The organism is Streptomyces sp. NPDC050617, from assembly GCF_040654795.1.
In the GTDB taxonomy this organism is placed as follows: Bacteria; Actinomycetota; Actinomycetes; order Streptomycetales; family Streptomycetaceae; genus Streptomyces.
This window is the reverse complement of sequence record NZ_JBFAIS010000036.1, coordinates 1-56,051: the sequence shown is the minus strand read 5'-3', so window position 1 is coordinate 56,051 and position 56,051 is coordinate 1. Positions and strand designations below refer to the sequence as shown.

General features: G+C 71.2%; 51 protein-coding genes and 1 pseudogene (1 of these 52 running past the window's edge). 29 read left to right on the top strand and 23 right to left on the bottom strand.

The window, feature by feature from the left end:
• The 7 genes from AB0I49_RS33685 to AB0I49_RS33655 all read left to right on the top strand — a co-directional run.
• Positions 1-1,532, top strand: partial view of an alpha/beta hydrolase gene (locus tag AB0I49_RS33685; protein WP_363230990.1) — the 3' portion only. The gene continues 19 nt to the left of window position 1, outside the view; only the last 1,532 of its 1,551 coding nucleotides appear in the window; its start codon lies beyond the left edge, outside the window; the stop codon is at positions 1,530-1,532.
• A gap of 73 nt (positions 1,533-1,605) precedes the next feature.
• Complete coding sequence (locus AB0I49_RS33680) at positions 1,606-2,196, top strand: hypothetical protein (RefSeq protein ID WP_363230989.1); 591 nt, start codon at positions 1,606-1,608, stop codon at positions 2,194-2,196.
• Complete coding sequence (locus AB0I49_RS33675; protein ID WP_363230988.1) at positions 2,193-2,768, top strand: hypothetical protein; 576 nt, start codon at positions 2,193-2,195, stop codon at positions 2,766-2,768. The genes AB0I49_RS33680 and AB0I49_RS33675 overlap by 4 nt, the downstream gene beginning before the upstream one ends.
• Positions 2,768-7,639, top strand: a complete 4,872-nt coding sequence (locus tag AB0I49_RS33670) for a putative T7SS-secreted protein (protein WP_363230987.1) — start codon at positions 2,768-2,770, stop codon at positions 7,637-7,639. The genes AB0I49_RS33675 and AB0I49_RS33670 overlap by 1 nt, the downstream gene beginning before the upstream one ends.
• Positions 7,640-7,651: 12 nt before the next feature.
• The gene (locus tag AB0I49_RS33665; RefSeq protein ID WP_363230986.1) at positions 7,652-8,083 is read left to right on the top strand and encodes a hypothetical protein; all 432 of its coding nucleotides are present in this window, start codon (positions 7,652-7,654) and stop codon (positions 8,081-8,083) included.
• 198 nt (positions 8,084-8,281) lie between these two features.
• Positions 8,282-8,731, top strand: coding sequence for a hypothetical protein (locus AB0I49_RS33660; protein ID WP_363230985.1), 450 nt, complete (start codon positions 8,282-8,284; stop codon positions 8,729-8,731).
• A 690-nt stretch (positions 8,732-9,421) separates the two neighbouring features.
• Positions 9,422-9,946 (top strand): hypothetical protein, encoded by a 525-nt coding sequence (locus AB0I49_RS33655; RefSeq protein ID WP_363230984.1) that lies wholly within the window; start codon positions 9,422-9,424, stop codon positions 9,944-9,946.
• Positions 9,947-9,994: 48 nt separating this feature from the next.
• Here AB0I49_RS33655 and AB0I49_RS33650 read toward each other — a convergent pair whose 3' ends face one another.
• Positions 9,995-10,570 carry a CGNR zinc finger domain-containing protein gene (locus AB0I49_RS33650; RefSeq protein WP_363230983.1) on the bottom strand — a complete coding sequence of 192 codons (576 nt, stop codon included), beginning with the start codon at positions 10,568-10,570 and terminating at the stop codon, positions 9,995-9,997.
• 82 nt (positions 10,571-10,652) lie between these two features.
• Here AB0I49_RS33650 and AB0I49_RS33645 point away from each other — a divergent pair, with 82 nt between their 5' ends.
• Positions 10,653-11,825, top strand: a complete 1,173-nt coding sequence (locus AB0I49_RS33645; RefSeq protein ID WP_363230982.1) for an epoxide hydrolase family protein — start codon at positions 10,653-10,655, stop codon at positions 11,823-11,825.
• A 234-nt stretch (positions 11,826-12,059) separates the two neighbouring features.
• Here the strand turns inward: AB0I49_RS33645 and AB0I49_RS33640 are convergent, their stop codons facing one another.
• Together AB0I49_RS33640 and AB0I49_RS33635 are read right to left on the bottom strand one after the other, a co-directional pair.
• Complete coding sequence (locus AB0I49_RS33640; protein ID WP_363230981.1) at positions 12,060-13,655, bottom strand: hypothetical protein; 1,596 nt, start codon at positions 13,653-13,655, stop codon at positions 12,060-12,062.
• A 3-nt stretch (positions 13,656-13,658) separates the two neighbouring features.
• Positions 13,659-14,096: an ATP-binding protein gene (locus AB0I49_RS33635; protein WP_363230980.1), complete on the bottom strand. Its 438-nt coding sequence runs from the start codon at positions 14,094-14,096 to the stop codon at positions 13,659-13,661.
• Between the two features lie 229 nt (positions 14,097-14,325).
• On the opposite strand from AB0I49_RS33635, the gene AB0I49_RS33630 reads away from it, so the two are divergent.
• The 7 genes from AB0I49_RS33630 (at position 14,326) to AB0I49_RS33600 (ending at position 20,591) form a co-directional block, all read left to right on the top strand.
• Positions 14,326-15,180, top strand: coding sequence for a helix-turn-helix transcriptional regulator (locus AB0I49_RS33630; protein WP_363230979.1), 855 nt, complete (start codon positions 14,326-14,328; stop codon positions 15,178-15,180).
• An 11-nt stretch (positions 15,181-15,191) separates the two neighbouring features.
• Entirely contained in the window at positions 15,192-15,425 is a 234-nt protein-coding gene (locus AB0I49_RS33625) for a DUF397 domain-containing protein (RefSeq protein ID WP_363230978.1), read from the top strand.
• A 52-nt stretch (positions 15,426-15,477) separates the two neighbouring features.
• The gene (locus AB0I49_RS33620) at positions 15,478-16,374 is read left to right on the top strand and encodes an SGNH/GDSL hydrolase family protein (protein ID WP_363230977.1); all 897 of its coding nucleotides are present in this window, start codon (positions 15,478-15,480) and stop codon (positions 16,372-16,374) included.
• Positions 16,375-16,500: 126 nt separating this feature from the next.
• Positions 16,501-17,634: an acyltransferase gene (locus AB0I49_RS33615; RefSeq protein WP_363230976.1), complete on the top strand. Its 1,134-nt coding sequence runs from the start codon at positions 16,501-16,503 to the stop codon at positions 17,632-17,634.
• An 82-nt stretch (positions 17,635-17,716) separates the two neighbouring features.
• Positions 17,717-18,415 carry a response regulator transcription factor gene (locus AB0I49_RS33610; protein WP_363230975.1) on the top strand — a complete coding sequence of 233 codons (699 nt, stop codon included), beginning with the start codon at positions 17,717-17,719 and terminating at the stop codon, positions 18,413-18,415.
• Positions 18,412-20,046: an ATP-binding protein gene (locus AB0I49_RS33605; protein WP_363230974.1), complete on the top strand. Its 1,635-nt coding sequence runs from the start codon at positions 18,412-18,414 to the stop codon at positions 20,044-20,046. Before AB0I49_RS33610 ends, AB0I49_RS33605 begins: the two co-directional genes overlap by 4 nt.
• On the top strand, positions 20,043-20,591 hold the full coding sequence (locus AB0I49_RS33600) for a hypothetical protein (RefSeq protein WP_363230973.1): 549 nt from the start codon (positions 20,043-20,045) through the stop codon (positions 20,589-20,591). The genes AB0I49_RS33605 and AB0I49_RS33600 overlap by 4 nt, the downstream gene beginning before the upstream one ends.
• A gap of 50 nt (positions 20,592-20,641) precedes the next feature.
• Here the strand turns inward: AB0I49_RS33600 and AB0I49_RS33595 are convergent, their stop codons facing one another.
• Positions 20,642-21,928, bottom strand: coding sequence for an erythromycin esterase family protein (locus AB0I49_RS33595; RefSeq protein ID WP_363230972.1), 1,287 nt, complete (start codon positions 21,926-21,928; stop codon positions 20,642-20,644).
• 84 nt (positions 21,929-22,012) lie between these two features.
• On the opposite strand from AB0I49_RS33595, the gene AB0I49_RS33590 reads away from it, so the two are divergent.
• Positions 22,013-23,578 (top strand): alpha/beta fold hydrolase, encoded by a 1,566-nt coding sequence (locus AB0I49_RS33590; protein ID WP_363230971.1) that lies wholly within the window; start codon positions 22,013-22,015, stop codon positions 23,576-23,578.
• An 8-nt stretch (positions 23,579-23,586) separates the two neighbouring features.
• Here AB0I49_RS33590 and AB0I49_RS33585 read toward each other — a convergent pair whose 3' ends face one another.
• The 3 genes from AB0I49_RS33585 to AB0I49_RS33575 form a co-directional block, all read right to left on the bottom strand.
• The gene (locus AB0I49_RS33585) at positions 23,587-23,799 is read right to left on the bottom strand and encodes a hypothetical protein (protein WP_363133471.1); all 213 of its coding nucleotides are present in this window, start codon (positions 23,797-23,799) and stop codon (positions 23,587-23,589) included.
• 75 nt (positions 23,800-23,874) lie between these two features.
• The gene (locus tag AB0I49_RS33580; RefSeq protein ID WP_363230970.1) at positions 23,875-25,134 is read right to left on the bottom strand and encodes a nucleotidyltransferase domain-containing protein; all 1,260 of its coding nucleotides are present in this window, start codon (positions 25,132-25,134) and stop codon (positions 23,875-23,877) included.
• 1 nt (position 25,135) lies between these two features.
• On the bottom strand, positions 25,136-26,725 hold the full coding sequence (locus tag AB0I49_RS33575) for a methylmalonyl-CoA mutase family protein (RefSeq protein WP_363230969.1): 1,590 nt from the start codon (positions 26,723-26,725) through the stop codon (positions 25,136-25,138).
• Positions 26,726-26,965: 240 nt separating this feature from the next.
• Between AB0I49_RS33575 and AB0I49_RS33570 the strand changes: the two genes are divergently transcribed.
• Positions 26,966-27,733, top strand: a complete 768-nt coding sequence (locus AB0I49_RS33570) for a L,D-transpeptidase (protein ID WP_363230968.1) — start codon at positions 26,966-26,968, stop codon at positions 27,731-27,733.
• A 215-nt stretch (positions 27,734-27,948) separates the two neighbouring features.
• Here AB0I49_RS33570 and AB0I49_RS33565 read toward each other — a convergent pair whose 3' ends face one another.
• From AB0I49_RS33565 to AB0I49_RS33535, 7 genes are all read right to left on the bottom strand, one after another.
• Entirely contained in the window at positions 27,949-29,313 is a 1,365-nt protein-coding gene (locus AB0I49_RS33565) for a hypothetical protein (RefSeq protein ID WP_363230967.1), read from the bottom strand.
• Positions 29,313-29,981 (bottom strand): RNA polymerase sigma factor, encoded by a 669-nt coding sequence (locus AB0I49_RS33560; RefSeq protein WP_363230966.1) that lies wholly within the window; start codon positions 29,979-29,981, stop codon positions 29,313-29,315. The genes AB0I49_RS33565 and AB0I49_RS33560 overlap by 1 nt, the downstream gene beginning before the upstream one ends.
• Before the next feature lie 35 nt (positions 29,982-30,016).
• Entirely contained in the window at positions 30,017-31,111 is a 1,095-nt protein-coding gene (locus AB0I49_RS33555; RefSeq protein WP_363230965.1) for a DUF4328 domain-containing protein, read from the bottom strand.
• 268 nt (positions 31,112-31,379) lie between these two features.
• Complete coding sequence (locus AB0I49_RS33550) at positions 31,380-32,885, bottom strand: ATP-binding protein (RefSeq protein WP_363230964.1); 1,506 nt, start codon at positions 32,883-32,885, stop codon at positions 31,380-31,382.
• Between the two features lie 198 nt (positions 32,886-33,083).
• On the bottom strand, positions 33,084-33,659 hold the full coding sequence (locus tag AB0I49_RS33545) for a hypothetical protein (protein ID WP_363230963.1): 576 nt from the start codon (positions 33,657-33,659) through the stop codon (positions 33,084-33,086).
• 271 nt (positions 33,660-33,930) lie between these two features.
• Complete coding sequence (locus tag AB0I49_RS33540; protein ID WP_363230962.1) at positions 33,931-36,033, bottom strand: glycosyltransferase; 2,103 nt, start codon at positions 36,031-36,033, stop codon at positions 33,931-33,933.
• 146 nt (positions 36,034-36,179) lie between these two features.
• Entirely contained in the window at positions 36,180-37,775 is a 1,596-nt protein-coding gene (locus AB0I49_RS33535; RefSeq protein ID WP_363230961.1) for a glycoside hydrolase family 20 protein, read from the bottom strand.
• A gap of 295 nt (positions 37,776-38,070) precedes the next feature.
• On the opposite strand from AB0I49_RS33535, the gene AB0I49_RS33530 reads away from it, so the two are divergent.
• The 5 genes from AB0I49_RS33530 to AB0I49_RS33510 all read left to right on the top strand — a co-directional run bounded on the left by AB0I49_RS33530 (position 38,071) and on the right by AB0I49_RS33510 (position 42,293).
• Positions 38,071-38,610 (top strand): 2-oxo-4-hydroxy-4-carboxy-5-ureidoimidazoline decarboxylase, encoded by a 540-nt coding sequence (locus AB0I49_RS33530; RefSeq protein WP_363230960.1) that lies wholly within the window; start codon positions 38,071-38,073, stop codon positions 38,608-38,610.
• A gap of 270 nt (positions 38,611-38,880) precedes the next feature.
• Positions 38,881-39,261 carry a succinate dehydrogenase, cytochrome b556 subunit gene (gene sdhC, locus AB0I49_RS33525; RefSeq protein ID WP_363133459.1) on the top strand — a complete coding sequence of 127 codons (381 nt, stop codon included), beginning with the start codon at positions 38,881-38,883 and terminating at the stop codon, positions 39,259-39,261.
• A 1-nt stretch (position 39,262) separates the two neighbouring features.
• Positions 39,263-39,733: a succinate dehydrogenase hydrophobic membrane anchor subunit gene (locus AB0I49_RS33520; RefSeq protein ID WP_030893260.1), complete on the top strand. Its 471-nt coding sequence runs from the start codon at positions 39,263-39,265 to the stop codon at positions 39,731-39,733.
• A 23-nt stretch (positions 39,734-39,756) separates the two neighbouring features.
• Positions 39,757-41,511, top strand: coding sequence for a succinate dehydrogenase flavoprotein subunit (sdhA, locus tag AB0I49_RS33515; RefSeq protein ID WP_363230959.1), 1,755 nt, complete (start codon positions 39,757-39,759; stop codon positions 41,509-41,511).
• The gene (locus AB0I49_RS33510; RefSeq protein WP_363230958.1) at positions 41,511-42,293 is read left to right on the top strand and encodes a succinate dehydrogenase iron-sulfur subunit; all 783 of its coding nucleotides are present in this window, start codon (positions 41,511-41,513) and stop codon (positions 42,291-42,293) included. The genes sdhA and AB0I49_RS33510 overlap by 1 nt, the downstream gene beginning before the upstream one ends.
• Before the next feature lie 161 nt (positions 42,294-42,454).
• Here the strand turns inward: AB0I49_RS33510 and AB0I49_RS33505 are convergent, their stop codons facing one another.
• Entirely contained in the window at positions 42,455-43,192 is a 738-nt protein-coding gene (locus AB0I49_RS33505; protein WP_363230957.1) for a PIG-L family deacetylase, read from the bottom strand.
• Between the two features lie 390 nt (positions 43,193-43,582).
• Between AB0I49_RS33505 and AB0I49_RS33500 the strand changes: the two genes are divergently transcribed.
• The 3 genes from AB0I49_RS33500 to AB0I49_RS33490 all read left to right on the top strand — a co-directional run bounded on the left by AB0I49_RS33500 (position 43,583) and on the right by AB0I49_RS33490 (position 46,532).
• Entirely contained in the window at positions 43,583-43,672 is a 90-nt protein-coding gene (locus AB0I49_RS33500) for a hypothetical protein (RefSeq protein ID WP_037967594.1), read from the top strand.
• Positions 43,672-44,466 carry an ATP-binding protein gene (locus AB0I49_RS33495; protein WP_363230956.1) on the top strand — a complete coding sequence of 265 codons (795 nt, stop codon included), beginning with the start codon at positions 43,672-43,674 and terminating at the stop codon, positions 44,464-44,466. Before AB0I49_RS33500 ends, AB0I49_RS33495 begins: the two co-directional genes overlap by 1 nt.
• Before the next feature lie 140 nt (positions 44,467-44,606).
• Positions 44,607-46,532 (top strand): DUF4132 domain-containing protein, encoded by a 1,926-nt coding sequence (locus AB0I49_RS33490; RefSeq protein ID WP_363230955.1) that lies wholly within the window; start codon positions 44,607-44,609, stop codon positions 46,530-46,532.
• Positions 46,533-46,563: 31 nt separating this feature from the next.
• On the opposite strand, the pseudogene AB0I49_RS33485 reads toward AB0I49_RS33490, so the two are convergent.
• Positions 46,564-47,492: pseudogene (locus AB0I49_RS33485) on the bottom strand (LysR family transcriptional regulator).
• A 114-nt stretch (positions 47,493-47,606) separates the two neighbouring features.
• Here AB0I49_RS33485 and AB0I49_RS33480 point away from each other — a divergent pair.
• Positions 47,607-48,134: a DapH/DapD/GlmU-related protein gene (locus tag AB0I49_RS33480; RefSeq protein ID WP_363231011.1), complete on the top strand. Its 528-nt coding sequence runs from the start codon at positions 47,607-47,609 to the stop codon at positions 48,132-48,134.
• Between the two features lie 142 nt (positions 48,135-48,276).
• On the opposite strand, the gene AB0I49_RS33475 is transcribed toward AB0I49_RS33480, so the two are convergent.
• Positions 48,277-49,830: an ABC transporter substrate-binding protein gene (locus tag AB0I49_RS33475; RefSeq protein ID WP_363230954.1), complete on the bottom strand. Its 1,554-nt coding sequence runs from the start codon at positions 49,828-49,830 to the stop codon at positions 48,277-48,279.
• 201 nt (positions 49,831-50,031) lie between these two features.
• Positions 50,032-50,451: an ATP-binding protein gene (locus AB0I49_RS33470; RefSeq protein WP_363230953.1), complete on the bottom strand. Its 420-nt coding sequence runs from the start codon at positions 50,449-50,451 to the stop codon at positions 50,032-50,034.
• Positions 50,452-50,663: 212 nt separating this feature from the next.
• On the opposite strand from AB0I49_RS33470, the gene AB0I49_RS33465 reads away from it, so the two are divergent.
• Positions 50,664-50,951, top strand: coding sequence for a hypothetical protein (locus AB0I49_RS33465; RefSeq protein ID WP_363230952.1), 288 nt, complete (start codon positions 50,664-50,666; stop codon positions 50,949-50,951).
• A gap of 66 nt (positions 50,952-51,017) precedes the next feature.
• Here AB0I49_RS33465 and AB0I49_RS33460 read toward each other — a convergent pair whose 3' ends face one another.
• On the bottom strand, positions 51,018-51,749 hold the full coding sequence (locus AB0I49_RS33460; RefSeq protein ID WP_363230951.1) for a TetR family transcriptional regulator: 732 nt from the start codon (positions 51,747-51,749) through the stop codon (positions 51,018-51,020).
• 138 nt (positions 51,750-51,887) lie between these two features.
• Between AB0I49_RS33460 and AB0I49_RS33455 the strand changes: the two genes are divergently transcribed.
• On the top strand, positions 51,888-53,063 hold the full coding sequence (locus AB0I49_RS33455; RefSeq protein WP_363230950.1) for an NAD(P)/FAD-dependent oxidoreductase: 1,176 nt from the start codon (positions 51,888-51,890) through the stop codon (positions 53,061-53,063).
• Positions 53,064-53,132: 69 nt separating this feature from the next.
• Here AB0I49_RS33455 and AB0I49_RS33450 read toward each other — a convergent pair whose 3' ends face one another.
• Entirely contained in the window at positions 53,133-53,462 is a 330-nt protein-coding gene (locus AB0I49_RS33450; protein WP_363230949.1) for an AzlD domain-containing protein, read from the bottom strand.
• Positions 53,455-54,474: an AzlC family ABC transporter permease gene (locus AB0I49_RS33445; RefSeq protein ID WP_363230948.1), complete on the bottom strand. Its 1,020-nt coding sequence runs from the start codon at positions 54,472-54,474 to the stop codon at positions 53,455-53,457. The genes AB0I49_RS33450 and AB0I49_RS33445 overlap by 8 nt, the downstream gene beginning before the upstream one ends.
• 63 nt (positions 54,475-54,537) lie before the next feature.
• Here AB0I49_RS33445 and AB0I49_RS33440 point away from each other — a divergent pair, with 63 nt between their 5' ends.
• Entirely contained in the window at positions 54,538-54,996 is a 459-nt protein-coding gene (locus AB0I49_RS33440) for an Lrp/AsnC family transcriptional regulator (RefSeq protein ID WP_363133444.1), read from the top strand.
• Positions 54,997-55,087: 91 nt separating this feature from the next.
• Here the strand turns inward: AB0I49_RS33440 and AB0I49_RS33435 are convergent, their stop codons facing one another.
• Positions 55,088-55,477: a VOC family protein gene (locus tag AB0I49_RS33435; protein ID WP_363230947.1), complete on the bottom strand. Its 390-nt coding sequence runs from the start codon at positions 55,475-55,477 to the stop codon at positions 55,088-55,090.
• A complete protein-coding gene (locus tag AB0I49_RS33430) occupies positions 55,474-55,812 on the bottom strand; it encodes a metalloregulator ArsR/SmtB family transcription factor (RefSeq protein WP_363230946.1) in 339 nt (112 codons plus the stop codon). Before AB0I49_RS33430 ends, AB0I49_RS33435 begins: the two co-directional genes overlap by 4 nt.
• Positions 55,813-56,051: the final 239 nt, after the last annotated feature.

Here is a 56,051-nt window from a genome sequence, read left to right as displayed (position 1 = left end):
GAACCCTCGCCTTCCCACTGGCGGCAGCCGCCGCGGCACTGGCGATGACGGCCCCCGGCGCGGAAGCCGCTGGGACGGTCACTGGAACAGCCACTGGAACGGCCACGGGAACAGCCACGGGAACGGCCGCTCCGACCGTTCCCGTCACGTGGTCGGCCTGCGAGGGCAAGGGCCTCGACCCGCGCCAGGAGTGCGCGACCGTGTCCGTACCCCTGGACTACCGCGCACCGGACGGCCCCCGCCTCGACCTGGCCGTCTCCCGCATCCGCAGCGAGCACCCCGACCGGCGGCGCGGCGCACTGCTGCTGATCCCCGGCGGCCCCGGCGGTTCGAGCTGGAAGGACCCGAGCGCCAAGCTCGCGAAGCTGCCGCGGTCCGTGCGCGACACGTACGACATCGTCGGCTTCGACCCGCGCGGAGTCGGCCGCTCCGCCCCCATCAGCTGCGGCCTGTCCCATGAGGACGTGGCCCTGACCGCCCTCCGGGCCTGGCCGGGCCCCGGCGGCGACATCTCCCGGAACGTCGCGAGCGCCCGCCGCACGGCCGACGCCTGTCTGCGCGACGGCGGCCCGGTGCTGCGGAGCGTCAGCACCGTCAACGAGGCCCGCGACATCGACAGCGTCCGGCGGGCGCTGGGCCAGGAGAAGCTGTCGGCCTGGGGCGTCTCGTACGGCACGTACGTCGGTTCCGTCTACGCGACGATGTTCCCGGACCGGACCGACCGCGTGGTGCTGGACAGCAACGACGACCCGAACCCCGAGCTCGTGGAGCGCGGCTGGCTGGCGAACGCCGGCGTCGGAGCCGAGGACCGGTTCCCCGACTTCGCGCGCTGGGCCGCGGCCCCGGAACGCGGCGCGGACCGTATCGCCCGCACCCCGGCCGAGGTGCGCCCGCTGTTCCTGCGCCTGGCCGCCCGCCTGGACCGCCATCCGCTCCCCTGGCCGGGCGCCAACCCGGCGGAACTGAACGGCAACGTACTGCGCCAGGCCATGTACGACGCGCTCTACGACGACGGCCGGTTCCCCGCCCTGGCCGAGCTGATAAGCGCCGCGTCCGACCCCGCGCACCGGGCGCTGCCCGCCCCGAACACCCCGCCCGACGCGGCGATGCAGAACACCGCCGCCATGACCGTCGCCACCCTCTGCAACGACGTCTCCTGGCCGAAGTCGGTCCCCGCCTACGCCGAGGCCGTCGCCGCGAACCGCGCCCGCTACCCGCTCACCGCGGGCCAGCCGGCGGGCATCACCCCGTGCGCCTTCTGGCCCGCCGCCCCGGTCGACAAGCCCGTACGCGTCACCCCCCGCGGCCCCTCCGACATCCTCCTCGTCCAGAACCTCCGCGACCCCGCGTCCCCCTACAGCGGCGCCCTGAACCTGCGCCGCGCCTTCGGCGACCGCGCCCGCATGATCGCCGTCGACGCGGGCGGCCACGGCTCCTACCTCGCCCACGGCAACGCCTGCGGCGACGCCCTCGTCACCGACTACCTCGTTACGGGGCAGCGGCCGGGGCGGGATGTGACCTGCCGCTCGTAGGCCGGATTACGGGGCCGGGGCCCGGTTGTCAGTGGGGCTTTGTACGCTGCTGTCCACAAGGGGGGTGGTTGCGGTGTCACTGACGGATGAGGTCGCCGCGGTTCACGGGCAGCGGGGGCGGCCGGCCGCGATGGTCGGGGAGCTGCGGCGCACGGCGGTGCTGGTCCCGACGGAGCCGACGGGCGTGCCCGGCGAGGACGGGCTGCTGTCGGTGGAGTTCGGGGGAATCCGCTGGATCTGCGCGTTCACGGACGAGGCGGCCCTGGCGCGATTCGCCGCGGCCCGCGGGGGCGGCGGGCTCGGTGGATCCGGTGGATCCGGTGGGCCTTATGGGCCTGATAGGTCTCAGGGGTCCGATGGGGCTGATGGGCCCGGCGGGTCCGGCGGAGGCGGGTGGTCCGATGGACCCGATGGGTCCGGCGGGGTCGCGGACTGGGAGTACAGGACCGTGCTCGGGGCCCGGTTGCTGGACGTCGTCGTGCCTGCCGTCGGCGTCCCGGCGGGGGTGGCGCTGGACGTCGGCAGCGAGCGTCCGATGATGTTCCCGCCGGTGGTGGGCATCGTGCCGGACGCCGTCGCGGTCGACGCGCCGGAGAACTGGCGGCCGGCGGACCCGGAGGCTCCGAACGGCCCGGCGGGCTGCTCCCCCGAGGGCTCGCGATGAGCGGCGGGGACGGTCTCAAGGCCGGCAAGGAAGCGCTGGACAACATCTCCAAGGGCCTGGACGGGGCGATCGCCGAGCTGAAGAAGGTGGGTTCGCCGGGCGACGCGGCCGTCGGGCGCGGCTTCTCCGAGCTCGCCCTGAGCGGCCTGGAGGCCGGGCACGAGGACCTGACCTCGTCCTTCAAGTCGTTCTGCGACCGGTGGGAGTGGGGCGTACGGGCCCTGGTGCGCGACGGCAACGAGTTCGCCCACCGGGTGGGCCTGGCCGCGGGCTACTACCACGAGACCGACGAGTACATCTCGAACACCCTCAAGGTCACCACGAACGCGGTCATGGGCAACCCGCATCTGACGGAGGAGCAGGTCGAGCAGCAGTCCTGGGGCCAGACGCTGTCCGACAACCCGTACACGCAGGTGCGGGACGCGGACTACAGCGCGAAGTCCTTCCAGGACGCGGCCGGGAACGCGAAGGAGACGTGGTCGAGGACTGCCGACGACGTCCAGTCGGGCTGGGGGCTCGGCCCCGTCGGCCCCGCCGCCCATGTCGTGAGCAAGATCGAGGACTACGGCTGATGGGGGTCATGGACTGGATCGACAAGGGCGGCGACTGGGTCGAGGGGAAGGTCGAGCAGGGCAAGAAGCTCGTCGGCGAGGGCGTCGAGTACGCGACCCACAAGGTCAGCGACGGCCTTGACTACGTCGGCCTGCACGACTGGGCGGAATCGGTCGAGGACTGGGGCGACGAGACCGCCTCCGACCTCGGCGCGGAGGTCGACGAGAAGCAGCTCGGGCAGACCGAGGAGGCCGACGAGCTGATCCACGGCGACGTGAAGCGGATCGAGGCGGCGGCCGAGCACCTCAAGAAGTTCCACACCGCGTTCGACTCCGTGCACGCCGGGCTGCTGAAGGTCGGCTCCGCGGAGTGGGAGGGCGAGGGCAAGGAGGCGTTCGCCAAGAAGTTCGCGGAGCATCCGAAGAAGTGGGCGCGGGCCGCCGACGCCTGCGAGGACGCCGCGGGCGCGCTGACGGCGTACGGGCACACGGTCACCTGGGCGCAGAAGCAGGCCAAGGAGGCGGTGCGCCTCTATAAGAAGGGCAAGGCCGCGTCCAAGGAGGCCGTGGACGCGCACAACAAGAAGGTCGACGCCTACAACGCGAAGGTCGACAAGGGCGAGGACCCGGGGCCGAAGCCGGGCGAGTTCCACGATCCGGGGGTGGCGGACGGCAAGGAGGCGCAGCGCATCCTCGCCGAGGCGCGTAAGCAGCGCAATACGGCGGCCGCCACCGCCAAGTCGAAGATCGACGCCGCGACGAAACTCGCCCCGGAGAAACCGGAGTTCCACGACCGGATGGCCGGGGACGCGCTCGACGGGTTCGAGGGCGGCCAGGTCGAGCTGCTGCACTTCACCGGCGGCGTCGTCCGCTCGGGTACGGACGTGCTGAAGTTCGCCCGCGGCCTCAACCCGACGGACCCGTACAACCTCACGCACCCCGCGGCGTACCTCGACACCGTCTCCAACACCGCCGCCGGGATCCTCTCCCTGGCCTCCCACCCGGAACGGCTGCCGGGCGCCCTGCTGGGCACCGGCTGGGGCTCGGACCCGTCGGAGGCGGGCGGGCGGCTGTTCGGCAACATCATCATGGCCGTCGGCACAGGCGGCGCCGGGACGGCGGCGAAGGCGACCGAGGGCGCGGTCCTCAACGCCACCAAGAAGGCGGTGGAGGAGGGCGCGGAGACCGGCGCGCGGCAGGCCGGCAAGGGCGCGGCGCGGCACGAGGCCGAGCGGGGCCCGCACGAGGGCACCCGCCCGGACAGCACGAAGGCCACGAGGGGCACGGACCCGGTCGACCTGGCCTCGGGCCGGATGTTCCTGCCGCAGGTCGATGTGGCGCTGCCCGGCGCGCTGCCGCTGGCGTTCGTACGCAAGGCGCAGTCCGGGTACCGGGCCGGGCGGTGGCTGGGGCCGTCCTGGTCGAGCACGGCGGATCAGCGGCTGGAGATCGATGCCGAGGGCGTGGTGTTCGTCGGCGAGGACGGCATGGTGCTGTCCTATCCGCATCCGGCGCCGGGTGTCGCGACGCTGCCGGTCGAGGGGCCGCGGTGGCCGCTGGAGATTCCGGAGGACGGCGGCTACGCCGTACGGGACCCGGTTGCGGGGCGGACGTGGCACTTCGGGTCGTACGGGGGCGGGGGCGAAGCGGGCGACTCACGCCCGTACGGCGATGGGACCGCCCCGCTGGAACAGATCTCGGACCGCGACGGTCACTGGATCGCCTTCGAACGGGACCCGGAGGGCGCGCCGATCGCGATCGTCCACGACAGCGGCTACCGCGTCCGCGTGACCACCGACACCAGCGACGCCAGCGACGCCACGGACGGCAGCGACGCCACGGACGGCGGGCCGCGCATCACGGCGCTGCACCTGGTGGGCGGCGGGCCGGGCGGCGCCGACGTGGAACTGGTGCGGTACGGCTACACCGGCGGCGACCTCACGGAGGTGGTCAACTCCTCCGGGCTGCCGCTGCGGTTCGAGTACGACGAGCGCGGGCGCATCACGGCCTGGACGGACCGCAACGACAGCCGCTACGAGTACATGTACGACGACTGGGACCGCTGCGTCTTCGAGTCCGGGTCCGAGGGCCACATGCGGGCCGCTCTGGAGTACGGGCCGCGCGATCCGGAGACCGGTCTGAGCGTCACGACCCTCACCAACTCCCTCGGCCACACGAGCCGTTACGTCGTCAACCAGGCGCTTCAGGTCGTCACAGAGATCGATCCCACGGGGGCGGCGGTCCACTCGCGGTGGGACCGCTACGACCGGCTGTGCGCGCGTACCGACGCGCTGGGCCGCACCACCGAGTTCCGCCGTGACGAGGCGGGCCGGCTGACCGAGGTGGTCCGCCCGGACGGCCGCGCGGCCACGGCCTCGTACAACGAGCTGGGCAAGCCGGAGACGATCACGGATCCGGACGGCACGACGTGGCGCCAGACGTTCGACGACGCGGGCAGACGCACCTCCGTCACCGACCCCGCGGGGGCGACGACCCGCTTCACGTACGACGCGCTGGGCCATCCCGCCTCGGTGACGGACGCGCTCGGCGCCACCACCCGCATCCGGTGCGACGCGGCCGGGCTGCCGGTGGAGATCACCGATCCGCTCGGCGGCACGACCAGTTACCGGCGGGACGCCTTCGGCCGTATCACCGCTGTCGTCGACCCGGTGGGCGCGACGACCCGGCTGTCCTGGTCGGTGGAGGGGAAGCTGGTGCGCCGCGTCGAGGCGGACGGTTCCGAGCAGTCCTGGACGTACGACGGCGAGGGCAACTGCACGTCGCACACCGACGCGCTCGGCGGCGTGACCCGCTCCGAGTACACGCATTTCGACCAGCTCAGCGCGCGGACCGGGCCGGACGGGGTGCGCCACGAGTTCCGGCACAACACGCAGCTCCAGCTCGTCGGGGTGGTCAACCCCCAGGGCTTGGAGTGGAGTTATGAGTACGACCCGACGGGCCGCCTCCTCGCCGAGACGGACTTCGACGGGCGCACGCTGACGTACGCGCACGACGCGGCGGGCCGCCTCACGTCCCGTACCGACGCGCTGGGGCAGACCATCGGCTACGAGCACGACGTGCTCGACCGCGTCGTGGCGAAGGACGCGGCAGGGCAGGTCACGCGGTTCCGGCACGACGCGGCGGGCCGGCTCGTGGAGGCGGCGGGTCCGGACGCGACGCTCGTCTACGGCCGCGACCGGCTGGGCCGGGTCAAGTCGCAGACGTGCGACGGCCGCACGATGACCTTCGCCTACGACGAACTGGGCCGCCGCACGCGCCGGGTGACCCCTTCGGGCGCGGTCAGCACCTGGTCGTACGACGCGGCGGGCCGCCGCACCTCCGTATCCGCCTCCGGGCACGCTTTCGCGCTGGAGCACGACGCGGTGGGGCGGGAGGTCGAGCGCCGCTTCGGCGACGAGCTGTCGCTGACCCAGGTCTGGGACCCGGCGGGCCGCCTGACGGAGCAGTCCGTGACGGCGGGCCCCTCCGGCGCCCCGCTCCAGTCCCGCGCGTACACCTACCGCCGCGACGGCAACCTCACGGCCGTCGACGACCTGCTCTCCGGCCCGCGCGCCTTCGGGCTCGACGCGACGGGCCGCGTCACGTCGGTCGACGCTCCCGGCTGGACGGAGCGCTACGCGTACGACGCAGCGGGCAACCAGTCGAAGGCCGACTGGCCGGCGGACCATCCGGGGGCGGAGGCGAGGGGCGCCCGCACCTATACGGGGACCCGCGTCACGCGGGCGGGCGGCGTCCGCTACGAGTACGACGCGCTGGGCCGCGTCGTACTCCGCCAGAAGACGCGCCTCTCCCGGAAGCCGGACACCTGGCGCTACGAGTGGGACGCGGAGGACCGCCTCACCTCCGTGACCACCCCGGACGGCACCCGCTGGCGCTACCGCTACGACCCGCTGGGCCGCCGCACGGCGAAACAGCGCCTGACGGAGTCCGGCGAGGTGGCGGAACAGACCGACTTCACCTGGGACGGCCCCACCCTCACCGAACAGACCACGACCACCTCCGCCCACCCCAACGCCGTCACCCTCACCTGGGACCACAACGGCCTCCAGCCGATCGCCCAGACCGAACGCATCACGGCGGCCGAGGCGCCGCAGCAGGAAATCGACCAGCGCTTCTTCGCCATCATCACCGACCTGGTCGGCACCCCGAGCGAACTGATCGCCGAGTCCGGCGAAATCGCCTGGCGCAAAAGATCCACCCTATGGGGCACCACCACCTGGCCGGTGGACAGCCCGGCCTACACCCCCCTCCGCTTCCCCGGCCAATACTTCGACCCGGAAACCGGCCTCCACTACAACTACCACCGCCACTACGACCCGGAAACAGCCCGCTACACCACCCCGGACCCCTTGGGGCTGGCACCGGCCCCGAACCCGGTCGCTTACGTTCATAATCCGCACACGTGGGCTGACCCGCTGGGGCTCGCACCGTGCATGCAGGAAACGGATTACATGGAAGACAGCGGAATCCCTTCTGGGGACCCTGTCACCCATGGAAAGAACAGCACTCTGATCGGTTCCGATGGAGCCAGTCAGCGCAACTTTCAAAACGTTCTGAACGCCGGCCATCACGACGTCGTGGCCCATGGCACCCGAGATGGTTTTCTAAAAATGCCGGAGGGGAGCGTAAACGGAGGTCAGATAGTCGATGCAGTAACGAACAATCCGAACTATACTGGCGGGCCGCTACGCCTGATGGTGTGCCACTCTGGAGCTGACACATCAGGAATAGCTCAGCAAGTAGCAAATGAACTCGGCGTAACTGTCACAGCACCCACAAATAAAGTTGGAACCAATCCGATGTTGGGCCCCGGGCAAGTCCCAAAGATTGCAGATTCCGGATACTGGCGCACATTTCTCCCACTGCTGTAGAAGAGGACAAAAATGCAACCGATCGGATTTTTTCGCGAGCTGGAGCCCGACTCTCCTCATACATACAAGGAATCGATCTCAGACTCCATCACCACCGATCAGCCTCACTACCCCAAAGATCAAGTCGTCCAATACCTCGACGCGGGACATCCAATCCTGGACATCATGGAAATGACCGTGGATGTCATTGAGCGTGCATTCCAAACCCCCGGCGGATCATCCATCCTTACGGATGGCAGTTTCATCTGGCGCGCAGACCTGTCGGCTTATATCAAGCACTACTCTATTCGACTTCCGAAGGAGTTCCTTGAATTCATGTCGAAAAACCATTACGAGATGCCAACCCCACCTCACGAACACCTGGTCGAGATCTCCCTGTCCACTTCCGCCTTGTTGGGATTCAGAGATGATCCCGGAGTCGGCCCTCGACCCGACTACAGCTAGGGTCCTCTTATGGTGAACGTTCAATCCGACCAGCCCTGAAATGAGTGGCGGTCGAGTTCACGTTTATTAGGCGTCACGGCCGGCGCAAGTGGATTCCTCTATTGAACTCGCCGCGATGTCATCCGACGGCCTTCGAATGTGCGCCGCCACGACAGACACGACCGAAGGGAACGACTCCTGGATCGCGGGTCGGGGCCCATGAAGTTGAAATTCAGAAAATGGAGCCTTCTTTATTTCCCTGCTGGCGTTACGATCAACACGCAGGACGCGGTTGCCAACTACAACACGGCCGACGATGTATCACTCGTAGACCACCCGCGCCTGCGAAGATTCTTGGTGCGCTTCATGCCCAGTTGGCCGCTGACTTGCTTTTACCTGCACTGGAGCAACGGAATCGACCTGACTAAGGTCGATGAAAGAGTGGCCGTCGGCACGGCCACATACGAAGATTTCGCCGACGCCGTGACCGGTGAGGCGCACGAAATCATGTGCATGGAATGCAGGGAAACCATGCGGGTGGTGACGGCCGCTCCGGAACTTCCGCTGTTCACGCTGGAAGAGAAGAAGGAGAAGCGTCCGACGTACCAACCAAATTGCCCAAACTGCGGGAACAAATGGTCAGCGCGAGTCCTGGAGTTCATCGAGTGAGTCCCGATGCTCTGCGACAGCAGGGCCGACCATCGGAAAGCGTCACTCGCTATGATCCGGTAACGCTGGCGCGTCCATCCTCCACCCGAGGGGCTAGGCGCGGGTAGGAGATTACATTGAGAGAGTTCGATAGCGAGCAAGTCAGTACGCTACTGCGCGGCCCACGTTATATTGACGATCCGACAGAGCGGCTGTGCCCCGCATGCGGAAAAGAATCAGTGCGTACTTACGTGTACCGCAAAGCGGGCGAGGTGCGTAAGGTACGCATTACCTACTCATGGTGTGCGTCATGCCGTCGATTCAAAGGGTGGACGGGGCCAGATCTCGGGGACCTTGAATTTTCCGACCCGCTTGACTCGCTTTCCTCGCGGGAACGATCAGAGATGCAGAATGAATTCGATGAGTTCCTGAATACTCTGGACAGGCTGTGGGAACAAGGCGATCTACCGCAGACGTTACGCACGACCCGCTGAATGTTGGACGGATGACGCACTTCACAGACCTGCCGCTGTACAGTTACCCCGGCACTGCGCCGCAGACCCCCCTCAACGTTGGTTGGCTCTCATCGGAGCATGACTATTCGCACGGATCTGCTCCGCATTGTCTACTGCTTCGACTGCGGCGACTTGCGAAGACCCCGGCGAATGTTTACCGCGAGGCCCTGATCCCGTATGGAATTAAGATGACCCAATGGAAGCCGTAGAGATCAAACTAAACGAGCGGGATGTCCGGTATTTGCCGGCGGGAGCTCTCATCATCGATTCGGAGGAGATTGACAATTACAATAGCTCGGATGATGAAGCCCTTGCCGAGCATCCACGCCTGCGACGAATCGTCCTGCGCATCATGCCGCATTGGCCGTTGACGTGCTTCTACCTGCATTGGAGCGATGGAACAGACCTGACGGCGCTCGACGAACGAGTCGCCGCCCGTCTGGCAATTCGAGAAGATTTCCGCGACGCCGTAGCCGGTGAGGCTCTCGGAATGACCTGCCTGAACTGCAGTACCCCCGTCAGAGTAGTCAAGGCGGTCACGGATATGCCGATTTTCACGCTGAAAGAAATGAGGATGAAGCACCCCACGTACAGGCATCACTGCCCAACCTGCGGGACCCCTTGGATGGCACACGTTCTTGAATTTATCGGCGACCCGGCAGAGCAGCCACGTTCCGCATACGGCGAGGAGCCAGTTCACGCTTTCGCACCCGGCAAATAGAGCGGGGTAGCACGAAAGGTGCGCATCACGTAAACGGTCGGGTGCCGATCACTCCGCTGAGCCGGGGTTTTTGCGCTGGTTGGCGTTGAAGCGTGCTTTCTTCTGGCGGTTGCCGCACGTGTTCATGTCGCACCATTTGCGGGTGCGGCTCTGGCTGGTGTCGAAGAAGGCGGCGCGGCAGGTCGGTGATGCGCACAAGGCCAATTTCCCGTCCCGTTCGCCCGCGATGATGCTGATCGCGTCGGCAGCGATCACGCCGAGAGCGTCTTCCACGGAGGAAGCCGAGCCGAGCCGCCAGCGGCGCTCGCCCTCGGGCGTCAGGATCGCCGCGGCCCGGCCCTGAGCGCTGCGGTCGTTGATGACGCCGACGGCAGTCGCGGGGAGAGGGGTCTGGAGCGCGGCAGCTGTCGCGGCGGCGTGGATCGACTCCCGCAGTTCCCGGGCGAGGTCGAGCTGGGCGGTGATGCAGGAGTCCACGGCCAGGCCGTTCACCGCCAGCCAGTCGGCGAGTCGCTGCGGCGTGGGGATGCGCTCCACCGGGTCGCCGAGACGCTCCGACAGAGTTCCCGTGAAGCTGGTCGCCAGCACGCTACCGAGGCGGAAGTCAGGAAACCCAGCACGCATGGAACCACCTTAGCCGGTTGCGGCGTGATCCGGAGAACTGCTAGAACCGCCTTAGCCGGTTCCGCTATGGCCAGGAGGCCCCATGCTCCGCCCAACCAGCGACGTGCAAGCGTTCGAAGCCCACGTGACCGACGCCGACCTCGACGATCTACGCGCGCGATTGGCCGCGGCGCGGCTGCCGGAAACCGAGTCGGTCCACGGTGCCGCGCCCGGCTCCCGCCGATGGGGACAGGGCGTCCCCCTCGCCGAGCTCGTCGATGTCGTGACCTACTGGCGCACTGGGTACAACTGGCGGGCGTTCGAAGAGCGGCTCAACCAGATCGGCCAGTTCCGTACGACCATTGATGATCTGGGAATCCACTTCCTGCACCGCCGATCCGCACGCGCGGATGCCACTCCTCTGATCCTGACGCACGGCTGGCCGGGCAGCATTGCCGAGTTCACCGATGTCGTGGACGAACTGGCAGATCCGAAAGACGCGGGCGCGCCGGCGTTCCATGTCGTGGCCCCGTCGCTGCCCGGATTCGGCTACAGCGACAAACCGGCCGTCACCGGGTGGGGAACCGAGAAGATCGCGGCCGCGTGGGTGGAACTGATGGGAAGGCTCGGCTACAGCAAATTCTTGGCCCACGGCGGCGACTGGGGCGGCAATATCACCACGGTTCTCGGCGGCAGGTTCCCGGCGCACGTCCTCGGTATCCACACCACGTTCGCGGAGGGCCCGCCCGGGTTGGCCACGGACGGGCTGACCGCGGTCGAACGCCAATGGGCCGAGGAGACCCGCGACTTCTGGCGCCACCGCGCGGCGTACGCGAAGCAGCAGGCGACCCGGCCGCAGACCATCGGCTACTCGCTCGTCGACTCACCGGTCGGGCTTCTCGCCTGGATCCTCGACAAGTTCGCCGAGTGGTCAGACACCGAAGACAGCCCGTTCGAGACGATTTCCAGAGACAGCGTTCTTGACGACGTCACCCTGTACTGGCTGACACGGACCGGCGCATCGGCAGCCCGCATCTACTACGAAAGCCACAACTCCCTGGACCCCGAACTCCGGGTCGACGTCCCGTCATCAATCACCATGTATCCCCGCGACATCGAGAAGTGCCCGCGCCCCTGGGCACAGGAGCGGTACCGGCAGATCGTCCGGTGGAGGTCACCCGAGGCCGGGGGACATTTCCCGTCCCTGGAGGTTCCCGAGCATTTCGTCAAAGACCTGCGAGAGGGCCTCGCGGCAGTACTGGCCGCCAATCGGTGAACACCGAAGCGAACGCGGCTGGGCGCCGGAACTCGATCACCGCCTGCCCCCCGACTGCAAATTCAACTGCAACTGTCGTTCAATCCCAGACGGAATTCTCAGCCACTGTGATCCACAAGGTGGAGTTCGCCGAGGCTTGGGACCGGGCATCGTGGCCTGGCTGACCATCGATTCCCCGGACTGCTCCGGGTCGGCGAGGATCATCGCCGAGCGCCTGGACCACACCGGCGCTTCCTAGTCGGTCGAGCAGTCCAGGAGGCGCCCGTCGGCGGTGCCGATGAGCAGTCGGCCGGGTTCCGGGACGGTCAGCGCGGTCGGCATGACGGGGACTCCGGCGACCGTCAGATGCCGACGCCAGCGGACGCTGCCGTCATGGAGGGCGAGCGCGACGACCTCGCCATCCTTGTACGTGACGTAGGCGGTCTCCGTGTCGCAGTCGAGGTCGGTGGCCTTATGGTCCGTCCGAAAGACCCACTTCGGCTCAGCGTCGGCCACCATGCGCCGCACGACGAACGAGCCGCCGGGCTGCAGCCCTCGGCCGTGGTGGACGGTGCCGGCATGGATCAGGTCGCCGTCGGCGGTCTCCGCCCCGGGGCCGGCGAAGTGCGTCTCGCCCGGCTTCCAGGAGTAGGGAAACAGCCGGTGGGCCTCCTCCTTCTTCGGCTCACGCGGGCGTTCGGCTACCGGTACGGATCCCAGTTCCGCTGCCACAAGCCAGACTTCACGTGCTCCGGGCTCCCGCCGGCCCTTGTCGCGAGTCTTTCGAGTCTCACGAGTGATTTCCCGAAAGTAGATCCGGCTGCCACGCCGGATACGCAACCTGTTCCGACCCTCGTGCTGCCCAACAGGGGCGAGAGCAGGCAGGCCGTCGGCGCATCGCACCAGTGACGTCGGGCTGGAGGGGGTGATGTGGCCGAGCTGTGCCCCGTCCTGGAGCGCGAGCCGGAGCACGGCCTGGGCACGCTCCTCCCACGAAGGCCGTGCCAGAGCGACCCAGACCGATCGCCCATCCGCGGCGACGACGATGTCACGGCCGCCAGCGCCGTCGTCCCGGACAGCCCACTGCCGCCGCCCGGAGGGCAGCCAGGACTCCAACTGAAACCCGTCCAGCGTGGCCACGATCCTGCCGTCGGGCAGTTCCTCGACCGCGCGAACGTTGCGTCGCGGGTCCCAGTCCGTGCTCAGACCGGAGACCATCCGGCGAGCGTCCTCTCGACTCTCGGTTCGCGGGGCCGCCACCCGTGGTCCGGCCAGATCATGTGCGGTGACCGACTGGGGCGGTACGGCCCTCCAGTCGGGTCGGCGCACCACCGCGACATGTCCTTCGTTCCACGCGTCCTTGTCGTGCCAGTCGTCAGGCGGTGCCATCAGCACGCGCAGTTCCTGTGCACTGAGCCATTCCAGGCCCAGGACCTGGCGCCCCAGCCCGGGTTCGATGAGCGACGTGACGCCGCCCGTCTCCCAGTCCAGCAGGAGCAGTTGCCCTTCGAAGAAGTAGCCGCCGTCGTAGTCCCCCGTACCGACCGCCAGGAGGGGGAGCTCGGGATGGAAGGCCAACGCGTGCACGCGATAGCCCGTACGGAGAAGGGCACGGCAGGCCAGATCACCGGTGCCATAGACACCGACCGGTGTGGATATGCCGAACTCCTGCACGTCCGCCACTGGTCCACGCGTACCTGCCACCGCCAGCAGACCGCGGCGCTCGTCCTCGACGGCAAGGGCGGGTTCACCGATCTCGGCGAAGGGACGGTCACCGAGGATTCGGTCGACACGGAACGAATTGGTCATGACGATGATCTTCTCAACGGCCGGTCCCCCTGGCCACGGCACCCCTCACCCCGCCGCCAGCACGAACCACACCCCTTTCCCCCGCATGCCCCCCGACCCCAGCGGAGCGCCCTGGCATACGCCCCACTTGTCCGCCAGCGCGCCCACCAGGTGCAGGCCCCTGCCGTGTTCGTCGAGGTCGGGGGCCGGGTGGGAGGTCGGTTCGGTGGGGTTGTCGTCGTAGACCGTTACGCGGACCGTGGGGAGTTCGATGGCCAGCCAGAGGACGGAGCCCGCGCCCCTGGCGTGGAGGTAGGTGTTGGTCACCAGTTCCGACGTGCACAGGGCCGCCGCGTCCACGGCCGCCGTCAGGTCCAGGGTGCGCAGGACCGAGGTGACGAAGTCGCGGGCCACGCGCGGGGAGGTTCTGCGGGGCGGGCAGTAGAGCGTGTACGAGTGCGGCACCGCGAGGCCGTCAGCAGGGCAGGCGGCATTAACTCCCATGGGGGGCTTCTCTCTGTGGGGGCCGTGCTGGGTGCGCTTCCGACTCACGGGCAGGCCAAGGGAGTTGGGCAGCGGATCGCGACCCGTACCCTTGCGTGAGGGATACGTTACAGACCGTATGGTGCAACATTGGCGCGGCGCAACCTTGTTAGTTAAATCGCCGACGACCGACCCGTGATGGTGACACCGTGAAACGGCACGCCCAGTCGGGCCACCAGGAAGAGGAACCATGCCGCTGAGGACCAGCGTCACAGCACGCCAGGAGCGCCTCGGCACAGAGTTGCGCCGGATGCGCGAAGCGGCGGGCATCACCGCGCGCGACACAGCGAAGGCACTCGGCACCGATCCGGCGAAGGTCAGTCACTTCGAGTCCGGCCGTATGGGCGTGAGCGAAGAGCGGCTCCGCCGCCTCGCCGCCTTCTACGAGTGCGGTGACGCCGACCTCATCGACGCGCTGTCGGCCATTACCTACGAACAGCGCGGTCAGGGCTGGTGGGAGGAGTACCGGGAAGTCCTCCCACTGCGCTCCCTCGACCTGGCGGAGCTGGAACAGCACGCCTTCGGACTCCGACAGTTCGAAGTCATCCATATCCCGGGGCTGCTCCAGACCGAGGACTGTGCCCTGGCCGTCTTCGCCTATACGGTCCCCGAGTTGCCGGTGTCCGAGATCGAACCGAGGCTCGCGTACCGCATGCGCCGCCAAGCGGTCCTCGACCGGCAACCGGAGCTTCCGTACGACGTCGTCATCCACGAGGCCGCGCTACGCACCAAAGTCGGCAGCACGAAGGTGGCCCGCGCCCAGCTCGACCACATCCTGGCGGTCTCGGAACGGGACAACGTGACCATGCGCGCCGTCCCGTTCGGCGTGGAAGGCTTCGCGGGCTCCGGCTACGCCATGCTCCACGCGTGCGGGCCGGTTCCCCGGCTGGACACCATTCAGCTCGACGCCGCGCACGACAGCGTCTTCCTGGACACTCGGCCCCAACTCGACAAGTACCGAGCCATCTTCGAGAAGGTCGCGGCTGCCTCGCTCCCGGCCGACGAGTCGCGGGACTTCGTCTACCGCATCGCGCAAGAACTCTGAGAGGACCCACCGTGACCACGCCCGAAACGATCGAATGGCAGAAGTCCTCCTACTCCGGAGGCGGGGAGAACAACAACTGCGTCGAGGTCGGCATAGCCGCCGGCCGCGTCCACCTCCGCGAGAGCGATGCCCCCGCCGTCGCCGTCACCACCACACCCCTCGCCCTGGCCGGGCTCCTCCGCCTCGTCCGCGAAGGCCGACAGGGGCGGCCCTCGGCTCGTGAAGGTTTCTTTCCCGGAATATGAGCGGACGATGACGGGCGGCGTTCGGCGGTCATCCGGCTGATTCTCTCGGTGCATGAGCAACGCGAACAGCACTAGCAGCACGAACAGCAGTAACAGCAGTAACAGCAGCACTAACGACGCAATCAGCACGAGCAGCGGTGAGAAGCGCCGCTCCCCCTATCGCCCCGTCCTGGCCGCCGTCGCCTCCGTCGCCGCGCTCGGTCTGGCGCTGGTCGGCTGCGGGCAGCAAGGTGGCGGGTCGGGCTCCGGGGCGTCCGACGAGCACAAGCAGAAGGCGGCCTCGGGCGGCGGGGCGAAGGTGTTGTGGGTGGGGGACTCCATCGCCGGGGCCGAGGCTCCGGCGATCGGCGCGGCGCTGGAGGCGAGCGGCGTGAAGTTCAAGGACGCCTCGTCCGACGGCGGCGGCACGGTCGTGGACAGCGGCGAGGAGATCACACGGATGATCTCCGGCGACACGTGGAAGCAACTGACCGAGAACATCAAGGTGTTCAAGCCGACCGTGATCGCCTACCAGGTCACCACGTACGACTGGGGAAGCGCGGAGCAGCAGCGCGCCGCGTACGACAAGCTCGTACGCACGGCGAAGGACGCCAAGGCGAAGGTGGTGTTCGTGTCGTCGCCGCCCATCAAGATCGACGACTTCTACAAGCAGCACGAGGCGCAGATGCGTACCGCGCCGAAGACGGCCGAGGAAGTCGCCGGGAAGAGCGGGGGCACGGCGACGTACCTGGACGCCTCGCGGCTGTGGGGCACCGACAGGTCGGCCAAGAAGGCGCAGCGCGGGCCGGACGGTATCCACAACTGCCAGCAGGGCGCGGCCGCCTTCGCCAAGTGGTTCGGCGAGGAGCTCGGCAAGAGCGAAGGGTTCAAGCCCGCGCCCGTCGACAAGTGGGCCAAGGGCGGATGGACCGGTTCCGACCGGTACGGCAAGCTCAAGTGCGAGAGCTGAGGGACTGTGGCAGCCTCATCGGCGGCAGCCCTCGTCCCTGCCGTTCCCGGGCGGCATCGGCTCCCCGGTAGCCGGGGAACCGCCCGTCCCCATGTCTCCGCGCTCGATGGGCTGCGCGGTTTCGCCGTGGCGGCCGTACTGCTCTTCCACGCCGGCCGGCTGGACGGCGGGTTCCTCGGGGTCGATCTGTTCTTCGTCCTCTCCGGGTTCCTGATCACCGGTCTGCTGCTCGGCGAGGCGGCGGACAAGGGCCGGATCGCCCTGGCCTCCTTCTGGTGGCGCCGGGTCCGGCGGCTGATGCCGGCGCTGATCTGCGTAGTGGTCGTCGTCCTCCTCGCCACCTGGGCGTGGGGCGGCCCCACCCTGCTGCGGTTCGCGCTGGACGACACCCCCTGGGTCGGCGCCCAGTCGGTCAACTGGCACTACATCGGCGAGCAGATCGGCTACTGGGACGGCTCCGGCACCCGGGTCTTCGCGCATCTGTGGAGCATCGGCGTGGAGTGGCAGTTCTATCTGGTCTGGCCGCTGATCGTGGCGGTGGCCGCCCGGGGGCGGTACGCCCAGCCGGTCGTCGCCTCCCTCGCCGGGGCGGGCGCCCTGGTCTCGCTCCTCCTGACCGTCTGGCTCGGGACCGCCGTGGACACCACCCGCGCGTACGAGGGCACCGACACCCGCGCCGCCGCTCTGCTCCTCGGGGCGCTGGCCGCCACCGCCCCGCTACGGGCACTCGCGCGCCGGGTGCCGCGCCGCGCGGCCGACCTGATGTGCCTGGGGATCGCGTGCGCCCTCGCCGTGGCCTGGACGGTGACCGGGGGCGAGCGGTCGCCGCTGCTCTTCAAGGGCGGGCTGTTCCTGCACTCGCTCGCCGCCGCCGTGCTCATCGCGCTCCTGACGCACGTACCGGGTACGTACGCGGCGCGCGTCGCGGGCAGTCGGCTCCCGCGGGGCCTCGGCGCGCTGTCGTACAGTCTCTATCTGTGGCACTGGCCGGTCTACCTGCTGTTGCTGCCCCGGCTCTCCGGGGTCGCCTGGCTCGGCGACTGGGGCGCGACGATCATCGCGATCGCGGTGTCACTCGCGGCGGCGGCGCTGACGAAGGCGGGGGTGGAGGACCCGGTGCGGTTCCGGAAGGGCTGGGCTCGCGGCCGGCGCGGAGCGGTCGCCGTGGCCTTGGCGGCGCTCGCGGCAGCCGTGCTGTGGGCGACGGTGCCCGAGCCGGTGACCGGGGCGGGCACGGTCGATGTCGAGCAGTTGCGGTGAGCGGCGTGAAGTCGGCGGCCATATACCCCATACGTCGCGATACGTTCCCCTATGAAGCCCGTGCTGCCCGGAGGTTCCGTCCATGTCCCGCGTCCTGCTGATCGAGGACGACCCGGCCGTACGCCGCGGCATCGTGTTCGGCCTGAACCGCATGGGCCACGAGACCGAGGCGGTCGGCACCGGTGAGGACGGGCTGGAGGCGCTGGCGGCCATCAAGCCCGATCTCGTGCTCCTGGACCTGATGCTGCCGGGGATGAGCGGCCTGGAGGTGTGCCGCCGTATCCGAGAGACCAGCCAGGTCCCCCTCGTCATCCTGTCCGCCCGCGGCGACGACATGGACATCGTCGTCGGTCTTGAGGCGGGCGCCGACGACTACGTCGTCAAGCCGGCCGGCGCCGCGGTCATCGAGGCGCGGATGCGCGCGGTCCTGCGGCGCGTCGCCCCCGCCCAGGACGGCGCCGGCACGACCACCGGCCTGACCCGGATCGGCGACCTGGAGATCGACCGCGACGCGCTCATCGTCCGCAAGAGAGGGGCAGACCTCACCCTCGCCCCCTCGGAGCTGAAGCTGCTGCTCTTCCTCAGCGCCGCCCCCGGGCGCACCTTCAACCGCCAGCAACTCCTGGAGGACATCTGGGAGCACAGCTACTACGGGGACGCCCGCCTGGTCGACGCCTGCGTCATGCGGCTGCGCGGCAAGATCGAGGACGACCCGCGGCGGCCCGTGTACGTCCAGACCGTGCGCGGCTTCGGCTACCGCTTCGGGCCGCTGCCCGCATGAGGCTCCCTCGGTTCGGCGCCCGTACGCAGCTCCCCCGGCCCACCACCCGTACGAAGTCACCACAGTCCTCCTCCCGCACCCAACGCATCAAGCTCACCGCGCCCCGCGGCCTGCGCCCCCGCCTCATCGTCGCGTTCCTCCTCGTCGCCGCGGTCAGCGCGCTCGTCACCGCCACGCTCACCTTCCGCCAGGCCCGCCAGTCGATCCTGGACCGCAGCCAGCACAGCGCCGTGCACGACCTGCGGCTCCAGACCAGTTCGCTCGCCCCGAACCTCCCGGCCGCCCCGACCGACACCGATCTGCGCGCCTTCGCCCGGCAGCTCGACCGCGCCGCCGGCTCCAGTGACTGGCACACCGCCGTCTCCCGCGACGGCGGACCGCTCATCGGCGCCACGGCCGACGTCAGCCGCGCCCTGCGCGCCGCGACGACCAAGAAGGGCGATGCCGCCTTCTACGAGCGCGTCGAGCACGGCGCCGGGCCCCGCCTGGTCATCGGCATGCCCGTCGGCTACACGCGGGACAACCGGCAGTACGCGGGCAAGCCCTCGGGCCTCGTCGTCTACGCCGACCTCTCCCTGGACCGCGAACGTACCGACATCTCCGCGCTCACCACCGCCGCCTGGGCGGGAGCGATCCCGGCGCTGGCGTTCGCCGTCGTCCCCGCCCTGTTCGCCGCCCGCCGCGTCCTGCGGCCCGTACGACGGCTGCGGACCGCGGCCGAGAAGATCACCGAAGGGGCCCTCGACACCCGGCTCGACGCCGTGGGCAAGGACGAACTCGCCGCGCTCACCGGCACCTTCAACACCATGGCCGGCGCGCTGGAACGGAACGACACCAAGTTGCGGCGCATGGAGGCCAACTCCCGCCGGTTCGCCGCCGACGTCACCCACGAACTGCGCACCCCGCTCGCCGCGATGGCCGCCGTCACCGACGCCCTCGACGAGGACGCCCGCTCGGGCAAGCTGCCGGCGGACACCGCCGACGCGGTCCTCCTCATCAGCGACGAGACCCGCAAGCTGACCACGATGGTCGAGGACCTCATGGAGATGTCCCGCTTCGACGCCGGGGCCGCGCTCCTCCACCTGGACGACGTCGAACTGGGCACCCTGATCCACAAGACGCTCCAGCTGCGGGGCTGGCACGACTCGCCGGAGATCGTCACGGACCTCCCCGGCGGCAGTACGTACATCCGCGTCGACGCCCGCCGCGTCGACGTGGTCCTCGCCAACCTCATCGGCAACGCCCTGCGCCACGGCGCGGCCCCGGTCACCGTACGGGCGTCCGTCACCGCACCCGCCATCGTGGGGACGGCCTCCACCGCCCCGGCGACCGGTACCGCCCCGGCGTCCGGTACCGCCCCGGCGGCCGCCACGCCCCGCTCCCTCATCATCGACATCGCCGACAGCGGGACCGGAATCCCCGACGAGGTCCTGACCCATGTCTTCGACCGCTTCTACAAGGCGGACACGGCGCGCACCCGGTCCGAGGGCAGCGGCCTGGGCCTGGCCATCGCGATGGAGAACGTACGCCTGCACCACGGCACCCTCACCGCCGCCAACCTCCCGGCCGGCGGCGCGGTGTTCACCGTGACGCTCCCACAGCCGCCGCCCACGGAGGAGGAGCCGTCGTGAAGCGCTCATTCGGGTGCCTGGCCGCCTTCTTGTCGGCACTCCTGGCGCTCTGTCTGACCGGCTGCGGGGCCGGTTCGACCGGCCCGGTCCGGGCCGGCGCCCCGGCATCCGGAATACGCCCGCCGGGGTCCGAAACCGATCACGCGCAGCTCTACTTCGTCACCCCCCTCGGCCTCCAGTCGGTCACCCGCGAGGTCCCCGAGCCGGCGTCCCCGCAGCAGGCGCTCGACCTGCTCCTCAAAGGTCCCGACGCCGGCGAACGCGCCCGCGGCCTGACGACGGAGGTCCCGCCATTCCACGGACCGCTGGTCGCGCGGGCCGCCGAGGGCGCCGTCGACGTGCGGCTGCCCGTGCCCGTGTCCGCGATGCCCCCCAGCGGCGGCCTCGGCCTCAGCCAGATCGTCTGCACCGCGGCCAACGCCCGCCTGCCCGGCGGCAAGCAGCCACCCGACGTGACCGTACGAATCCACGAGCCCGGTTACAGGACGCCGTGGACCGTGCGCTGCGACGCGGCGGGCGACGTCGTACCGGTCTCCGGCCGCTGAACCCGTGCACCCAGGAGCTCAGGAGCTGAGGAGGCCAGGGCATCAGGGCGTCAGGGGGTCGGAGTTTCCTCGGGCAGCGGCCGGGAGCACGTCGATTCCGGGATGAAGACCAGGCCGTCGTACTCCTCGGCCAGGACCGTCGGCATCCGGTTCAACCGGTAAGTGAAGCGCGGAACGTACGCCCCGAAGCTGCGCTGGAAGCGTTGTTCGCGCAGCCACCGCTCCACTGCCGGCGGGGCGTCGTCGGTGCGGAGGTTCACCATGTGGCTTCCGGCGGTGGCCGCTGCCAGCTCCGCCTCCAGGGAGGCGGAAGCCGGGCCGATCGTGTTCCTGACGGGCGCCCGCCGCGCGGAAGCGGGGCGGGCGAGAGCGCGGCGCCCACCGCGACGGGCGCGGAACGCCCCCTTCCCGAACAGCAGGCCGAGCCCGTAATACGCGTCGCCGTAGCGCTGCCGCAGATGCCGGCCCAGTGCGGGGACACCGCCGCTGTAGTGACCCGTCATGATGTGGCCGTTGTGCGCCCACAGGACGACCTTAGCGGCGTCGTCGCGGTCGAGCAGCTCCGCGACGGCCTCGGCCATGTACCGGTCGCGGGCTGCGAGCGCGCTGCGCTCCGGCTCCTCGTGGTGCAGGGGGCGGCTGACCACGTCAGCCGCCTGGGCGGTGAGGCGGGCGTGCCGACGTGCCTCGTCGACCTGTGCCGCGGAGGTGAGTCCGGTCATGTCGGCCGCGTTCCGCTCCAGAAAGTCGACGAGTTCCCGGGCATGGTGCAGCCGGTGCTGCCGTGACGCGAGGGGCGCGCCCGGCGTCGCGTCGCCGAGTCCGCCGAGCGCCGCCCGGAAGGCTTCCGCCCTCTCCGGCGCCGCCGCCCGCAAGAACGCGTCGAGCGCCGCGACCGAGTCCCCGCAGCGCTGCGGGTCGATGCCCACGAAGCGCACCTTCTGCGCGTCGGGCACCCCGCTGTTGTACGCGCGCATCCACTCGACCATCGCAAGCACCTCGTACGTCCGCCAGGTCCAGAAGCCCAGCCGCGTCAGCACGTCCGCGGCCTCGCCGACGCCGTGCACGACGTAGTCGTTCACGGCGAGGGCCGCCGAGGCGCCGGCCTCCATCGCCAGGGCGGAGAACCCCAATTCCGTGACCAGGAACTCCAGCAGCCGGTGCTTGAGCAGGAAGAACTCCCGCGTGCCGTGCGTGGCCTCCCCCAGCCCCACGATCCGGACCCCGTCCAGCGTCCGCTTCAGCGGCTGAAGGTCGGCGGTCGGCGCGCCCGCCGCCAGGCCGCCGTCCAGCGGCACCGCGTTCGCCGCCAGCCAAGCCGTCACTTCCCCCGCCACAGCTCTTCCCTTCCCACCGAGTCGGCCCCCATCCTCCCCCTCCTCCCCTTCAACCTCCCTCCCCTCCCCCGCGTCCCCTCCCCCATGGGGATTCGCCGGAAGAACACCGCCATACGCGTCGCGCTCGCCCTCGTCACCACCGCCGCCGGGCTGCTCGTCCCCGGCGCGGTCGCACACGGTGCGGAGCCTCCGACTCCGAACACGCCGGTCTGGGAACCCTGCCGGGACGCCGCGCTGGACGCCGCGAAGGCCCGCTGTGCCGATCTCGCCGTGCCCCTCGACTACGCCGATCCGCACGACGGGCGCACCGTCACCCTCCGCATCTCGCGTATCGCCGCCACCGACCGCGCGCACCGGATCGGGGCGCTGCTGACCAACCCCGGCGGGCCCGGCAGTCCTGGGCTCGGGATGCCCGTGAAGACGCTCCGGGCGATGGGGGACCAACTGGCCGCCCGGTTCGATCTGATCGGCGTGGACCCGCGATTCGTCGGGCGGAGTTCGGCGGCCGACTGCGGGTGGCCCGTGCGGAGTTGGGCGGAGGCCGCCGGGCACGACCTCGACGGCTTCCGGCGGTCGGCGGCGCGCCAGCGCGGACTCGCGGCGGACTGCCGCGCCCATGCCGCCGACGCCCTCCCCTATGCCGGCACCCTCTCCGTCGCCCGCGACCTCGACCGGGTGCGCGCCGCGCTCGGCGAGCGGCGCGTCTCCTATCTGGGCGAGTCGTACGGTACGTACCTCGGCGCCGTCTACACGCAGTTGTTCCCCTCCCGCGTGGACCGGCTCGTGCTCGACGCGCCCGTGGATCCGCGCCGCTGGCCGCTCCGTACGCTCCAGGGCCAGGCCGCGTCCACCGAACGCGCGCTCCACGCGTGGGCCGGGTGGGCGGCGCGGCGCGATGACGCGTACGGGCTCGGGGCCACCCGCCGAGAGGTGCTGCGCACCGTCGAATACATCCAGCGGGCCGCCGCCCGCGCGCCGCTGCGGCTCGGCCCGTACACGGTGAGCGAGCGGGACTTCCCCATCGCCCTGTACGCGCTGCTCGCCGACGCCCGCCGCGATCCGCAGCTCGGCGAGGTCCTGAGCCTCTTCCGCACGGCTGCCGACGGGAAGCCCGCGCCGCCGCCCGCCGGCGGGGCGGCCGAGCGGCTGCTGCGCGCCATGGCCGCCCCGCCCGACGGGCCGACCGGCGCCGATGTCCTCGTCTCCTGCGCGGACGGGCCCGCGCCGCACGACCCGATGGCGTACTGGCGCGACGTGCAGCGCAGCCGCGCCGCCCTGCCGGTGTTCGGGCCGCTGTTCCACAACATCCTGCCGTGCGCCTTCTGGCCCGCCCCGCGCGAACCGCACCCCGCCGTCGGCAACCGCGTGCCCGCCCTCCTCATCGCCGCCACCGACGACGTCAAGGCCGCCTACTCGGAGGGCGTCGCCCTCCACGGCCTGCTGCGGCGGTCGCGGCTCGCGACGCTCCACGCCCGCGTCCACGTCGCGTACGGGAGCGGCGTCAGCCGCTGCGTCGACGACCTGACCAACGCCTACCTCGCCTCCGGTGAGCTGCCCCGACACGACCGTGAGTGCGCCGCCGACCCGAGCCCCGACAACCGGAACGGAGACCGGAACGAAGACCGGAACGGAGACCGGAACGGCAGCTAGAACGGCAGCTAGAACAGCGGCTGCTGGCCGGGGATCGGCGGCTCCTCCGGGTCGAAGAGTTTGGGGGCCGCCGCCATCAGGGGGGCCATCCGGCGGGAGCCGGGGCAGGAGATCAACTCGAAGCTCGTACGGCGGCCCGGCGGGTCGTGGCGGGCGTAGCGGCCGCCGACGACGGCGATCTCGCGGGTGCAGATGGGGCAGGCGCGGCGGGGAGACGACATGAGACCAGTTTGACTCAGGCTGATCGCTCCCACGGTCCGGATCAGCACGAATCAGCGCGAAGCGGAGCGGTTCAGTCACTCCAGTTCCGTCGCCACGAGGCCCCGGAGCCGCTCCGCGAAGGCCCGCACCCCCTCCTCCCGCCCCCTCTCCCCCTGCACCGCCGCCTCCGCCAGCCGCCGGACGTCCTCCGGCCAGCGGCCCGTCGCCCGGCGCTCGGAGCCGACGCGCTCGAAGCCGCGGTCGAGGAGGCCGCGCGCCGCGTCCGGACGGTCGCGTTGGACGGCCTTCACGGCGGCGACCGCGTTGGCCAGCGCGCTCGCGGCGAGCGGCCACCCGCCGCCCGCCGGCGCCGCGGGCCCGGCCGGGGAGCCGGATTCCGCCCGTATCTCCAGGTCCAGGCGCCAGAACAGCGGCAGATCGCGGAAGGTGAAGAACAGCAGCCGGCGGTCGGGGCGGGAACGGAAGTCGGGGTCGCTGCGCGGCGGCAGCAGGAGGGGGTGGGCGGCGTCCAGGAAGGACGCCGCCGATTCGACGCACGTCGCGAAGTCCGCGTCGGGCACGGTCCACACGAGGTCGAAGTCGCTGAAACGATCCGCCGTGTCGGTGGCCAGGGAACCGCGCAGGGCGGCCGTACGGGCGTGGGGGCAGCACTCCGCCAGGGCGTCGACGATCTCGCGCAGCGCCTCGGCGAAGGGGAAGCCGCAGCGGTCGCCGATCGCCTCGTAGATGATCTCGACGGGTACGTTCGGCAGCCCGGGCACGGGGATCTCGGCGGCGTCCACGACATAGCCGGGCCGACCGCCGGAGCCGGACTGACCACCGGAACCGGGCCGACCGCCGGTGCCGGGCCGACCGCCGCCGGAGCCGGACTGCCCGTCTCCCCCGTACTGCGGGCCGTGCAGCCGCGCCCTCCCGTGGACGCCGTCCGGGGTGACGACCCAGTACGCGCTCGGGCGGAACAGCTCCGCCTCGTACAGCACGGGCCGGGCGAGTCGGGCGGCGACGCACCGCCCCAGGGCCCGGCCCTCGGGCGGGTCGGCCGCGCCCTCCCGGACGCGGATCTCCAGGTGCCAGGAGACGTCGCCGGTCACCGACCGGTACGAGCACACGACGGGAGACGGCGCGGGTGCGTCGCCCGCGGCGGCCACGCCGATCTCGGCCGCCGACACGCCGAAGCCCTCCGCGAGGGCGTCCGCGAGCCCCGCCAGGTCCAGCCCGCCGACGACGAAGAGGCCGTAGCCGTACGTATAGCCGGCTAAACCGGCGCCGGTCCCGCTGCCTCCGCCACCACCCGCGCCCCCGCCACCACCCGCGCCCGCTCCCCCGCCCTTCACGTCAGAACGCGTCGGCCGGCACGTACGTCCCCCACACCTCGCGCAGCGCGTCGCAGACCTCGCCCACCGTCGCCTTCGCCCGCAGGGCGTCCTTCATCGGGTAGAGGACGTTGGCCGAGCCCGCCTCGCTCTCCGCGGCCTTCTTCAGCTCGGCCAGCGCCGCGTCCACCGCCGCCTGGTCCCGTTCGGCGCGCAGCGCGGCCAGCCGCGCCGCCTGCTGGGCCTCGATGGCGGGGTCGACGCGCAGCGGCTCGTACGGCTCCTCCTCGTCGAGCTGGAAGCGGTTGACGCCGACGACGACGCGTTCGGCGCTGTCCGTCTCCTGCGCGATGCGGTACGCGCTGCGCTCGATCTCGTTCTTCTGGAAGCCGTTCTCGATCGCGGCGACCGCGCCGCCCATGTCCTCGACCCTGGCCATCAGATCGAGCGCGGCCCGCTCCACGTCGTCGGTCATCGTCTCGACGACGTACGAGCCCGCGAAGGGGTCGACGGTCGCCGTCACGTCCGTCTCGTAGGCCAGCACCTGCTGTGTGCGCAGGGCGAGCCGCGCCGACTTGTCGGTCGGCAGGGCGATGGCCTCGTCGAAGGAATTGGTGTGCAGCGACTGCGTGCCGCCGAGCACCGCCGCGAGCCCCTGCACGGCCACCCGTACGAGGTTGACCTCGGGCTGCTGCGCGGTGAGCTGTACGCCCGCGGTCTGGGTGTGGAAGCGCAGCATCTGCGACTTGGGATTCCGCGCGCCGAACTCCTCCCGCATGACCCGCGCCCAGATCCGGCGCGCGGCCCGGAACTTGGCGACCTCTTCGAGGATCGTCGTCCGCGAGACGAAGAAGAAGGACAGCCGCGGCGCGAAGTCGTCGACGTCCATGCCCGCCGCCACGGCCGTACGCACGTACTCGATGCCGTCCGCGAGCGTGAAGGCGATCTCCTGCGCGGGCGACGCCCCGGCCTCGGCCATGTGGTAGCCGGAGATCGAGATCGTGTTCCACTTCGGGATCTCGGCCTTGCAGTACTTGAAGATGTCCGCGATCAGCCGCAGGGAGGGCTTGGGCGGGAAGATGTACGTGCCGCGGGCGATGTACTCCTTGAGCACGTCGTTCTGGATGGTGCCGGTCAGCTGGTCCGCCCGTACGCCCTGCTCCTCGCCGACGAGCTGGTAGAGGAGCAGCAGGAGCGCGGCGGGGGCGTTGATGGTCATCGAGGTGGAGACCTTGTCCAGCGGGATGTCGTCGAACAGGATCCGCATGTCCTCGATGGAGTCGATGGCGACGCCGACCTTGCCGACCTCGCCGCCGGCGAGGGGCGCGTCGGAGTCGTGGCCCATCTGGGTCGGCAGGTCGAAGGCGACGGACAGGCCCGTGGTGCCGTTGGCGGTCAGCTGCTTGTAGCGGGCGTTGGACTCGGCGGCCGTGCCGAACCCGGCGTACTGGCGCATGGTCCACGGCCGTCCCGTGTACATCGTCGGATAGACGCCGCGGGTGAAGGGGTACGAACCCGGCTCGCCCAGTATGTCGGCCGCGTCCCAGTCGGCGAGTGCGTCCGGACCGTAGACCGGCTCGATGGGCAGGCCGGACTCTGTCTCACGCGCCATGGGTTCTGTGCCTCCCGCTGAGTTGCCGAACAACAGATGCCGAACAAACAGATGCCGAGCAGATGCCGTGCAGATGCCGCAGGTACCAGGGGTCCGCCGCGGACTGTAGCGGCGGCCGTGCGAAGGGTGGAGCCGCACAGGCTGGGACCTTCCTCACAGCCTGCCCGTCGACCGGGGCGGTGCCACCTCGTCCGGGGGTGAGGTTCGGGCGTCGGCGGCCCTGGGCATCATCCAGCGGTGATGCAGCAGACAACTCTCGTACGCAGAGTGCTCGTCGCGGCAGGAGTGGCGGCGGGGGCGGTGGCGCTGACCGCCGGGTGCAAGGTGCAGACCGCGCCCGTCTCCGGCGCCTCGCCGCCGGCGGCCGGCGGCAGCCACGCCCGTACGGACCCGGGCTCGGGCTCGGGCTCGGACGCCAAGCCCGCTACGGGCGTACGGCCGTGGCCCTCCTGGCCCGGCGCGTCCGGCTCTTCCGGCTCATCGGGCTCGTCTGGAAATGCCGCCCACCGCGCGCCGCACGCCCCCACTCAGCCCCGTACCCACCGCACCCACCACGCGACCCCTACACCCCCTGCACCCCATACGTCGCATCTGGCGGTCAAGAAGCCGCACCCCCCGACCACCGAGCCGCTCGACACGCCCGACCGGCGGTGCCGGACCGGGCGTGTGCTGTGCATCAGCAAGAAGAGCGACACGCTGGCCTGGATGGTGGACGGCAAGGTCGTGTCGGCCATGGACGTGCGGTTCGGCTCGCAGTACACGCCGACGCGCGAGGGCGCGTTCAAAGTGGACTTCAAGAGCCGCCACCACGTGTCGACGATCTACCACTCGGCGATGCCGTACGCGATGTTCTTCAGCGGCGGCCAGGCCGTGCACTACTCCTCGGACTTCGCGGCGCGCGGCTACGCGGGGGCCTCGCACGGCTGCATCAACGTCCGGGACAAGAAGAAGATCGCGGCGCTCTTCCGGGAGGTCCGCAGGGGCGACCGGGTCGTCGTCTACCGGTAGCCGTACGGCCGGTAGCCGGCCGGTAGCCATACGACCGGTAGCCGTACGACCGGTCGAAAGAGCAGCGCGGGCAGGGCCGGGGGAACGTGCCCCGCCCGCGCCGGATGCGCACTGGCCGTTGGTACGGGGGGAACCCCGGCCTCATGCGCGGCCGATGACCAGTCGGCCTGCTTCATTCAGCGCCGGACGTCCGAAAAACGTCACACCCGACCGTGTCACCCGTTCGCCGGGGCCGAAACCAGCACCGGCGAGGCCGTCGCCGACGGGGTGGCCGAGGTGGTCGGTGACGGTGCGACCGTGGGCGGGGCGGGCGTCGGGGTGGTGGGGCCGGGGCCGGGGTCGCTGTTTCCGCCACCCGCGCCCCCGCCTGGTCCCGAGCCGTCGCCTCCGCCCCCTTCCCCCTCGTCGTCCCCGGCGCCGCCGCCGGAGTGGCCGCCGTGACCGTGGCCGCCGCCATGGCCGTGGCCGCCGCCTCCGGCGCCGTCCGATGCCCCTGAACCTCCGGCCGCCCCGGAACCCCCGGCCGCCCCTGAGCCCCCGGAATCCAGGACGCGCTCGCAGTACTTGTGCGCGGCGGCCGGGCCGCCGACGGCGCGTTCCAGCCGCCGCAGCTTCTTGTCGTCGAGTTCCCCGCTCGGGCCGCGCTTCGCGGACAGGTACTCACGGCACACCGCTTCGGCCCAGGCCCTGCCGCCCTTACCGGATTTATCGGGCTTGCCTGGCTTGCCGCCGTGCTCCGCCTTGCCCTCACCGCGAGGGTCGCCGTCGTCCTGTCGGCTGGGGGACGGGTCGGCCCCGTCCTCGTCCCCGTGCCCGGAACCCGGCGATCCACCGCCCGGCGTCGGGGACGCCCCCGGCGCGGTGCCGGAGGAGCCCGACGGGTACCGCGAGGGGTCCCCCGTGCTCAGTTCGAGGTCCGGCCGGGGCGACCGGGAGCCGCCGCCCGTGTCGTCGGCCGCCGAGACGCTCGTCGCGGGCCCCGGCTCGCCGCCGTCGCCGAAGGGGGCCGGGAGCATGCCCGTACCGGCCGCGACGGCCACGCCGCCCAACGCACAGCCCGCGAGCGCCAGCGCGAACGCCGCCTTCAGGGGCCGCCGTACGAACGAGGGCCGGCCGGCCAGCGCGCCCAGCCATACGGTCCGCACCGGCGCGGGCTGCTCGGCGCGCGCCGCCCGGAATGCGGCAAGTGCCCGTTCCTCGCCGGGGAGCCGGCCGTCGGGCCCGGCGGCCGTCAGCTCGGCGGTGACGTCGGAGAGCGCGTCGGCGAGCCGGTCAGCGGCGGTCCGCCCACTCCCGCGACCTGCGGCACCGGCACCGGTTCCGGCACCGCGCTCGCTGCTCACGTCCTCGGCGCTCGGCACATCCCGCGCGCCTCCGGCCGCATCCGCCCCGGCTGCCTCGCCCGAGCCGCCCGAGCCGCCCATCGCATCCGCAGCGTCCATGGCATCTGCCGCATCCGCCGTGTCCGCCACTTCCGCCGCGTCCGTACCGGCCGGATCGTCGGCATGGACCGGTTCGCCGCGCAGCAGCCGCTCCGCGGCGTCGTCGTCCAGCCAGCCGTACCGGTGGTCGTCCGCCATCACATGTCCTTCTGCGTCCCGGAGCGCAATTGCGTCACACTTGCGGAAGCTCCCACCCCGGTGGGCGGCGTGCGCGTCCCCCGCCGCCCCGGAACCGGGTCCGGCCCCGCCGTCCCCGGCGACCCCGTCACCAGTTCCGCCAGCCGCCGCAGCCCCCGGTGCGCGGCGGTACGTACCGCTCCGGGCCGTTTGCCCAGCACCCCGGCCGCGCTCTTCGCGTCGAGGCCGACCACCACGCGCAGCACGACGGCCTCCGCCTGGTCCTGCGGCAGTTGGGCTATGAGGGCGAACGCGCGCCCGGTGCCCAGCGATTCCAGCGCCTCCCCGGCCGTGTCGGCGTCGGCGGCGCGGCCCTCCAGCTCGCTCTCGTCGCCGCCGATGGCGGGCCGCCGGCCGCGCAGCCGGATGTGGTCGAGGGCGCGGTTGCGGGCGATGCGGGCGGCCCAGCCGCGGAACCGGTCGGCGTCGCCGCGGAACCGGCCGAGGTCGCGGGCGATCTGGAGCCACGCCTCGGAGGCGACGTCCTCCGCGTCGGGTTCGCCGACCAGGGTGCGCAGGTAGCCGAGCAGCCGGGGCTGTACGGAGCGGTAGACGGTTCTGAAGGCCGTCTCGTCCCCGCCCTGCGCCGCGTATACGGCGGCGGTCAGCTCAGCGTCGTCCCCCAGCACGCCCACATCCTGCCCCACTCCGGTCGGCCCGCGGTTCAGTACCTCGCCGGGCCGGAGCCGTACGGGGGCTGCCCGCCCTGCTGCCCGTACGGGCCCGCCTGCGGGGCCGGCGGGGGCGGGCTCTGCGGCGGACCGGGGTAGCCGTAGCCGCCCTGGCCCGGGGCCGGGTACCCGGGATTGCCGTACGGCATGCCCGGCATCGCACCGGCGTACATCGGACCGCCGCCCTGCGGCCCCGCCATGGCCCGCTGCTCCTGCATCGCGGTGAGGCGGCGGACGAAGAGGATCGCGAGGATGGCGGCGGCGAGCAGCACGAGGCAGGCGACGATGCTGGAGGCGAGCGCGGTCTGGAAGGCGTCGACTCGGCCGCGGACGTCGAAGACGGCGGTGTCGGCGTCGACCATCCGGCCGCGCGCGACGAGGTACTGCATGGTGGCGCCCGAACCGAACACGTTCCCGACGATCCACAGCACCCACCAGGCGTTGAGCACGCCACGGGGCCCGTAGGGCCCGGCCGGGGAGCTGGCCCGCCAGATGTCGTTGGCGATCTGCTTGGGAAACCAGAGGTTCACCACCGGCGTGAACCAGGAGCCCGCCGCCCAGCCGCTGCCGTAGCGGTGCCCGCCGGGCGCGAACACCTCGGCGTTGAGCCGCGTCCGCCGGAACCACACGGCCCATACGACGGCCGTCGCCAGCTGCGTCAGCGTGCCGATCAGCAGCATGATCCGGAAGAAGTCGTCCGCGCCGTCGAGGTCGGACTTACTGGCCCGGCCGCCGTCGAGGGCGTCCGAGATGATGCCGTACTGCCCGGCCGCGGCGACGATCCGCAGCACCAGCACGACGATGGTCACCGCGAGCAGCGCCGTCACCGCCGTCGCGAGCCCGCGGCGCAGATCCACCCCGCCGGCGGGCAGCCGCGGGGGCGCGTAGGGCGCGGGCGGGGCTCCCATCGGATATCCACCGCCCTGTGGATAGGGGCCTGGCTGCTGCTGGTACGGGCCCGGCTGCTGCTGGTACGCGCCGCACGCGGCGCAGCGGCCGTCCTGCCCCACGGCGACGGCGCGGCAGCTCCCGCACGGATGCATCTTCGAGACCCCCAGGAGACGTGACCGCTCGCCGGTCACGGGCATGATGAGCGAAATCGCGCCCACCGGCGCGGACCAGCACGTTACGGGCACCCGCCCGGTTCCGTCCAGAGCCGCCGAACCGCCCGCACGGCCGCGCGGTGTGACGGTTTCGCGGCACGCGGCGCTGTAAGAAGTACGGGCCGTACACATGCCCGTACCGGACGGCGGCCGGGGCCTCTCCTGTGGGGGGTGGCGGCCCCGGCCGTCCCTCCCTCTTCCCTTTCCCCTGATCCTCCTGGTTCGCGCACCGGCACTGCCCGCGCTCTGGGCGTCAACTGTTGTAGAAGGCGGGCAGGTCGACCAGGAGAAGGTCGTCGCGGCGGTCGGCCAGGTCGACCAGGTCGGGGTAGAAGCCGTGCAGGGAGTACAGGGCCAGGGTGGTGGCGGTGGTGTCGTAGCCCTGGGCCGAGAGCAGGGCACGGATGTGTTCCAAGCGCTCCAGGTCGCCGGTTCCACGGCGGGCGGCCGTCGCCTTGGCCTCGCCCAGCAGCGCGATCTTCGCGTGGGGAGCCTGCGGGCGCTCGCCCGCGGCCAGGGCGATGACATCGACCTCGTGCTTGGTCCTGGCGGCCTGGTCGGCGACCTCGGTGGTGCCGACCGGGCCGGGCAGCCCGCCGGGCAGCAGGGTGTGGGCGTAGCGGCGGGTGAAGTCGCGGGAGAGGTCCTCGAAGTGCGGCCCGAGGATCTTGGAGTTGAAGGTCGGGGCGGCCTGCTGCCACACCTGCTCGGCGAAGCCCTGCTCCACGGCGGCGGCCTGCGGAAGGGTGATCAGCTGGTTGAAGCGGATCACGGGGTCGGTGAGGGTGATGACCGGGTGCCTGGTGCGGAGGATGTCCTGTTCCCGGCGGATGTAGCCGGTGGATTCCAGCACTCCGAGCGGGTGGGCGACGGCGTTGCGCGGGCGCTCCAGGGCGGCGCCGATCTTGCTGGGGGTGGTGGCGCCTCGCGCGATCGCGGTGAGGATGTCGTAGTACAGCGTGTGCTGCGTGATCCTCGGGTCTTCGCGCAGCAGGTATTCGGTCTCGGTACGTGAGTACACCGCCCGCCCCGGATCGAGCAGCGTCCGGGTCAGCCAGGTGTCGAAGCCGTCGTCCGGGTGCGGTCGGGCGGCCACCGGCCGGTAGCCGGGGGCCCCGCCCAGAACCGCGTGCACCTTCAGCGCGGTCAGGGGGTCGGCGATCTGCCAGAAGGTCCGGCTGTCCCGGTAGTCGAAGGCGCCCAGCCGCAGATCGACCACGGCACGTCCCCGCAGCGGCTTGGTTCCGGAGAGCAGTTCGTGCATGACGCTCATCGCGGAGCCGCACAGGATCAGCCGTGGCCCCGGCCCGGCGCCGGGCCGGGCGCCCCGCTGGCGCTCGTCATAGAGCTGTTGCAGCAGTCCCGGGATCTCCGGGGAGTGCTGGAGCAGGTAGGGCAACTCGTCGATCACCAGGAGCGGACGGGGCGAACGGGCGGTCACGTCGAGGGCGTTGGACAGGACGTCACGCCAGTCGGTCAGGCGCAGACTGCCCGGCCGCAGGCCGGCGTGGGCCGCGACCGCGTCACTGAATCGCCGGATCGCGGGCAGCCGTCCCTCCTCCCGGACCGCTGTGACGTAGAGGCCGCCGACCTGCTCGGACAGCGCCTGCAGAAGGTATGACTTCCCATGCCTGCGCCGCCCCGACACGATGCCCAGGCGCATGGCCGGGTCCGGGTCGGTGAGGAACTCCGCGAGCAGACCCCACTCGCGGTCCCGGTCGACCACATCGTCCGGCTTGGCCGGCAGGCTTTCCTTCACTCGCGCTCCCGCACATCGACTGCGACGGATTCCGTCTAAGTGTACTTCGACGGAAATCGCAGTAGTGGGTATGCACGGATTTGCGATCAGCTCAAGCGAGAAGGGCCTCCGAGCAGACGAAATACCTGCTCAGAGGCGTCTTCCGGCTGAGTCGGGTCAGGAGTGGCGGCCCCGGCCGTCCCTCCCTCCCTCCGGCGGTCAGCTCTCGTGGCCGTGATCGCGGCCCTGATCGCGGCCGTGCCTCCGGTCGGGGGCGTCGGTGTCGGTCTCGTCCTCGATGCCGAGTTCGGCGAGGAGGTCGTAGAAGAGGTTCTCCACGAACGGTTCGGGCTCGGCCGCCAGTACTCGCGCGAGGGCGCCGGCGTGGGCGATGCGGCCCGCGGCGGCGGCCCAGGCGACGCCCTGGGAGGCGGCGTCGCGCGGGGTGAGGAACAGTTCGCCGATATCCATCTCGCTCTGTTCCATATAGCGGGCCATGGTCGCGCGGCCCAGGCACGCCGACCAGGAGCCGCCGGACGGGCTGGCCGCCGCGACGACCGCGCACTCGCTGTCCAGGACGTACGCGGCGAGGGCGGGGGCGCCGGTCTCCTTCGTGAGGCCCCGTACGAGCGAGTCGATGTCGCCGAGTTCGGGCTCGGGCGGGTGCTGCCACAGCTGCCAGCCGTCCGCGAAGGCGTCGGTGAGCTCCAGGTGGTCGTGGCTCTCGTCGAAGACGGCGCATTCGACGAGCCCTCGTTCGCTTCGGCCGACGACGAAGTAGCCCCAGAAGCCCATCCTGATCTCCTTTGATCACACGGCTCTCGGCCTTGCGGCGCACGGCCTCACGGGGACGTCGCACCTCGGCCGCCGACCCCTCCGCCGTCCGCCCGGCCGCACGTGCCCCGCCGCGTCCCGGAGGCGCACCGGCGGTCGGCGGCGCCCGTCCATCTTGCCGCCGCACCCGGCGAGTTGCCGCCGCTCCCGTCGAAGTTCGCCGCCGTGGGGCCGGACGGGCCGGAGGGCCGGACGCCGCACCGGCGTCCGGCCCTCCCCGAACCGATCCCGTTCACGCCGTTTCGTCGGCGGCGTCCTTCACCGAGACAGTCAGGTCGTTGGTGACGGTGAAGTACGGGCGCAGCCGGACCTCGCCGCGGGCGGCGGCGGGGAAGGTGTCGATGCCCTTGCGGTCCGCGAAGTCCCCGCGGATGCGGCCGACGCGGACCAGTTCGGCGCCCTTCGACGGGCGTACCCACAGGTCCCACAGGTCGGCCTCGGCGCCGTGCCGCTGGGCCATCGGCTCGTACGGCAGGCAGCCGCCGTGGTTCTCGATCGGCGCGCGCACGTCCCCGACGGAGCCGTCGCCGCCGCGCAGCCGGGCGACCAGCTCCGCGCCGTCGCCGAGCCGCTTGCCGCCGAGGGCGGGGCCGACGTCGACGGAGACCGTGATGCCGTCGTCCCCGACCAGGACCTCGGCGGCCTCGGCGTGCACGGCGCGCTGCCAGGTGCGTACGGCCAGGAAGCCGTCGCTCGTCTCGTACGGGACCCAGTGGCCGACGCCGTCGCCGGTCTCGGTGAGGGGGAGGTTCAGCAGGCGCTTCTGCTCGACGAGTTCGGCCGTCAGGCGACGGCGGGTCTTGTCGCCGGAGCGCTCCACGTAGCTGTCCCAGCGGCCCTCGGTCATGGTGTGCGCCGAGCGCTCGACGCGGACCTCGACGCGCTCGCCGGGCAGCCGGCGCTTGGGGAGCTCGACGCGCAGGGACTCCTTGCCCTTGGTGCCGCGGTGGCGGAGCAGGAGGTGGGAGTCGGCGGCGGTGAGCTGTTCGGAGCGGAGGGAGACGGTCAGGGTGCCGTCGCTCTCGACGGCGCAGCGCGCGCCGGGGTTCGCGTCGGCGGGGCTGTGGGCGGGGGCCGCCTTCTTCTTTCCGGCCGGTTTGGCCCCCGACTTGCCGCCTCCGAACAGGCCGCGCAGCAGCCCGCCCTTGGCCGGGGCGGCGGTGGTGCAGCCGGGGCGCAGCTCCTCGAAGAGCTGCTCGTAGCGGCCGGCGATGGTGGACGGCTCGTAGCGGTGGGCGGTGCGGCGGGCGGCGGCGCCCAGCGTGCGACGGAGTTCGGCGTCGCCGGTGAGTCTCAGGAGGGCGTCGGCGTAGGCGTCGACGGCGTCGGAGTCGTCGAGGGGGACGAGGAGGCCGTCGGTGCCGTCGGTGAGGATCTCGCGCGGGCCGTACGGGCAGTCGGTGGCGACGACGGGCAGGCCCGCGTGCATGGCCTCGACGATGGTCATGCCGAAGGACTCGGCGTCGGAGGCGACGGCGGCGATGGAGCCCTTGGCCCACTCGGTCTCGATGGGCGAGCGGGCGCCCATCAGCAGGACCCGCTCGTACAGCCCGAGCCGCTCGATCTGCTTGCGCAGCTTGGCCTTGGCGGGGCCGCGGCCGTAGATCCGCAGGTTCCAGTCGGGTCGGTCGGCGGCGACCTTGGCGAAGGCGGCGATGAGCCGGTCGTAGCGCTTGACGGCGACGAGGCGGCCGGCGGAGACGATGGTGTTGGTGGAGCCGGCGCCGAGGTCGGCGGGGGCGGCGGCGGGGGCGGGCACGGCGTTGGGGATGCACAGGATGCGCGCGCGGGCGTCGGGGAGGGCGTCCCGGTAGTGCCCGGCGTCGGCCTCGGAGACGGTGGCGAACGCGTCGAGGGCGGCGATGGCGGGGTCCATCACCTCGTGCAGCTCGGGTACGTGCGCCTCGTGGGTGAGGTGTTCCTGGCCGAGCCGGAGGTAGCGGTCGCTGCCGTATTCGGCGAGGTAGCCGATGAGCTTGGGGCGGGTGGCGATGACGGCGTCGGCGTCGGTGGCGGCGAGGTGCGCGGCGACGCGCTGGTCGGTCAGGGCGGTGGCGGCCATCCGCCCGTTGTCGATCCGCTCGTCCCGGAAGAGGGCGCTGGGCCGCTGGTTGAGCGGGTCGGCGTACTCGTCGGTGTCGGCGCCCTCGCGCAGGTCGACGAGGGGGGTGACGGGGACGCGCGGATCGATCGTCAGCTCGGGGGCGTCCGCCGGGCGGTTGACGCTCGTGATGCGGACGTCGTGCCGGTCAGCGAGTGCTGCGGCGAGGTTGACGGTCGAGCGGATCGTGCCGCCGATTCCGTACGCGTTGTGGATCAGGAATTCGATCTTCATCGGGGCCCTCGTTCAGGTGCGCGGGAGCGCGAACGCGCACTCCGCCGTGGCTAGATGCGTGAGCATCGGCAATGGTTGTCCCCCATACTGACAAGCCTTCCTGTGGCGCGGCGCCGTCCGGGGGCCTACTGCCGGGTACCGCGCCGTCAGCGCTCCACGCGGTCGGCCAGCGCCGTGAACTCCTTCCAGGACAGGCGGGGCCGGCGCGGGTCCCACAGCTTCTGGGCCACGGCCCGCAGCGGCAGCCGGATGCCGCGCGCGACCTGCTCGGTGGTCTGGGCGCCGGGGATGTCGCCCCAGATCGCCAGCCGGCCGCCGAGTACGCGGTCCGGTCCGGCGAGGGAGGCGGGTACGGGCTTGGTGCCGCGCAGCACGGCGGGGGTCCACTGCTCGTAGATCCGCTGCCCGGTGGGGTAGCGGAACTGGTTGGGCTGGCCGAGCACGTAGTAGAGGAACTCGTCGTTGAGGTTGACGAGTTTGCGGCCCTCCTTCAGGTACTCCAGCGGGTCGCGGGCGCCGAGCTCGGTGCCGGTCCAGTACTCGATCTCGCGGTTCTTGTCGGCGGCGACGACGCCGCCGGCGTGGACGCCGTCGTTCCACACCTTGGCCTTGCCGCCGAGGGAACGCACCGTCGCCGCCCGGTCGTTGAGCCACCCCGTCGCCAGGTCCTGGACCTTGGCCTCGGGCCCGTACTTCTCGCGGGCGCTCTCCGCGAGACCGGGGTAGGAGCTCTCGGGGTCGTCGGCCATGAGGGCGAGGTACTCGTCGCCGCCGAGGTGCGTGTACGGACCGGGGAAGAGCGGGGCGTACTCGCGCAGCAGGTCGTCGACGATCTGGGCGGCCTTCTTGTCGGAGATGTCCGCGGCGCCGCGCGCGGGGCGGCCGGAAGCGTTGCGGAGTTCGAGGCCGGGGTGGGCCTTGAAGACCGCGCCGAGGTGGCCGGGCGAGTCGATCTCGGGGATGACCTCGATGTGCAGGCCGGCGGCGAGGTCGGTGATGTGGCGCAGCTGGGCCTTGGTGAGGTGCTGGTCGGAGACGATCTCGGGGTGGCTGCTGCTCTCGATGCGGAAGCCCTGGTCGTCGGAGAAGTGCAGGCAGAGCTGGTTGAGTTTGAGGTCGGCCATCTCGCGGAGGCGGGCCTCGATCCAGTCGGCGTCGAAGAACTTGCGGGCGATGTCGAGGTTGAGGCCGCGCTGGGGGCGGTCGGGGCGGTCCCGGACGGTCCCCTCGGGCACCTGTCCGCCGGAACGCACGGCCTGTACGACGGTGCGGGTGCCGTAGAAGGCTCCGGCCCCGTCGGCGCCGGTGATCGTCACGCGGCCGTCGCGGGTGGTCATGGTGTACGACTCGGGGCCGTCGCCGTGGCCGAGGCGGAGCTCGACGTCGCCGCGGCGGGCGGGGCCGGAGGCGGTCTTCAGGTCGAGGTCGCGGGCGAGGAGGCGGGCCGTTTCGGCGAGCGGGCCGCTCGGGTCGGCGATGACGCGGGCGGTGTGCGAGGGCCGCCAGCCGGGGCCGCGGGCGGCGTCGAAGTCCCGTACGGCGGGGATGGTGCGGGGCGGCTTGGAGAGCGGGCCGGTGGGGGCGGGGGTGGGCGTGGGGCTGTGGGACGGCGCACCGGGGGTGCTGGAACCGTCGTCCTTCGGCCATACGAGGAAGCCGATGATGACGGCCACGACCACGACGGCGCCCGCGACGGCGGCCCGTACGACCGCTGTCCGGCTGATGCTGCGGGGCAACCGCATGGCGCATTTCCTCCTGATCAGGGGTGACTCTGGATGATCGGTGTGATTCGCATGATTCCGGGGCGAAGGTATGGGGTGTTGCCCCTTCAGCCGTCAGTTACGCGCCCGTAGCGCCTCACGTCCGGGTGAAATTCGTGCATCCGTCGGACAGTGGCCGAGTTGCATCGCTACGGTGACGACTCAATCCCCCGCGCCTCCCCCTTCACGCCTTCCCCACCCCTATCCCTTTGCCCCATGGCCGCTCAGCCGCTCCGCGGCCTCCCGCCCCGCTCGCCCGACCCAGCCCGAGGATTTCATGCACCACGGCCTCGACCGACTCAACTCCGCCGCACCCCGAGCGGCCGAGGAAGCCCTGCGCGCCTGCTGCGGCAGCCGCCGGTGGATCGAGCGGATCGCGGCCCACCGCCCCTACCCCGACCTGGACGCGCTGCTCGCCGCCGCCGACGAGGCCGCCTACGACCTCACCCCCGCGGATCTCGCCGAGGCGCTCGCGGGCGAGCAGGCCGCGCACCACCCGCCGCTGGCCGCCGACAGCGGCGACCCGGCCGGCCCGCCGGGTCCGGGCACCCTCGCCGCATACACCGCGCTACGGGCCGCGCACGCCGCGTACGAGAGCAAATTCGGCCATGTCTTCGTGATCTGCCTGGACAGTTTCGCGCCGGAGGAGGCGCTGGGCCAGGTGCTCGCCGCCATCCGCGTCCGGCTCACCCACGAGCCCGACGAGGAGCGCGCCGTCACCGCCGACGAGACGCGGCGACTCGCCCGCGGCCGGCTGGCCCGGCTCGTCACGGAGGCCGCGCCCGTACCGGACGCGCAGGGGTGCCCGGGAGCGTGAGCGGCGCGCCGCGCGCGGACCGCCCCGCCTCGAACGCCCGTACGAACATACGCCCCGAAACCGGGCCTTCAGGGCGGCCCGCGCCCCTCCCGCGTAGGCCGTACGTGCCTGTTTGATCACACCTAAGGACCCCGGGCGAACGAACCGACACGTCGTCGCTACGATGGCCAGGGCCGGTGGACCGTACCCGGCCGGGCCCGACCGACAGTGTTCCTCTCACCTGTTAGAAGCTGGCGGCAGCCCCCAATCCCCGCTCCCGGAGGGTTTTCAGTGCCGGCTGGAACGCTGTACCGCGGCCGGGAAGGCATGTGGTCCTGGGTGGCTCATCGAGTCACTGGCGTCCTCATTTTCTTCTTCCTGTTCGTGCACGTCCTCGACACCGCTCTCGTCCGCGTCTCTCCCCAGGCGTACGACGACGTCGTAGCGACGTACAAGACGCCCATCGTCAACGTGATGGAGTACGGCCTGGTGGCCGCCATCCTCTTCCACGCGCTCAACGGCCTGCGGGTCATCGCCGTGGATTTCTGGTCGAAGGGCCCGAAGTACCAGAAGCAGCTGCTCTGGACCGTCGTCGGCGTCTGGGTCGTGCTGATGGCCGGCGCTTTCTACCCCGTGCTGCAGCACACCCTGCGCACGCTGTTCGGGAGCTGAGATGTCCTCCGCAGAGACCACAACGCCGCACGACTCCGTGTCGCTGTACGACGCGGACCACCCGGCTCCGGTGATCGAGCCGCCCCGCGCGCGTACCAAGAAGACCCCCAAGTCGACCCGCACCAACTTCGAGATGTACGGCTGGCTCTTCATGCGCCTGTCCGGCATCGTGCTGGTCGTCCTCGTCCTCGGCCACCTGCTGATCCAGCTCGTCCTGGACGGCGGTGTCTCCAAGATCGGCTTCGCGTTCGTCGCCGGCCGCTGGGCCTCGCCGTTCTGGCAGGTGTGGGACCTCACGATGCTGTGGCTGGCGATGCTGCACGGCGCCAACGGCCTGCGCACGGTCATCAACGACTACGCGCAGCGGGACAACACCCGCTTCTGGCTGAAGATGCTGCTGTACACCGCCACGGTGTTCACCGTCCTTCTGGGCACGCTGGTGATCTTCACCTTCGACCCGAACATCCAGTAGACCCCGGGACCGAGGCTTAACCCATGAAGATTCACAAGTACGACACCGTGATCGTCGGCGCAGGCGGCGCCGGCATGCGCGCGGCCATCGAGTCGACGAAGCGCAGCCGCACCGCCGTGCTGACCAAGCTCTACCCGACCCGCTCCCACACCGGCGCGGCGCAGGGCGGCATGGCCGCCGCCCTCGCCAACGTCGAGGAGGACAACTGGGAGTGGCACACCTTCGACACGATCAAGGGCGGCGACTACCTGGTCGACCAGGACGCCGCCGAGATCCTGGCGAAGGAGGCCATCGACTCGGTCCTCGACCTGGAGCGGATGGGCCTGCCGTTCAACCGGACGCCCGACGGCACCATCGACCAGCGACGCTTCGGCGGCCACAGCCGCAACCACGGCGAGGCCCCCGTCCGCCGGTCCTGCTACGCCTCGGACCGCACCGGCCACATGATCCTCCAGACGCTGTACCAGAACTGCGTCAAGGAGGGCGTGGAGTTCTACAACGAGTTCTACGTCCTGGACCTGCTGCTCCAGGACGTGGACGGGGTCAAGAAGGCCGCCGGCGTCGTCGCGTACGAGCTGGCGACCGGCGAGATCCACGTCTTCCAGGCGAAGGCGATCATCTTCGCCTCCGGCGGCACCGGCAAGTTCTTCAAGGTGACCTCCAACGCGCACACCCTGACCGGTGACGGCCAGGCCGCCGCGTACCGGCGCGGGCTGCCGCTGGAGGACATGGAGTTCTTCCAGTTCCACCCGACAGGCATCTGGCGGATGGGCATCCTCCTGACGGAGGGCGCGCGCGGCGAGGGCGGCATCCTCCGCAACAAGGACGGCGAGCGCTTCATGGAGAAGTACGCGCCCGTCATGAAGGACCTCGCCTCGCGCGACGTGGTCTCCCGCTCCATCTACACGGAGATCCGCGAGGGCCGCGGCTGCGGCCCCGACGGCGACCACGTCTACCTGGACCTGACCCACCTGCCGCCGGAGCAGCTGGACGCCAAGCTGCCGGACATCACCGAGTTCGCGCGGACGTACCTGGGCATCGAGCCGTACACGGACCCGATCCCGATCCAGCCGACCGCGCACTACGCCATGGGCGGCATCCCGACCAACGTCGAGGGCGAGGTGCTGGCCGACAACACCACCGTCGTGCCGGGCCTGTACGCCGCCGGCGAGGTCGCCTGCGTCTCCGTGCACGGCGCGAACCGGCTGGGCACCAACTCGCTGCTCGACATCAATGTCTTCGGCCGCCGGGCGGGCATCGCCGCCGCCGAGTACGCGGCGAAGAACGACTTCGTCGAGCTGCCGGAGGACCCGGCCTCGCTGGTCGCCTCACAGGTCGAGTCCCTGCGCGACTCCACGGGCACCGAGCGCGTCACCGAGCTGCGCAAGGCGCTCCAGGAGTGCATGGACGCCAACGTGATGGTGTTCCGCACCGAGCAGACGATCAAGACCGCCGTGGAGACCATCGGCGAGCTGCGCGAGCGGTACAAGAACGTGTCCGTGCAGGACAAGGGCAAGCGGTTCAACACCGACCTGCTGGAGGCCATCGAGCTGGGCAACCTGCTCGACCTGGCCGAGGTCATGGCCGTATCGGCGCTGGCCCGCAAGGAGTCGCGCGGCGGTCACTACCGCGAGGACTACCCGAACCGCGACGACGTCAACTTCATGCGGCACACCATGGCGTACCGCGAGACGGACTCCTCCGGCAAAGAGACGATCCGCCTCGACTACAAGCCGGTCGTGCAGACCCGCTACCAGCCGATGGAGCGTAAGTACTGATGAGCACCCCCACGATGGACAAGGCCGACGGGCATTCGGCCTCCTTGGACGCGCTGGAGGCCGACAAGGGCCACCTGATCACGGCCACCTTCCGGATCCGCCGGTTCAACCCGGAGGTCTCGGCGGACGCGGTCTGGGAGGACTTCAAGCTCGAAATCGACCCCAAGGAACGGGTCCTCGACGCCCTCCACAAGATCAAGTGGGAGCTGGACGGGACACTGACCTTCCGGCGCTCCTGCGCGCACGGCATCTGCGGCTCCGACGCGATGCGCATCAACGGCAAGAACCGCCTCGCGTGCAAGACCCTGATCAAGGACATAAACCCGGACAAGCCGATCACAGTCGAGGCCATCAAGGGCCTCACGGTCCTCAAGGACCTCGTGGTCGACATGGAGCCGTTCTTCCAGGCGTACCGCGACGTCATGCCGTTCCTGATCACCACGGGCAACGAGCCGACCCGCGAGCGCCACCAGAGCGCCGAGGACCGCGAGCGCTTCGACGACACCACCAAGTGCATCCTGTGCGCCGCGTGCACGTCCTCGTGCCCGGTGTTCTGGAACGACGGCCAGTACTTCGGCCCGGCGGCCATCGTCAACGCGCACCGCTTCATCTTCGACTCGCGCGACGAGGGCGGTGAGCAGCGCCTGGAGATCCTCAACGACAAGGACGGCGTCTGGCGCTGCCGCACCACCTTCAACTGCACCGACGCGTGCCCCCGCGGCATCGAGGTCACGAAGGCCATCCAGGAAGTGAAGCGCGCCCTGATCACGCGCCGCTTCTGAGCCACTGAGCTCCGCTCGGAGTCCGCTCCGTACGCGCCGAGGCCCGCGCACTGAGGCCCCGCACCTGTCTTCGGACGGGGGCGGGGCCTTTCGCCGTGGGGCCCTTGAGTGTGGGGGCCTTTGAGTGTGGGGCGCGGGGTTCCCGGCCCCGTACCGCGGTGCTAGCTCAGTTCCCAGACCAGTTCGGACTGGAGGGGGCCGGGGCTGCGGAGGAAGGCCTTGTGGTCGACGGCGACCGGGGCGAGTTGGGAGGTGTAGCAGAGGACGGCCTCGCGTTTGGCGATCCATTCCTCCTCGGTGAGGTGGAGGTCCTGTACGACGTCGAGGCGGTACCGGGACTTGAGGTCGCGGTACGCGCTGCCGCGGTCGCTGCGCTCCAGGGCGGCCGACGCCTGGTCGGTGCCCCATTCGTCCGCCGCGCCGGAGTAGGGGAGGTCCGCGTAGACCCAGGGGCGGAGCGCGTCGGCGGCGTCGGCGCCGGGGCGGGCCGCGAGGGCGGCGAGGCCCTGGTCCCGTACGGCCCGGTGGTCGCGCTGGTTGGTGCCGAGGGGCAGCAGGACGCGCGTGGTGAGCGGCAGGCCCGCGAGGAAGTCCGTCAGCGAGGTCAGGGGCTCGCTGTCGCGGTACGGGCCGTCGGCGTGGTCCAGGAGCACCTGGTCGACGCGCATCAGGGCGCACGCGCGGGCGTCCTCCGCGAGCCGGGCGCGGTGGGTCTCGGCGGTCGAGGTGAAGCCGCAGACCGAGTCCCAGTAGGAGAGTTCGCTGCCGGCCGGCGCCGCGGCGGCGTGCACGGTGGCGACCGCGGCGGGCCCGTCGAGGCGGCGCAGCAGGCCGGCGAGGGAGAGGGCTGCGTCGTCGAAGTGCGGGGATATGACGACGGTGGTCCAGGGGCTGGGCACGTGGTACTCCGGCGTGTTCGGGCGAGCGGGCGGGCGGGCGGATTGGGTCGGAGCTACCACGACGTTCCGCACGGGAGGGTGCCGCCCTTGCGTCGAGCCATCGGGCCAGGTCCAGACCAAAGAACGTAGCAGGCGCTCGCTTCCGCCACCAGAGCGTAAGCGGGTAATCAGTGGGACTGAAGGTGTTGTTGGGACTGAGTCCCGCTGTTCTGAGCGTTCTTCCCGCACCCGCCTCGCCCCATCGGGCGAAAGCCCGTCAAATTGGCGTCAAGGTGTGCGCGATATGCGCCAGAGGGCCGTCAACAGGGGTCCCTATAGGCAGTGGCGCGCGATGCGCTACGGAAGCCGGCTTCCCGCACCGGCCCCTGACCCTCACGCATGGAGTGCGCAGTGACTGTAGAGAACGTCGTCGGTCTCGTGATCGCGGCCGTGCTGGTCGGACTCCTGCTCCTCGCGCGCGCCTTCCCGGACCGGTTCTGATGCCGGCACGCCCCGCAGGGCGGCCGGCGCACGACCCGTTGTTACGCGACCGGCCGCCGCGGGCCCGGCCGCCGCAGAACCGACCACCGCGCAACCAGCCCCCGGACGCCGCCGACCAGCTGCGCACCGCCATGCTCGCCGCCGTCAGCCACGACCTGCGCACACCGCTCGCCGGCGCCCTGGCCGCGGTCGGGTCGCTGCGCAGCCGCGACGTGGACTTCAGCGCCGAGGAGCGCGACGAACTCCTCAGCGCCACCGAGGAGTCGCTGGCCCGGCTGGGACGGCTCGTGGACGACCTCGTGGACATGAGCCGCCTCCAGACCGGAATGCTGCGACTGCGCCTGCAGCCGACCGGCTGGAGCGAGGTGCTGCCCGCCGTGCTGAACCGCTTCGCGGGCGCCGACGCGGCCGGCGTGACCGTACGCGGCGTGGCCGCCGCCCCGGCCGTACGCGCCGACCCCGCGCAACTGGCCCGGATACTGGCGCATCTGCTGGCCAACGCCCTGCGCCACTCCCCCGCCGGCCGCCCCGTCTCCGTGGCCGCCGCGGCGCGCGCGGGCCGGGTGGAGCTGCGGGTCACGGACCGGGGGCCGGGGCTGACCGGAGCGGCCCGGCAAGGGGCGTTCCTGCCCTTCCAACGGCTGGGCGACACCGACAACTCGACCGGACTGGGGCTGGGCCTCGCGCTCTCCCGCGGCCTGGCGGAGGCGATGGGCGGGACGCTCACACCGGAGGACACCCCCGGCGGCGGCCTGACGATGGTCCTGTCCCTCCCGGCCGCCGAACCGGCCTGACCCCGGCACCGGTTCCGGCGGCGGTTCCGGCGGCGGGGGCCCGGAACCGGCCCGGCACCGGCGTTGTCAGTGGTGCCGCCTATCGTCTTCTGTACGGGGCCGGTGGGATCGGGGAGCGGGATCGGGGAGGGGTGCGCGCCATGGCGGTGGGCGAAGAGGGCGTGGTGTCGTGCGGTCTGCCGCCGGACATTCTCGACGACGGCGACGCGTACGGACCGGCGATGCGCGCCGCGCATCCGGCGCTGCTCGCCGCACCGGGCGTGGCGGCGCTGCTGGGTCACTGTCGCCGCGTGGCGGGCGGCGGCGGGCGGGCGACCGGGCGCTGGCGGCGCACGACGGCCGTGCTGCTGGGCGCGGCGCCGAGCGCCGGTGAGGCCGTGGAGGCACTGCTGCGCGGCATCGCCGCCCAGGAGGAGCACGCGCTGCGGTCCGGGGCGCTGGGCATCGCCGGGGAGGGAAACGGCGAGCTGGTGCGGGGGCTGCTGTGGGCGGCGGCCGAGAGCGTACGGGGCGACGGCGATGGCGATGCCGCGGGCGGGGGCGTACGGGGCGGTGTGCCGGACGCCGGGGGCGGCGAGTGCAATGAGCGCGGTGATCACGTCGGACACGCCGACCGGGCCGCGTACCCCGATCGGATCGTCGCCCTCATAGGAGCCGTCGCTCTCCGCGCCGGGACCGGACTGGGCGGTTCCGGCGGTCGGTGCCGCCATGGGCGGATCGCCACGGCCGCCGTCGCCGTGCTCGGTACGTTCGACGGCGCGCTGGGGGAGCCGGCCGCACGGGAGTTGGAGCGGGTCCGGGGAGGGGTGCGCAACCGCACGGTGCTCAAGGGCGTGGACCGGGCGCTGGAGGACATCGTCGCGCGCGGGGGCGTCGCTCCGGGCCGGGTGCGCGAGCGGTCGGTGCCCACGGTGGGGCTGGACGCGCGCGGCATGCGGGAGGAGCAGCTCGGCCCGTACACGGCCGTGCTGTCCGTCTCCCCCACCGAGGCCGACCTCTCCTTCCGGGGGCCCGAGGGCCGGGTGCTGAAGTCCCCGCCGAAGGCGCTCCGCGCGGAGTACGGGGCGGAACTGGCCGAGCTGCGCGCGGCCTTGAAGCGGCTGCGGACGCTGCTGCCCGCCGAGTGCGACCGGCTCGCGGAGCAGCTGGCCGGGGGCACGGTCTGGTCCGCCGAGGAGTGGGCCGAGAGCTGCCTGGACCACCCGGTGACGGGTGCCGCGGCCCGTACGCTGCTGTGGGAGGCGAGCGACGGCGCGGGCGGCGCGTGGATCGCCGGGTTCCCGGAGCGTACGGGCGGCGGCTGGGCGCTGGCGGGTGCGGGCGGCACGGCGGACCGGGTCGAGGAGGGCGCGCTGCTGCGGCTGTGGCATCCCGTACGGGCCGGGGCCGAGGAAGTGCGCGTGTGGCGCGAGGAGGCGGCGGACCGCGAGCTGAGACAGCCGTTCCCGCAGATCTTCCGCGACGCGTGCCGCCCCGGCCGGGCGGAGGAGGAAAGCCCCGGCGAGTCCGTACGCTTCGCGGGCCGCCTGCTGCGGTACGGACCGGCCAAGGAGCTGATGGCGAAGGCCGGCTGGACGGGCGGACGGCTCGGCTACGGCGACGCGCGGCGACGGACCGAGGCGGTGCGGGACCTGCCCAGACCGGGCGAACTGCGCCGCACCGAGGGGGAGTTCTGGCGAGCGCAGTTGCTGGTGGAGCTGGTGCGGCCGGAGGAGGTTCCGTACGAGTCCGGGGGCGGGGCCACTGGTGTCGGCGGGGGTGAGATCCGGGACGGCGGGCCGGTGCTCTGCGCGACGGGGCCGGTGCGCTTCGAGCGTCGCCGGGGGCCGCGCGGGGCGTGGACTCCGGTCGCCCCGGCGGACGTTCCGGCCCTCGCCTTCTCGGAGGCGATGCGCGACGTGGGGCTGTTCGTGGCGGGCGCGGAGGCCGTACCCGTAGAGGCGGCAGCGCCTTCGGGGACGGAGGCCGTGCCCATAGAGGCAACCGCGCCTTCGGGGACGGCCGTGCCCTCGCAGGCGGTCGGCGCGGATCGGCTCAGGTCTGCGGGTTCGGGTTCGGGTTCGTGACCAGGGCGGGTCCGCTCATTCGGCAGGGTGGTCAGCGGTCTGCCCAGTCCGGCACCCACACGTCGTGCGGGGTTCGCGGGCCTGCGGTGCGCAGATAGTCGCGTAGCGCCGTCAGCACGGGGTGCTGGTCTCCGCTGCGGAAGAGCAGCACGTGCGGGTAGACCGGGGTCGGGTCGTGCAGCGGGATGCGCCGCAGGTCGTGGGTCTGGGGCCACAGGTACCGGTCCCCGCTGCCGACAAGGGTGGCCAGCGAGGCCGAGTCCGCCAGCGTGTCCATCAGGGCCTCGTCACCGAAGTGGGGGCCGAGCGCGTCGATGCTCAGACCGAAGGCCGCGGACAGCGCCTCGTAGAACGCCGCCCACTCCGTGCCCGGCATGATCCCGGGGATCCAGATGCGGTGACCGGCCAGTTCGGCGGGGCTGACCTGGGGCGCGTCAGCCAGCGGGTGGCCGGGGCCGACCAGGAGCTCCAGGGGTGCGTCCAGGAGCCGTTCGGCGCTGATCCCTGCCGGGACCTGGTCCGCCGGCAGGGCACGGAAGGACGCGTCGACGGTCCCTTCGAGCACCGCCTGGGCTGCCTGGGCGGCGTTCTCCGCGCTCAGCGTGACCGCGTCCAGCTCCGTCTCGGGGTGGGAGCGGTAGAACCGGTAGACGGCCTGGGCCGGAAAGATGCGCCGGTTGAGGACGTCGATGCGCAAGGGACGGCTTCCGGGGCGCACGGCCCGCTCGGCCTGTTCGACGGCCGCTACCGCCTTCTTGGCGTGCGGCAGGAGGACCTGCCCGTCCGGGCTCAGCCGGGAGCCTCGGGAGGTCCGCACCAGGAGCATGGCCTCGAAGTGCCGCTCCAGGGCCGCGATCCGCTTGGAGACCGCCTGCTGGCTGACCCCCAGCCGTCGGCCGCAGCCTGGAACTGGCCGGTCTCGGCGACGGTCACGAACGTCCGCAGCGCTTCAACATCCACGCTTCCACCGTACGTTCACCACTATTGGTTGTGCCTGGGGTGGTGCGGGGTTGTTTGATCGAGTGTTCCGCGCGGTGGTGGGATCAGCGCATGTCCACCCGTACAGAGCAGGTCATGCAGGTCAAGTCAGCCGAGTTCGCGCGCCATGCGGAGCGGATCGTGAAGGTGACCGATGCGACGTCCCGGCTGAACGTGCTTCCGTTCAGCGACAGCGAAGGCCGCGCGGAACTACTTTCCGTTGTGTTCGGCGGCCCGCTGCCGGACTCAGTGGTGATCTACCCGCCGTTCTTCACCGAGCACGGGCTGAACACGACGTTCGGGGAGAACGTCTTCGTCAACCAGGGGTGCACCTTCATGGACAAGGGAGGCATCCGTATCGGGAACGGCGTCATGATCGCGCCGAAGGTCAGCCTCATCACCGGAGGCCATCCGCTGCCGCTGGCCGAGCGCCGCGAGTTCCTCTCCTTCGCCCCGATCGTCATCGAGGACGACGTATGGATCGGGACGGCTGCCGTGATCACGCAGGGGGTGACCATCGGCGCCGGTGCGGTGGTCGCCGCCGGTGCGGTCGTCACCCGTGATGTTCCCGCCGGCACCATGGTCGCGGGGGTGCCCGCCCAAGTGATCAAGACGATCGACTGAGCCCGGCCGGGCTACTGCTGCCCCGGGTGCGCGACAGCCGCGTTGTGGAGGCGATCTTCCACCGATACCGATACCGGTACCGATCCGATACCGCGCACCGGTGTTCCCCGGCGGGACCTCCCAGCCCGGCCCTAACGCCCCGTCAGATCCTGCCGAGCTTCCAGAGCCGCCAGATGCTGGTGCCGTCCGACAGGTACTGCGTACCGGAGATCGACTTGCCGCTGAGTACGTAGTCTTTCTTCTGCCACAGCGGCAGCATCGGCACGTCCTGGGCGACGGTCTTCTGAATGGTCCGGAAGTTCGTCGCCGTGCGGCCGCGCAGGTCCTCGCGCTCGGTGTCGCGGATCAGCTGATCGACGCGGGAATCGCGGTAGCCGGAGTGGAGGGAGGAGTCCGCGCCGACGAGCGGGGCGGTGAAGGTGTCGGGGTCGGGGAAGTCGGCGAGCCAGCCGACGCAGTAGGCGTCGTACTCCCCCTTGGCGTACCCCTCCTGGAACTTCTTCCACTCCACCCACTTGACGCTGACCTTGAACAGTCCGGTGGCCTCCAGTTGCCTGCGCAGCGTCGCCGCCTCGTCGCCGGTGGCCGCGCCCTGCGAGTAGGCGAGGTCGAAGTGGACCGGGGTCGTGATCCCGGCGTCCCGCAGGAGTCTGCGGGCGCGCTCCGGGTCGGGCTTCGGGTAGGCGTCGAAGAAGGGGGTGCTGTGGCCGGTGAGGCCGCGCGGGATGAGGGAGTAGAGCGGTTCGACGGTGCGGTGGTGCACGTCGCGGGCGATGGCCTCGCGGTCGACGACGGCGGCGACGGCCTGCCGCACGGCGCGGTTGTGCGTCGGCGAGCCGGGGCGCACGTTGAAGACCATGGAGCGGATGGCGGCCCCGGAGTTCTCCATGACCCGCACGTCGTTGTCGGCGGGCGAGAGCGCCGCGAGGTCGGTCGGCGGCATCTGCCGGGCCACGACGTCCACGGTGTGGTCCCGCCAGGCCCGGCTCATCTTGGCCGGGGAGGAGAAGAAGCGCACGGTGACGTCGCCGCCGACGCTCCCGATGGAGCCCCGGTAGCGGGAGTTGGGCTTCAGCCGGGCGGTGGAGCCCGCCGCGTACTCCTTGAGCACGTACGGCCCGGAGCCGCTCACGGCGCTGTCCGGGCGGAGCCGGCCGGCGGGGTAGCGGCGGGGATCGACGATCGACCCGGCCCCGGTGGCGATCTTGAACGGGAACGTGGCGTCGGGGACGCCGAGGTGGAAGATCACCCTGCGGCCGGCCGCCTGCACCGAGGTGAGCGTGGCCAGGAGCGGGCTGGGCCCCTGGGGCGACTTGATGCGCCGGATGCGGTCGAAGGAGTATTTGACGTCCTCCGCCGTCACTTCACGGCCGTCGGCGAAGGTGAGCCCGTCGCGCAGCTCGCATACGTACGTCCGTAACCCCGAGCTCTGGAAGGCGCAGCGCTCGGCCGCGTCGGGCACGGGCTTGTCGGAGCCGGAGGTGAAGGTCATCAGCGACTGGTAGAGGTTGCTGAACAGTTCCCAGGACCCCGCGTCGTACGCGCCGGCCGGGTCGAGCGAGGTGATCGTGTCCGTCGTGCCGACGGAGATCGGCCCCTTGTCCTTCTTGTCGGGCGACACGAGTTGGCAGCCGCTCGCCCCCACGGCCACCACGGCCGCGCAGATGAAACTCGCCCATAACCGGCCCCCACGCATCCCCGTGCCCCCTCCGCCCAGTGATGCACATCACCCAAACACAGGTATCGCACGCGCGCAGGCGAATCGGGCAAAAGATCGGCTCCCTATACGGATCATGCCGTTCCGGCCGTGGCCTTGGGTCATGCGGGGCCGGGTGCGACCATCGGTCGTGCGGGGCCGGGTGTGGGCCGGTATCGTCACGCTCCGGCCGTGGCCCGGTCAGCCCGATCCGGCTGCGGCCGGCGGTCCCAGCACCGCCCATACGGTCTTGCCGAGACCTCCCCGGTGCCACACCCCCCAGGTCTCCGCGAGCGCCTCGACCAGGTGGAGCCCGCGCCCGGACTCGTCCTCGTCGCCGACGGCGCGCGGCACCGGGGGTCTTCGCCCGGAATCGGTGACCTCGACGAAGCACGACCCGTCGTCGAGTACGGTGACGGCCACCTCGAACTCCCGGTCCCCGAGGGCTCCGTGCCGGACCGCGTTGGTCGCGAGTTCGGAGACGACCAGCGCGGCCGTGTCGACGGCGTCGCCGGTCTGCCCCCAGGCCGCCAGGTGCTCACGCACCCGCAGCCGGGCCAGCCCCACCGACGCCGGCCGCCGGGGCAGCCGGAACGCATTCCGCCGCGGTAAGCCCACCACACGTGCCCCCTCCGCCCGACGCGCTCACGTATTGAACATGTGATTGAAGGCGAAGCGAGCTGTGTGTGGTACTTCACGTGCAAAGCGTGAGCGAGTTTTGGCCAATCCTCGCTACAGCGTGTAAACGCCGCGACCCCGGCGCAGAGCGCGAGGCAGCCGGTCGGATACTGGCAGGGCACGCACCCGCAGCAGAGGAGACCGAGGACACCGCCATGAAGCTCAGCCGCCCCGTCTCCTGGTTCCTGCTCGCCTTCGGTGTCTGGTCCTGGGTGGTCTGGACGACCTTCGTCAAGAACCTGTGGAAGGACGGGAGCGGGCTCGCCTTCGACGACGGCAAGCCCACGGCGTACTTCTGGGTGCACCTGACGCTCGCCATCGTCTCCTTCCTGCTGGGGACGGCGATCGGGCTTCTCGGGCTGCGCGGCGTCCGCGCGCACCGCGCCGCGGACCGCGACGCGGACGGGCGGAAGACGGCGTCGCGAGAGACCGAGTCCGTCTGACGGAGGAGCGCGGCTGGGTCCTGGGGGCTGAGCCTGCTGGGGTCTGAGCCGGGAGCCTGGGCCCGACTATGACGAGGCCGGGGCCGTCCGCGTCCAGTCGGCGGTGATTCCGGCGACGATGATGTCGATCCCGGCGAGGAACTCCGCCCGGTCGTCGTGGCCACGCATCTGGTCGGCGATACCGCGCGTGAACGGGTACTCGTCGGGGTCGAGGTCCGCCCACGCGTCCGCGGCGGCGCCGAGGAACGCGGTCCGGTCCTCGTACGGCTCGATCGCCTTGTGCGCACGGGCGTTCGCCGCGTTCTGCCCGCCCGTGCCGAGGATGTAGTTGTGCAGCGCGGACACGGCGGTGAACTGCGCGGCGTGGGGCACGCCGAGCGCCTGCACCTGGCGTCCGAGGCGCTCGAAGACCCGCAGCATCGGTGACCGCGCCGGGGCGCGGGCGAGGTCGTCGCCGATCCACGGGTGGGCGTCGATCGCGTCGAACACGCCGAGCGCGAGGGCGCGGATCGCTTCCTGGGGCGTGGCGGCGGCTCCGTCACCCGCGTCGGGCGCGCTCACACGGTCCGCGCCCACGGCCGCGGCGACGACGGCATCGGCGGCGGCGGTGAGGAGTTCCTCCTTGCCCGAGACGTGCCAGTAGATCGCGCCGGGGCCGGTGGACAGGCGCTCGGCCAGCGCGCGGAACGTGAGCCCGCCCTCGCCGGCCGCGTCGAGGAGTTCGATCGCGGCCTCGACGATGCGCTCTCGGGAGAGCGGTTCCTCTCGTCGCTCCGCACGACGCTTCCTTGTTGCCATGCGTCCATCCTGACACACGCCTGGAACGTCGTTCCAGCTTGACAACTCTGGAATGGCGTTCCACTCTGAAATGAAAGTTGGAACGACGTTCCAGGGCGTCGCTCCTGATGGCTTGCGCAGCAGACAAGGAGCATCACCATGGCCACGACCACCGACGGCACACCCTCCGGCGTCACAATCTCCGACGGCGCGACCGCCGACGTCACGATCATCGGAGCCGGACTCGGCGGGCTCGTCCTGGCCCGCGTCCTGCACATCAACGGCATCCCGGCCACGGTCTACGAGGCGGAGGAGTCCCCGGCGGCCCGTACGCAGGGCGGGATGCTCGACATCCACGACTACAACGGACAGCTCGCCCTCAAGGCGGCGGACCTCATGGACGAGTTCCACGGCATCATCCTGGAGGGCCGCCAGGCGACGCGGATGCTCGACCGGGACGGCGGCGTCCTGCTCGACCAGCCCGACGACGGTACGGGCGTACGCCCCGAGGTGCAGCGCGGCGAGCTGCGGCGCATCCTGCTCGAATCGCTCCCGGCCGGCGCCGTCCAGTGGGGCCGCAAGGTCACCGGGGTCCGCGCCCTCGACGGGGGCCGGCACGAAGTGACCTTCGCCGACGGCTCCGCCCTCACGACCCGCCTGCTGGTCGGCGCGGACGGCGCCTGGTCACGGGTGCGTCCGCTGCTCTCCGACGCCACGCCCGCGTACACGGGAACCTCGTTCGTCGAGACCTGGCTCTTCGACGCGGACAGCCGTCACTCCGCCGCCGCGGCAGCGGTCGGCGGCGGGGCGATGCTGTCGCTCGTACCGGGCAAGGGCATCCAGGCCCACCGCGAGAGCGGCGGCACCCTGCACACCTATGTGGCGCTGTCCAGGCCGCAGGAATGGTTCGCCGCCATCGACTTCACCGATTCCGGCGCGGCCACCGCCCGGATCGCGGCGGAGTTCGAGGGCTGGGCGCCGGAGCTCACCGCGCTGATCACCGACGCCGACACCGCGCCCGTACTGCGTCCGCTCCACGCCCTGCCGACCGGGCACCGCTGGGACCGGACGCCGGGCGTGACCCTGGTCGGCGACGCCGCCCACCTCTCGATCCCGAACGGCGAGGGCGCCAACCTCGCCATGCAGGACGGCGCCGAACTCGGCCTGGCCCTCGCCGCGCACCCCGGCGACGTCGAGGCCGCGCTCGCCGCGTACGAGCAGGCCATGTTCCCGCGCAGCGCGCAGATCTCCGCCGAGGGCGAGGAACTCCACGAGCTGATGTTCGGCGACGACTCGCCGCGGAGTCTGATCGACATGTTCGCGGGTGGCGAGTAGCCGGTCGCCGCGGGCGGGCTTCGGAGCGGGTGGCGGGCGAGGTCGCAGGGTCCGGCGGTCCGCGGCGGTTCAGGCGGCGAAGACCGTGCTGGCCAGGATCACGTGGACGGCGGTGCCGCAGAGGATGCTCAGCAGGGCGTTGCGGCGCCAGAGGTGCAGGCCGATGGTGACGGCCAGGGCGATGAGCGGGGCCAGGCTGCTCGCGTGGGTGAGCGGGATGTCGCGCAGGCAGTAGACGAGCAGGATCAGCATGACGCCGGCGGGTACGCGGGCGCTGAGGTACTGGACGGTCTTGCTGGCCCGCAGCGGGGTGAGGGCGGCGAAGGGCAGGGCGCGCAGGCCCCAGGTCACGGCGGCGGTGACAAGGATGGCGGCGATGGCGTAGCGCGTGTCAGGCATGGTTCGGGTTCCCGCTGCTGTGGTTGCTGTGGTTGCTGCCGTTCTTCGGGGTGGCGCCGGGGAGGGTGGTGCCGGGCACGGCGGTGCTCAGGTCGCCGCCGGCGAGGGTGGTGCTGCCGCCCAGTTCGCCGCCGGTGGTCGGCCCCGTACCGTCCAGGCCGCTCAAGCCGTCCTGGTCACGCTGACCGTTCAAGCCGTTCTGGTCGTTCTGGCCGTTCAAATCGTTCTGGCCGTCCGAGGTCCTGTTGACGGCGAAGTGGCGGGCCAGGAGGGCGGCCGTGAACAGGCCGAAGGCGGCCAGGAGCATCTCGCCGGGGAAGAGGAGCCGGGCGGCCAGGGCGCTGAGCAGGGCGAGTACGGGCGTGGGCACGTCGCCGCGCAGATCGCGGACGGCGTCGACGGCGAGGACGGCGAACAGCGCGGTGAGGGCGAAGTCCAGCCCGGTGACGCTCTTGGGGATGAGCGAGCCGAGCAGGGCGCCGGCGATCGCGCTGCCGACCCAGTACATGTGCAGGAACAGCTGGAGGCACACGATGCGGCGGCCGGTCCAGTCGCGGGCCTGCTCCCCGGCGGCCAGCGCGTACGCCTCGTCGCACAGGGCGAAGGTGCTGTACGTCTTGCCGACGCGGCCGGGTATGCGGTGCAGGGGGAAGGACAGCGCGTAGAAGACGTGCCGTACGTTCACCATGAACGCGGACACGCCGATCGTCGCGAGCGGGGCCACGGCGGTGACGAGGCCGATGAGCAGGAACTCGAACGAGCCGCCGAACGCGAGGGCCGCCGACAGCCCCGCCCACCACCACTGGAGGCCCGACTGCGTCACCAGCGCGCCGAAGGCCAGCCCGACCGTGACGAATCCCAGCCCCGCGCCCACGGAGTCCTTGAACGCCGCGAACGCCTGGGAGGCGAGCGCCTCTGATCCGGGCGGCCGAGGCGCGTAAGTCTGGGGCGCCGCTGGTGCGGTGGGCGTGGGCCGCGGGGGATCCGCGGTGACGGACGGGCTCGTGTGCATGGACGAAATTCTAGGAAGAATTCCGCCTTATTTGGTTGCGTATTGCGGCTCTATAATGGCGCCGTGAGCAATGAAGTGAGCCTGGATGCCGTGGATCGCGAAATTCTGTTTCATCTGCGCCGGGACGGGCGGCTGACCAACGTCGAGCTGGCCAAGCGGGTCGGCCTGACGCCGCCGCCCTGCCTGCGGCGGGTGAAGCGGCTGGAAGAGACGGGCGTCATCACCGGATACCGGGCCGTCATCAACCCGGAGGCCATCGGGCGCGGCCTGGAGGTCCTGGTCGCCGTCGAGATCTACGCCCAGGACCGCAAGAGCTTCGAGGAATTCGAGTCCACCATGGCTTCGTACGAGGAGGTCATAGAGTTCCGCCGCATGTACGGGCGGCCGGACTATTTCCTGCGCGTGGCCGTCGCGGACCACGCCGCGTACGAGGCGTTCCTCACGCGGAAACTCAGCGGATTGCCGGCGGTGCTGCGCCTCGAATCGCACCTGACGATGAAGGAGGTCAAGACGAACCCGTAGGCCCGTAGATGCGTAGCAGCGGGCGGGCGAATACGCGCGTACGGGCCGGGCCCGCGGAAGGCGTGCGCCGGGCCGGGCGGACCCCACAGCCCTACATGTCGCCCTGCATGATCTGGATCAGGTTGCCGCAGGTGTCGTCGAAGACCGCGGTGGTGACCGGCCCCATGTCCGCCGGCTCCTGGGTGAAGCGCACGCCGAGGCCGCGAAGCCGCTCGTACTCCGCCCGCACGTCGTCCACGGCGAAAGCGGTGGCCGGGATGCCGTCCTGGACCAGGGCCGTCTTGTACGGCTGCACGGCGGGATGGCCGGAGGGCTCCAGCACCAGCTGGGTCCCCTCTGGCTCCTCCGGCGAGACCACGGTCAGCCAGCGGTCCTCGCCGATCGGCACATTGTGCTTCAGGACGAAGCCCAGCACGTCGGTGTAGAAGCGCTCGGCCACGTCCTGGTCGTCGACGAAGACGCTGGTGAGATTGATCCTCATGGGGTGTTCTCCTGTGCATCGGTGGCATCGGGGCCGTCGGGGGGCTTGGTGGCATCGGGTGCGTCCGGCCGGAGCCATCGGGTCACGATGCACTCAAGGGGTTCGGTGTTCAGATCGTGGAACTTATAGCGGCCCTGTCGCCGCGAATGGACCAGACCCGCGGATTCGAGTACGGCCAGGTGCTGGCTTATCGCCTGGCGGGACATTCCCAGACCATGGTTGGTGATAAGCCGCGCGCATATCTCGAACAGGGTCTGGCCATCCCGTTCCACCAATTCGTCAAGGATGCGCCGACGGGTGGGGTCGGCCAGCGCCTTGAAGACATCATCCGTCACGACTTCACCATAGGCAAGTCATGACTTGCCTATCAAGTTACGGGCGGCCGGGGAATCGGTGGCTGCGGGCCGGCGCGGAATCGGCAGCGGCCCTGCCGCCCCTTTTCCGGGGCGGCAGGGCCGCTTTATGTAGCGCTGCGTGATGTCAGTCGTGGGAGCTGATGACGCCGCCGGTGCTGAGGACGATGTAGACGCCGTTGGCGTCGACGCCGATGTCGTGCTGGTCGGCGGTTTCGATG

What these genes read in the sequence shown, in the direction of transcription:
- AB0I49_RS33555 (WP_363230965.1), bottom strand. Translation starts at nt 31,111, where the DNA reads ATGCCCGTGACCGGCGAGCGGTCACGTCTCCTGGGGGTCTCGAAGATG.
- AB0I49_RS33565 (WP_363230967.1), bottom strand. Translation starts at nt 29,313, where the DNA reads ATGGCGGACGACCACCGGTACGGCTGGCTGGACGACGACGCCGCGGAG.
- AB0I49_RS33520 (WP_030893260.1), top strand. Translation starts at nt 39,263, where the DNA reads ATGTCCTCCGCAGAGACCACAACGCCGCACGACTCCGTGTCGCTGTAC.
- AB0I49_RS33585 (WP_363133471.1), bottom strand. Translation starts at nt 23,799, where the DNA reads ATGTCGTCTCCCCGCCGCGCCTGCCCCATCTGCACCCGCGAGATCGCC.
- AB0I49_RS33590 (WP_363230971.1), top strand. Translation starts at nt 22,013, where the DNA reads ATGGGGATTCGCCGGAAGAACACCGCCATACGCGTCGCGCTCGCCCTC.
- AB0I49_RS33545 (WP_363230963.1), bottom strand. Translation starts at nt 33,659, where the DNA reads ATGGGCTTCTGGGGCTACTTCGTCGTCGGCCGAAGCGAACGAGGGCTC.
- AB0I49_RS33455 (WP_363230950.1), top strand. Translation starts at nt 51,888, where the DNA reads ATGGCCACGACCACCGACGGCACACCCTCCGGCGTCACAATCTCCGAC.
- AB0I49_RS33675 (WP_363230988.1), top strand. Translation starts at nt 2,193, where the DNA reads ATGAGCGGCGGGGACGGTCTCAAGGCCGGCAAGGAAGCGCTGGACAAC.
- AB0I49_RS33535 (WP_363230961.1), bottom strand. Translation starts at nt 37,775, where the DNA reads ATGCGGTTGCCCCGCAGCATCAGCCGGACAGCGGTCGTACGGGCCGCC.
- AB0I49_RS33660 (WP_363230985.1), top strand. Translation starts at nt 8,282, where the DNA reads ATGAAGTTGAAATTCAGAAAATGGAGCCTTCTTTATTTCCCTGCTGGC.
- AB0I49_RS33495 (WP_363230956.1), top strand. Translation starts at nt 43,672, where the DNA reads ATGCCGGCACGCCCCGCAGGGCGGCCGGCGCACGACCCGTTGTTACGC.
- AB0I49_RS33510 (WP_363230958.1), top strand. Translation starts at nt 41,511, where the DNA reads ATGAGCACCCCCACGATGGACAAGGCCGACGGGCATTCGGCCTCCTTG.
- AB0I49_RS33655 (WP_363230984.1), top strand. Translation starts at nt 9,422, where the DNA reads ATGGAAGCCGTAGAGATCAAACTAAACGAGCGGGATGTCCGGTATTTG.
- AB0I49_RS33575 (WP_363230969.1), bottom strand. Translation starts at nt 26,725, where the DNA reads ATGGCGCGTGAGACAGAGTCCGGCCTGCCCATCGAGCCGGTCTACGGT.
- AB0I49_RS33445 (WP_363230948.1), bottom strand. Translation starts at nt 54,474, where the DNA reads ATGCACACGAGCCCGTCCGTCACCGCGGATCCCCCGCGGCCCACGCCC.
- AB0I49_RS33460 (WP_363230951.1), bottom strand. Translation starts at nt 51,749, where the DNA reads ATGGCAACAAGGAAGCGTCGTGCGGAGCGACGAGAGGAACCGCTCTCC.
- AB0I49_RS33490 (WP_363230955.1), top strand. Translation starts at nt 44,607, where the DNA reads ATGGCGGTGGGCGAAGAGGGCGTGGTGTCGTGCGGTCTGCCGCCGGAC.
- AB0I49_RS33450 (WP_363230949.1), bottom strand. Translation starts at nt 53,462, where the DNA reads ATGCCTGACACGCGCTACGCCATCGCCGCCATCCTTGTCACCGCCGCC.
- AB0I49_RS33650 (WP_363230983.1), bottom strand. Translation starts at nt 10,570, where the DNA reads ATGCGTGCTGGGTTTCCTGACTTCCGCCTCGGTAGCGTGCTGGCGACC.
- AB0I49_RS33570 (WP_363230968.1), top strand. Translation starts at nt 26,966, where the DNA reads ATGCAGCAGACAACTCTCGTACGCAGAGTGCTCGTCGCGGCAGGAGTG.
- AB0I49_RS33665 (WP_363230986.1), top strand. Translation starts at nt 7,652, where the DNA reads ATGCAACCGATCGGATTTTTTCGCGAGCTGGAGCCCGACTCTCCTCAT.
- AB0I49_RS33645 (WP_363230982.1), top strand. Translation starts at nt 10,653, where the DNA reads ATGCTCCGCCCAACCAGCGACGTGCAAGCGTTCGAAGCCCACGTGACC.
- AB0I49_RS33480 (WP_363231011.1), top strand. Translation starts at nt 47,607, where the DNA reads ATGCAGGTCAAGTCAGCCGAGTTCGCGCGCCATGCGGAGCGGATCGTG.
- AB0I49_RS33530 (WP_363230960.1), top strand. Translation starts at nt 38,071, where the DNA reads ATGCACCACGGCCTCGACCGACTCAACTCCGCCGCACCCCGAGCGGCC.
- AB0I49_RS33630 (WP_363230979.1), top strand. Translation starts at nt 14,326, where the DNA reads ATGCCGCTGAGGACCAGCGTCACAGCACGCCAGGAGCGCCTCGGCACA.
- AB0I49_RS33635 (WP_363230980.1), bottom strand. Translation starts at nt 14,096, where the DNA reads ATGGGAGTTAATGCCGCCTGCCCTGCTGACGGCCTCGCGGTGCCGCAC.
- AB0I49_RS33605 (WP_363230974.1), top strand. Translation starts at nt 18,412, where the DNA reads ATGAGGCTCCCTCGGTTCGGCGCCCGTACGCAGCTCCCCCGGCCCACC.
- AB0I49_RS33465 (WP_363230952.1), top strand. Translation starts at nt 50,664, where the DNA reads ATGAAGCTCAGCCGCCCCGTCTCCTGGTTCCTGCTCGCCTTCGGTGTC.
- AB0I49_RS33670 (WP_363230987.1), top strand. Translation starts at nt 2,768, where the DNA reads ATGGGGGTCATGGACTGGATCGACAAGGGCGGCGACTGGGTCGAGGGG.
- AB0I49_RS33435 (WP_363230947.1), bottom strand. Translation starts at nt 55,477, where the DNA reads ATGAGGATCAATCTCACCAGCGTCTTCGTCGACGACCAGGACGTGGCC.
- sdhA (WP_363230959.1), top strand. Translation starts at nt 39,757, where the DNA reads ATGAAGATTCACAAGTACGACACCGTGATCGTCGGCGCAGGCGGCGCC.
- AB0I49_RS33610 (WP_363230975.1), top strand. Translation starts at nt 17,717, where the DNA reads ATGTCCCGCGTCCTGCTGATCGAGGACGACCCGGCCGTACGCCGCGGC.
- AB0I49_RS33620 (WP_363230977.1), top strand. Translation starts at nt 15,478, where the DNA reads ATGAGCAACGCGAACAGCACTAGCAGCACGAACAGCAGTAACAGCAGT.
- AB0I49_RS33540 (WP_363230962.1), bottom strand. Translation starts at nt 36,033, where the DNA reads ATGAAGATCGAATTCCTGATCCACAACGCGTACGGAATCGGCGGCACG.
- AB0I49_RS33475 (WP_363230954.1), bottom strand. Translation starts at nt 49,830, where the DNA reads ATGCGTGGGGGCCGGTTATGGGCGAGTTTCATCTGCGCGGCCGTGGTG.